The organism is Vibrio sp. R10-SG-ISO4 (assembly GCF_059834135.1).
Window position 1 is genome coordinate 1 of record NZ_JCBDHJ010000024.1, and the last position, 57,671, is coordinate 57,671.

Here is a 57,671-nt window from a genome sequence, read left to right on the forward strand (position 1 = left end):
GCCGCCCTCTGTATGCGCCATTGTAGCACGTGTGTAGCCCTACTCGTAAGGGCCATGATGACTTGACGTCGTCCCCACCTTCCTCCGGTTTATCACCGGCAGTCTCCCTGGAGTTCCCACCCGAAGTGCTGGCAAACAAGGATAAGGGTTGCGCTCGTTGCGGGACTTAACCCAACATTTCACAACACGAGCTGACGACAGCCATGCAGCACCTGTCTTACAGTTCCCGAAGGCACCAAAGCATCTCTGCTAAGTTCTGTAGATGTCAAGAGTAGGTAAGGTTCTTCGCGTTGCATCGAATTAAACCACATGCTCCACCGCTTGTGCGGGCCCCCGTCAATTCATTTGAGTTTTAATCTTGCGACCGTACTCCCCAGGCGGTCTACTTAACGCGTTAGCTCCGAAAGCCACGGCTCAAGGCCACAACCTCCAAGTAGACATCGTTTACGGCGTGGACTACCAGGGTATCTAATCCTGTTTGCTCCCCACGCTTTCGCATCTGAGTGTCAGTATCTGTCCAGGGGGCCGCCTTCGCCACTGGTATTCCTTCAGATCTCTACGCATTTCACCGCTACACCTGAAATTCTACCCCCCTCTACAGTACTCTAGTCTGCCAGTTTCAAATGCAATTCCGAGGTTGAGCCCCGGGCTTTCACATCTGACTTAACAAACCACCTGCATGCGCTTTACGCCCAGTAATTCCGATTAACGCTCGCACCCTCCGTATTACCGCGGCTGCTGGCACGGAGTTAGCCGGTGCTTCTTCTGCAGCTAACGTCAAATCCATACGCTATTAACGCATGAACCTTCCTCACTGCTGAAAGTACTTTACAACCCGAAGGCCTTCTTCATACACGCGGCATGGCTGCATCAGGCTTGCGCCCATTGTGCAATATTCCCCACTGCTGCCTCCCGTAGGAGTCTGGACCGTGTCTCAGTTCCAGTGTGGCTGATCATCCTCTCAGACCAGCTAGGGATCGTCGCCTTGGTGAGCCCTTACCTCACCAACTAGCTAATCCCACCTGGGCATATCCTGACGCGAGAGGCCCGAAGGTCCCCCTCTTTGAGCCGAAGCTATTATGCGGTATTAGCCATCGTTTCCAATGGTTATCCCCCACATCAGGGCAATTTCCCAGGCATTACTCACCCGTCCGCCGCTCGACGCCCTTAACGTTCACCCGAAGGCTTCAGTTAAGTCGTTTCCGCTCGACTTGCATGTGTTAGGCCTGCCGCCAGCGTTCAATCTGAGCCATGATCAAACTCTTCAATTTAAGATTTTGTTCGGCTCAATGAATACTGAACATTACATAAAGTAATGTTTGAATTGACTGTGCTGAGTCCGAAGACTCAATGGTCACTTCGTATCATTGAAACCTAAATTGTTTCCGAAGAAACTATTTGGATTATCATCAACGAGTGCCCACACAGATTGATAGGTTTATATTGTTAAAGAGCGTTGCTTTGAGCTTTACCTCGAAGCGGAGGTGCATTCTAACGAGTTAATTTGAAGAGTCAAACACTTTTCAAATTTATTTTCTTAAGAAGCTTTTACCTCTTTAACACTGCTGAAGCCTTGTGGCGACTGCCGTGTCAGTGGATGCGCATTATAGGGAGTTGATTCGATAGCGCAAGCCCTATTTGAAAATAATTTAAAAAAACAGGCTGTTCGCTGAAATTGTGGCCGAAAGGGCAAAAAAGAGAGCATTTTGCTCTCTTTTTAACCACCCTTTGGTAGGGAAATTTATCGATTAGATAAAAGCATACGCATCCGCAAACATACGATCACTCTTCGCATCTCTGTGTTGTGTGAAGCGCTCACGCGCGGCGCCGGCCATTTCAAAGCGCCCTGCGATATAGATATCAAACTCGGCGAGTGAGTCGAAATCATCTTCCACCGCTTGAAGGACGTTACCTACCTTTCCATGCCATTCGACTTCTGGCGCTTCCACCACTGGAATAAAGTGTACATGGCGATGTTGCTCTGCAATGGCTGCCAACTCTTGTTGAGCATACAACTGACTTTGATCTCGCGCTCCCCAATAAAGATAGATGTCATTCTCTAGAGATTGAGATAAGCAATGATCGAGAATGGAGCGCACATAACTGAAGCCAGTTCCTCCAGCAATCAATAATAGTGGTCGCTCGCTATTTTGTTGTAGCCAAGCATCGCCGTGTGGTGCATCTATGGTGATGTCGCTTTGGGTTTGCAGCGCGTGTTGCATCATTTCCACTACTTCAAGGGCGTAAGCGTTATGTTCCGCTGCGCCGATATGAAGTTCAAGTTCCCCTTCATGGCGGCACGGGCTACTGGCAATAGAAAAAGGGCGATTATCTTTCTCACCCATCACGACAGTAAGGTATTGGCCAGCTTTGAACGCAACCGGCTGTTGTGGATGAAGCAAAATTTGAAATGTATTCGCAGCTAACGGCTGAATAGACTTTACTTTACATTGGATTGTCATGGTATTCCTCTAACTCACTCCTCTAGAGTAAGTTCTAAATGACTCGTTGCGAGAGCCTGACAAGCGAATATCCACCCTTCTTGCTGCTCTTTCTCTGTCAGCATAGGTTCTAATTGATACTTCACTGTTCCTTTTATTATCCGGCACAAACAGGCTGCGCATGCACCGACCTGACAACGGTGTGGGAAAGGTAATTGATTGTTGAGCGCCCCTTCCAGCACCGTTTCTCCCTCTTGCACGTCAAACGCGATTGCCCCTGGGTGCAAGATGACTTGATACGTCATAGGATACCTAACTCGGGCCAAATAGCATCGATTTTTGCCACTAAGTCCGGATCTTTCTTGATAGGCGTGCCCCACTCGCGCATCACTTCAAGCCCTTCGATTTTATTGGTGGCATCAAGCACTAAGCATGACGATTGATTATCTGTCGCTGCAATACGTAGGCTGTCGCGCGATGGATCCATCCGTGTTGTCACCGCCCAGATAACGTCGTTCCAGTCTTGAGCATCGACATCGTCATCACAAAGAATAATGAACTTAGGTCGCGTGTGCTGCGCTAACCACTGATGGGTGTGGTGTCCGAGTGACGCTGATTCTCCAGCCTGCTGCTTATTCATCGTCACAATGGCCACGCCATCACCGTGGGCGCTTTCTGGAATATGTATCGTTCGGACGTTGTCATTCTGAGCAATAAATTGACGGATGGCGTCCTGTGATAGCCTAGCGCTGGCGGGCAACTCGGCTCGACCCACACGTTCTGCATCCCACTTCACTGTCGCATCGAGACCCATCTTGGAACCTAGACCCGCGACTGGCGATGCAAAATCAAGGGAATCGATCGGGGTATCTTCAATGAATAAACTATCACGAAGCGGATCGACATGCTGGCTCATCGCCGCGACGACACTGCCCCAATCGCGGGCATCGACAGATTCATCGCACACGATGACAAACTTGGTATACATGAACTGGCGCAAGAAAGACCACACACCCATCATGACGCGCTTCGCGTGGCCCGGGTACTGCTTCTTCATCGTCACCACCGCCATGCGATACGAACACCCCTCCGGCGGTAGGTAAAAATCTTCAATCTCCGGGAACTGCTTTTGCAAAATCGGCACAAACACTTCATTCAACGCCACCCCAAGCACAGCGGGCTCATCGGGCGGGCGGCCAGTGTAGGTACTGTGATAAATGGGATTTTGACGCATTGTAATGTGCGTCACGGTGAACACATGATGCTGCTCTTTTTCGTTGTAATACCCGGTGTGATCACCGTATGGACCTTCATCGGCAAACTCATTTGGGTCGATGTACCCTTCCAATACGATCTCTGCACTCGCAGGAACATCGAGATCGTTACTCACCGATTTCACTACTTCGGTTTTGCTGCCCCGCAATAGACCGGCAAAGGCATACTCAGACAAGGTATCTGGTACCGGCGTAACGGCGCCAAGTATGGTGGCAGGGTCCGCACCAAAGGCGACAGAGACTGGGAACGGTTTACCTGGATGCGTCTCCATCCAATCACGTAGGTCAAGTGCGCCACCACGATGCGCGAGCCAGCGCATGATCACCTTGTTTTTAGCGATTTTTTGCTGACGATAAATCCCGAGGTTTTGTCGTTTTTGCTTGGTGCCACGCGTAACCGTCAATCCCCAGGTGAGCAGCGGCGCCACGTCTTCTTGCCAACAACTCATCACGGGGATTTTATCGAGATCGACCTGCTCACCTTGCCAAACGATCTCCTGACACGGTGCGCGACGCAAGCGTTTCGCTGGCATGTTCAGGACTTGCCGAAAGACAGGTAATTTTTCGAGCGCGTCTTTAAACCCTTTAGGGGGCTCGGGTTCTTTCAGGTAGGCAAGCAGTTTACCCACTTCCCGCAACTCTTTGACTTCCTGACGCCCCATGCCAATCGCGACACGTTCTGGCGTACCAAACAGGTTGGTAAGGACAGGCATGGAGTAACCGATGGGGTTTTCAAACAACAGAGCAGGACCACCCGCACGCAGTGTTCGGTCACTGATCTCTGTCATTTCATAAGCGGGGTCAACCGGGTGAGTAATGCGCTTAAGCTTCCCCTTTTGCTCGAGGAAGTCGATAAAGTCTCTTAAATCCTTAAAACTCATGGGCTTTTGCTGGCTGATTAATATCGCATCAGTATATCAAAAACCTCGCCCGTCCGATCCCCCTTTTTGTGCAGGGTCTTATTGGGTTAACACACTCAAAATGGCATGACTGCGTACGGTTTGGTTGGTCTTGGCTAACTCTTCAAGCCAGCTTCGATAACCTTGATTGGCGAGCGCGCTTGCCACCATTGACGCCTCTTCACGAATGGCCATTTTGGCGATAAGAAATTCCTTCACCTCTGGTGACATCGGTTTAATGCGCGTTAACGCCTCAATCGCCGATGCTTTCAAGGCAGGATTCGTAGATGCACGCATGATTTGCTGCAGAGCAAACTCGTCGCCCACATCAGCGAGCCTCGCCAGTTCTTGCTGGCTATTAAAGTCCGCTTTGGTTAGCCAGATCAGTTTGTAAACACCTGGGTCTTCACTGACTTGCGCCAAGCGCACCATGACTGCCGATGAAGGAAGCCAACTGGTGACCGTTTGATCTGTCAGCTGCGCCGCCAATGCTAAGACCGCTTGCTGAGACAAGGTATCTAGCTCGCGGATGAACAAGGACTCTCTCATCTGCACCTGATAGTCGCTGCCCGATAACCACTGTTTCAGATTCAGCTCCTGACGCTCTGCCGCTAGCACAAATTCCAATGCCGATTGCCCCTGCTTCCACTGCTTCAGCAGACGACTCGCAATCGCCGGATAATTAAACGCGGGGGTTGAAAACTCATAACCATCACCGACCTCCAAAACTTGATAGGTAGGTACGCGACGTTTTTGCTGCTCAACAAACAAAGCCATTTTCGACGTGAGCGCTAACTCTTGATCTTCAAACTTTTTCAATAATAGATAACGCGCCACTTCCTGCTGTGGGAGTGACAAACGATCTAACGCAAATTTGAGTGTGTCGATATTGTCTTCGATGGCGTATTGCAGCAGCTCAGCCACTTTCAGTTCAATGTGCTCATCGGCGAGCAACGCTTGCGCTCTTTCCGGCTCCATGGGTGTTGCCGAGACGGGGTGAGCCACCAGTAGAGATGCCGAGAGGAGAAGTGACGACAACATTCCTTGTTGCATGTTAACCTCCTTGTAACATTTCACTTATTGTGGATAGGAATAGCGGAGAATGCAAATAAAAACGCCACCCGGGTTGGGTGGCGTTCATTTATTCAAACTTGCTTATTACTGTCTGCGCATGGCATCGAAAAATTCATCATTGGTCTTGGTCATGGCCAACTTATCAATGAGGAATTCCATCGCATCGGTTTCACCCATTGGGTGTACGATTTTGCGTAGGATCCACATTTTTTGCAGCTCTTCGTTTTTCGTCAGTAGCTCTTCACGACGAGTACCAGAGCGGTTGAAATCGATCGCAGGGAAGACACGCTTCTCGGCAATCTTACGGTTCAGGTGAATTTCCATGTTACCTGTACCTTTAAATTCTTCGTAGATGACTTCATCCATCTTAGAACCGGTATCGACCAGTGCTGTCGCTAGAATCGTTAAGCTGCCACCTTCTTCGACGTTACGTGCCGCACCGAAGAAACGCTTAGGACGGTGTAGTGCGTTTGCATCGACACCACCCGTTAGAACCTTACCCGATGAAGGCACAACGGTGTTGTAGGCGCGCGCGAGACGCGTAATCGAATCAAGTAGGATCACCACGTCCTTCTTGTGTTCAACCAGACGTTTCGCTTTCTCGATCACCATTTCTGCTACTTGTACGTGACGAGACGCTGGCTCATCAAACGTCGATGCGACCACTTCACCTTTGACTAGGCGTTGCATCTCTGTCACTTCCTCTGGACGTTCGTCGATAAGAAGGACCATCAGCACACACTCAGGGTGGTTGTAAGTGATGCTCTGAGCGATGTTTTGCAGCAGCATGGTTTTACCCGCTTTTGGCGGAGCAACAATCAGACCACGTTGACCTTTACCAATCGGTGACGCGAGATCCAAAACACGTGCCGTAATATCTTCCGTCGAACCGTTACCACGCTCCATCACCATACGCTCATTGGCGTGCAGTGGCGTCAAGTTTTCAAATAGAATCTTGTTACGCGCGTTGTCTGGCTTATCATCATTAACCGTATTGACTTTCAACAATGCAAAGTATCGTTCCCCATCTTTTGGCGGACGAATTTTACCTGCAATTGAGTCACCCGTGCGTAAGTTGAAACGACGAATCTGACTCGGTGACACGTAGATGTCGTCCGGACCTGCGAGGTAAGAGCTGTCTGCGCTGCGCAGGAAACCGAAACCGTCTTGCAGTATTTCCAGAACCCCGTCGCCGAAAATATCTTCACCACTTTTAGCATGCGCTTTCAAGATAGCGAAGATGATGTCTTGTTTTCTTAGGCGAGCTAGGTTTTCAAGGCCCAAGCTTTCGCCAAGTTTGACAAGATCAGACACAGGTCTGTTCTTCAGTTCAGTTAGATTCATGGTGGTGGATACTTGTTTAGTCAAAATAAGGATCTGTTATTTAGTTAGATGAATTTGGTCAGAGGATCGACCAAAGAAGAGAACTTGTTTAATTAACGTGCGATAAATTAGCACTAAATACTAGACTAGTCTAGATTTTGTTGGCCTTCAAAAACAAAACCGTGCATCGGTTAAAATGCACGGTCTTAGCTCGGTGGACTTATAGGTTGGCGTCCAAAAACTCTTTCAGTTGAGTCTTAGACAGCGCACCAACTTTGGTCGCTGCGACGTTACCATCTTTGAACAGAAGTAACGTTGGAATACCACGGATACCAAACTTAGGCGGTGTGCCTGCGTTCTGGTCGATGTTCAGTTTACCGATAGTGAGTTTGCCTTCGTACTCGTCTGCGATTTCGTCCAGAATCGGCGCGATCATTTTACATGGTCCGCACCATTCTGCCCAAAAATCCACAAGAACCGGGCCTGCAGCATTGATTACATCAGCATCAAAACCATCATCAGTTAGCTGCAAAATTTTATCACTCATCTTCCACTCCAATGTGTTTTTTCTGAACTGGTTGGATGATAACCAGTATTTAGATGCCCTATTGGAATGTATTTACTTTCGTATTGCAAGCTTAAGCTGATATTCTATAGCAATGAAAAAGACGCATATCACAGAGCAAAAGTTCGCCGATTTGGGTTTACACCCCCAAGTTACTGAAGGATTGGAGAAAAAAGGGTTCGAGTTTTGTACCCCTATCCAAGCCTTGGCGTTGCCGGTACTGCTCACCGGCCAAGACATCGCAGGACAAGCTCAAACAGGGACAGGCAAAACCCTGGCTTTCTTGACTGCTACTTTTAACCATTTGTTGACCACGCCTGAGCATGACGGCCGCAAACCGACACAGCCGCGTGCCATCATTATGGCGCCGACTCGTGAGCTGGCGATCCAGATCTATAATGATGCGGCGCCATTGGTCGAAAGCACAGGGATCAAAACCGCCCTTGCCTACGGTGGCGAAAGCTACGACAAACAACTTGCGAAACTTGAGCAAGGTGTGGACGTACTGATCGGCACCACAGGTCGTATCATCGACTTCTATAAGCAGCGGGTGTTCAACCTTAACAATATCCAAGCTGTGGTGTTGGATGAAGCCGATCGCATGTTCGATCTTGGCTTTATTAAAGACATTCGTTTCCTATTCCGCCGCATGCCAGAGCCAAAAGAGCGTTTGAACATGCTGTTTTCTGCCACGCTGTCATACCGCGTGCAAGAACTCGCTTTTGAACACATGCACAACCCAGAGCATGTCGTGGTCGAGCCGGAACAAAAAACCGGTCACCGTATAAAAGAAGAACTGTTCTACCCTTCTAACGAGCACAAAATGGCGCTGCTGCAAACTCTGATTGAAGAAGAGTGGCCAGACCGTGCTATCGTGTTTGCCAACACCAAGCACAAATGTGAATCCGTATGGGGACATCTGGCCGCTGACGGTCATCGTGTCGGCCTACTTACTGGTGATGTTCCGCAGAAGAAGCGCGAGAAGATTCTTGAGCAATTCACCAAAGGTGACGTCGATATTCTGGTTGCTACCGATGTCGCGGCGCGCGGTTTGCACATTCCGCAAGTCACGCACGTCTTTAACTACGATTTGCCTGATGATTGTGAAGATTATGTCCACCGTATCGGTCGTACTGGTCGTGCGGGCGCAAGCGGTCACTCTATTAGCTTCGCTTGTGAAGATTACGCGATCAATTTGCCTGCTATTGAAGAGTACATTGAGCACACGATCCCACAATCGGATTACGACGCAAGCGCTTTGATTCAAGACCTGCCTGCACCGATTCGCATGCGCAGCAACAAACCTCAGCAACGTCGTACAAACACCGGTGGCTCGCGTAACAACAACCGCCGTAACAACAACCGCTCTCGTTCACGTCAGCAAAAGGATTCTTAAGTCGTCTATGAGTCAAGCCGTCTCCTCTCCGCTCTACGCTGCCATCGACCTCGGGTCGAACAGTTTTCACATGCTCGTTGTGCGTCATATCGATGGCAGCGTTCAAACCATGGCTAAAATCAAGCGCAAAGTGCGCCTTGCCGCTGGCCTAGACGAAAACAATGCTCTGAGCCTAGACGCCATGCAGCGCGGATGGGACTGCTTGCGCTTGTTTGCAGAGCGATTGCAAGACATTGAACCGGATAATATCCGCATCGTCGGCACCGCGACCTTAAGAACGGCGACCAACGCCGAGCAATTTCTTGCCAAAGCCAATGAAATCTTAGGTCACACGATCGAGGTCATCAGTGGTGAGGAAGAAGCGGCCACTATTTATAAAGGCGTTGCGCACACCTCCGGTGGTAGCGGACGTCGTTTGGTGGTCGATATTGGTGGCGCCAGCACTGAACTGATTATCGGTGAAGGGTTTGAAGCCAAAGCGCTCACCAGTCTAAAAATGGGCTGCGTGACCTGGCTTGAGAAGCACTTTAAAGATAGACAGTTGACAGCCAGTAACTTTGACAACGCCATTTCGGCGGCCAAGCAGACGCTGCACCCCATCTTGGAGCAATACCGCGCGCTGGGTTGGGATGTGTGTGTCGGCGCGTCCGGCACGGTGCAAGCTTTGCAAGAGATCATGTTAGCGCAAGGGATGGATGAGGTGATCACCCACCCGAAACTCAAGCGCTTACAAAAGCAAGCCATGCGCGCTGACCACCTCGAAGAGCTGGATATCGAAGGGCTCACTTTCGAACGGGCGCTGGTATTTCCGAGCGGCTTGTCGATTCTCATTGCGATTTTCGAGTTGTTAGAGATCGAGGCAATGACACTGGCCGGCGGCGCACTGCGCGAAGGCTTAGTGTACGAAATGGTCGATGAACTTAAGCAAGACGACATACGTGCGCGCACCATTACCAGTGTCCAAACGCGATACCAATTGGATGTCGCCTACGGTGAACAAGTTGCGCAGCAAGCCAATACCTTACTCACTCAATGCGAGCAAGGCTGGATTACGGAAGACCAAGGGGTGGTACTACTCGATACCGCCGCTAAGCTGCATGAAATTGGCCTGACGATCGACTTTAAAAAAGGCGGCGAGCACGGAGCGTATCTCCTTCAGCATCTCGATTTGCCAGGCTTTACCCGTGCGCAGAAGCACCTGTTGGGTGAGCTCACTCGTCGCTATCGTGAACAGCTCTCCTCACTGCCTGAGCAGCACGCGCTCTCTGGCACCAGTGCCAAGCGTGTGTTGCGTCTACTCAGACTGGCCGTGCTGTTAACCCATCGCCGTAATCCACAACTTGCGCCAGATGTGGTGTTAACCACCGACGGTGATAAGCTGACGCTGACCTTGGACCCACTCTGGTTAGAGCAAAACCCACTCACCAGTGCGGAGCTTGAAATTGAAGCGAACCGCCAGAGTGATATTGGCTGGCCCTTGGTGATCACGACCCGCGCAGTGGCGGCCATCTAAATTACGTCGCCGCGCAGCACAGAGTTGAAAGCAGCGCAGAGATCAAAAAACCCGAGACGTTATCGCCTCGGGTTTTCTTTTATCTGCAGATCGATGCCTCTCATCAAAACCATCGATACCATGCCAAAATGCTAGTTAGCACCCACCACTTTAAAGTCTGGGTTCACGGCGGTCAGCTTCTTAACCAAGTAGTTCAGTAGCACCCCATACATAGGCACGAACAAGCCAAGACTGATAATCAGTTTAAAGCCGTAGTCCACCAGCGCGATTTCCGTCCAATGCTCAGCCATAAACGGATCTGGGCTTTGGTAAAACGCAATCGCAAAAAAGGCGATGGTATCAAGTGCGTTGCCAAACAAAGTCGAGCAGGTCGGCGCCACCCACCACTGCTTCAACTGGCGCAGACGATTGAACACGTGCACATCGAGGATTTGTCCGAGTAGGTAGGCCATGAAGCTGGCGACCGCGATACGCGCAACAAACAGATTGAGCTCGCCGAGCTGAGCGACACCTTGAAACTGCCCCTCGAAAAAGAGGACAGACAACGCATAAGAAACCGCTAAGGCCGGCAGCATCACCAAGAAGATAATTCTACGTGCCAATGCCGCGCCAAAGACACGGACGGTGAGATCCGTGGCGAGAAAAATAAAAGGAAAGGTGAACGCGCCCCAAGTGGTATGAAAACCCATAACCGTAAAGGGCAGCTGCACGAGATAATTGCTCGATGCAATGATAACCAAATGGAACAGAACTAACAGAAAAAGGGCTTTGCGCTGCTGCGCAGGAGTAAAGTGATTCATACGATACCTTTTTAGTTTGGTTTGGGGGTGAGGGAACCCAAATTGAACCTCTTCATCATGAAGTGGCTCAGACCAACAATGTCTATGCTCAATAATGGCACCCTGCCATTATCACGGCCGGCGATTATACATTAACCAACCCGCGCCGCAAGCGCCCAACCAAAGGCAATCGTTCACGTACCGATTTCGGCGACGCATCAGCCACTTCAGCGCACATGACTATTCGTTAGTAGGCAGGAAGTTAAAAAACTGGCCGTTAAAAACCACGTTCAAACAGCGCTGCTAAAAAATCACACTCCGGCTGAGATTGCTCAACCACCAAGGATTCTAGCCAAACACTTTCACTGTAGTGTTCCGCTCTGAGAACCAACTGGCAGCCTTCAAAATCAATCAACCAAGTGTGGATGTCTGCATCCCACTGTTTCTCTATTACCTTGGCCGACAGTAGGCCAACCAAACGCTCGGCCAACTCTGGAAAGGTGTCAAAATCAAATCGAGGCGTACGCAAAATCAATCGCCCCTGATCCGCTTGATACTCAATCAAGCCAAACTCGCTGTGCTCATTAGCCATGGTGCGTCAAATGCTCCTGAATCAAATCAAGGAAAGGATCGGCATATTTCTCCAGCTTGCGCTGACCAACGCCATTCACTGCCAGCATCTCGCCGTAAGAGGTTGGCAAGATCTCCGCCATATCCATCAAGGTCGCATCACTGAAAACAACGTAAGGTGGTAAGCCATCTTCATCGGCAATCGACTTTCTTAGTTTACGCAGCTTAGCAAACAGCTTCTTATCGTAGTGTTTATTCGCCAGCTTATCCGAACGTGCAGCACGCGCCGCGGTGTCTAACCGAGGGACGGCTAGTTCCAATGTGCGCTCACCTTTGAGTAGTGGGCGCGCTTCTTCGGTTAATTGCAACGTCGAGTTGCGTGTGATGTTTTGGCTTAACAGTCCTTTATGGATCAACTGTCGGAAAATACTCACCCAGTAGTCGTGACTATTCTCGCGCCCAAGTCCGTACGTCGAGAGTTGGTCATGACCGTTTTCTCGAATACGAATGTTTTGCATGCCGCGCAGCACTTCCACCACATAACCAATACCGAAGCTTTGATTGACCCGGTAAACACAAGAGAGTGCCTTTTGCGCTTGTTCCGTGGCATCGAAATGTTTCGGCGGATCGAGGCAGATATCGCAGTTGCCGCAAGGCTCTTGTCGATACTCACCAAAATAGTTAAGCAGTACTTGGCGGCGACAGGTTTGCGCCTGTGCAAACGCGCTCATGGCATTCAGTTTGTGCGCTTCGACTTGCTTTTGCGGCCCCTCTTCTTTTTCATCGAGCATGCGACGCAGCCAGCCGATGTCAACGGGGTCATAGAGCATCATGGCTTCTGCTGGTAAGCCGTCTCGACCTGCACGACCGGTTTCTTGATAGTAGGACTCAATATTGCGCGGAATATCAAAGTGGACCACAAAGCGCACATTGGGCTTATTGATCCCCATGCCAAACGCGACCGTGGCGACGACTATTTGAATATCATCGCGCTGAAAGGCTTCTTGTACATAGGCGCGCTCGTCGGCGTCTAGCCCTGCGTGATAACTGGCGGCGCGCAGCCCGTTATTGCACAGTTTTTCGGTCACCATCTCGACCTTTTTACGGCTACCACAATAGATGATGCCGCATTGACCGCGTTGCTCATCCAAAAAGCGCACGATTTGTGAGACCGGCTTGTGCTTTTCCACCAGCGTGTAGCGAATATTCGGTCGATCAAAACTGCCCAAATAGATGTGTGGCTCGTTCAGCTGTAAACGGTGAGTAATATCGCTGCGCGTTGCTTCATCAGCGGTTGCCGTTAACGCCATCACAGGAACCTGTGGAAACCATTGCTTCAACTGACCTAGCGCGGCGTATTCCGGGCGAAAGTCGTGTCCCCACTGGGAAATACAGTGCGCTTCATCCACGGCAATCATCGCCAGCGGCAAGTTCTCTAACCGCTCGACAAAATCACGCATCAACACACGTTCCGGCGAGACATAGACCAGCTTAAGCGCCCCAGAGTGCATGCGATTGTAGACAGAGGTAAGCGCCTCTCTCGCCATCGTCGAGTTAATACACTCAGCAGCGACGCCATTGGCTTTCAACTGATCCACTTGGTCTTTCATCAAGGAGATCAAAGGCGATATGACTAAGGTCAGCCCCTCTTTGAGCAGCGCCGGCACTTGATAGCACAGTGACTTACCGCCGCCTGTTGGCATAATGACTAAGTTGTCTTGACCGTCTAGCGCGGTATCAATCGCGTCACGTTGACCTTCTCGAAATTCGTGGTAACCAAACACCTTTTCCAAGACGCTCTGAGCGGTTTCGATAGAATCAGGTTGCTGCGCGATCAGTGTGGCTGTCATTACGCTCTCTGTTGGGATAAGTGGGGTGGAAAAATCGAGCGCTTATTGTAGTTGGGAATAGCGGTGAATAAAACTGCAAAGTGCTAGGTGATTCTCAATCCTATTCGTATACTACTCGTTTGATTTCATAATTCTGTGTTGAGAATCATCCAATGACAACCGACGAACAGCAACGCGCGCGGCAAGGTGTCCTCCTTGCGATTGGTGCCTACACCATGTGGGGAATCGCGCCAATTTACTTTAAGACCATTAGTGAGGTCTCTGCGATTGAGATTTTAAGTCACCGTGTTGTCTGGTCTTTTTTCCTGTTAGCGCTACTGATTCATCTCAGCCGAGGCTGGAAGACCGTACGCGACGTGCTGACATCCAAAAAGAAAATGACCTACCTCGTCACCACGGCCACCTTGGTTGGGGCCAACTGGTTGATTTTCATCTGGGCGGTGAACGCCAATCATATGCTCGATGCCAGTCTTGGCTACTACATCAACCCGTTAATTAATGTGGTGCTCGGCATGCTGTTTCTCGGTGAGCGCCTGCGAAAATTGCAGTGGTTTGCTGTCGCACTCGCCGCCTGTGGTGTATTGGTCCAGTTGGTTGCGTTTGGCTCGGTACCGATTGTCGCCATTGCGCTGGCGATGAGCTTTGGTTTTTATGGCTTGCTGCGTAAAAAAGTCAGCTTAGATGCGCAAACGGGGTTGTTTATCGAGACCTTAGTGATGCTGCCTGCCGCTGCGATCTATCTTATCGGGGTTGCCGACTCCGCCACCTCGAACCTGAGCCAGAATCCCTTAGATCTCAATCTGCTCCTTGTTGCTGCGGGTATCATCACTACCCTACCGCTGCTCTGCTTTACGGGCGCCGCGACACGATTAAAGCTCTCAACGCTGGGGTTTTTCCAATACATAGGCCCAAGCCTGATGTTTATGCTCGCCGTGCTTGTCTATGGTGAAGCCTTTACGCCAGACAAAGCCATCACCTTTGCCTTTATTTGGGGTGCACTGGTCGTATTTAGCTTCGACGGTTTAAAAACCAACCGCCAAAGCCGCCGCGCCGCCAAACTGTTAAACACGAAACAAGCCTAACGTTACCGACATGAATGAGATCACTTTACTTGCTACTCTAGCGACGGTTCATTTCATCGCCTTAATGAGCCCGGGCCCCGACTTTGCGCTTGTGGTGCAAAATGCCACCCGTTACGGGCGCCAGACCGGATTTTTTATCGCGCTGGGCCTCTCTTTCGGCATTCTCTTGCACTCGCTGCTCAGCCTGACTGGGGTGAGCTATCTGGTGCATCAGCAGCCAACCCTATTTTCGCTCGTGCAACTTGCCGGCGGTAGCTACCTCTTATATCTCGGCGTAGGCGCACTAAAGGGAACATGGGCGCGCATTCAATCCTCGCAGGGCGCAGCGCAAGATGATGCCACCTCTGAACAAGCACTCTTGGTCAACAAGCGTCACGCCTTCTCCAAAGGCTTTGCGACCAATATTCTCAACCCCAAAGCGTTGGTCTTTTTTGTCAGTTTGATGTCCAGCCTGGTGCCTGCCAGTATGTCGCTGGGCGGCAAAAGCGCTGCACTGTTGATTTTATGGGGCCTCTCGCTCGCTTGGTTCTCCTTCTTGGCCTGGATGCTGTCAACGCAGCGTATGCAGCGCAAACTGAAATCATTGAGCCTCTACATCGACGCATTATGCGGTCTGATGTTCAGCGGCATCGGCCTTGGCATTTTATGGCAATCAACTAACGCCATCGCCATGCTCTTTTAGCTCTGCTCAGAATAACCACTCATAAAAAATGGCCATAACGGCCATTTTTTGTTTATTTATTCACTTCTAACGCATCTTAGGGCAAAAAGTTGCGCTCGATCACAATCGGTGTCTCGTCAATGATCGGCGATCGTCCAGACATCTTGTGCGAGATCTCTCACAAGCTAGTGAGTCAAACTCTCTTTTTGTCTAAGAAAATTATCAATTAAAAATCATAAATCATTGTTTTAACTTGATATGTGTGAAATTTCGTCAATTTTTTTTGCCTCTTATCGTTTTTCTGACGTTGCTGAACTTCGCCAAAGTCTTAATATGAACTCTGTCGGAAGGATGCTGACACGGAACAGGAAATCACCACGGATTCGGTGGTCTTCAGGATGAAGATACGGTTGCTTAGGATGAGTAATCGGCATGGAAAGCAAATTGGACATTGAACGGACGCAATAGTAGCTAGGATGGTTACTACTAAGGATGGGAAATGGACACCTCTGGACGAGGCATGGAACGATCATCAGGATGATGAAAGGGACACCGCTCAGGGAACAAGCGAAGTGAACTAACGAGGAACGTTAGTAGACCAGGATAGGGTCAAGGACACCGCTAGGATGGCGATGAAAGGACTACGCTGAAGGACGTCAGCATACTATCAAGGATTTGATGCATGGAGCACTTTTAGTAGCCGGATTGCTGCGAGTAAGACTATAACCCCGATGGGCGCAAGCCCTCGGGGTTTTTCTTTGTGTGAAGAAAGTGATTAGGTTCTAGTGCCTAGTTCCTAGAGGGGGTACTCGGGGAGTATGTCTAGGAACTTAGGGTCGATGGGGCAGATTAGAGCTTTTCGAGTTTCGCGTACGCGGTAACGAGCCACTTGATCCCTTCACCATTAAAGGCAACCTGAACGCGACTTTGCGGGCCACTGCCTTCAAAGTTGATGATGGTCCCCTCACCAAATTTAGGGTGCATCACTCGCGAGCCAAGGCTAAAGCCGGTTTCATTGAAGTTCTCTTTGACCGCCGTTTGGCTAAAGCGACCACTGCTGGTCGGGCGACTGACCTGTGCTTTCATTCGCACTTCGTCCAAACAATTTTCGGGTAGCTCACGAATAAAACGCGACGGTTTGTGGTACTTGTCTTGACCGTATAACCGGCGCATTTCGGCGTAAGTAATGTAGAGCTTTTGCATCGCACGAGTCATGCCGACATAACACAGACGACGCTCTTCTTCGAGTCGCCCTGCTTCCTCTGCAGACATCTGGCTTGGGAACATCCCCTCTTCAACACCGACCATAAACACCAGCGGAAACTCCAACCCTTTGGCGCTGTGCAGCGTCATTAATTGCACCGCATCGTCAAACTCATCCGCTTGCCCTTCGCCCGCTTCCAGTGCAGCGTGGGTCAAAAATGCCGTTAACAGCGTCATCTCATCCGCTTCTTCTGGCTTTTCAAATTGACGAGTTGCAGTGACCAACTCCTCCAAGTTCTCTATGCGTGCCTTGGACTTCTCACCTTTCTCCTGTTCGTACATGGCGTACAAACCGGAGTATTTGATCACATGGTCGGTTTGCTCATGCAATGGCATCTCTAGGGTGTCATCTTCCAGCGCATTCACCAACTCCACAAAGCGGCTTAATGCGCCAGCAGCGCGGCCAGCAAGGACTTTATCTTCCAGTAAACGTACGCTCGCTTCCCACATGGTGCAGCCTTGATCGCGGGCAGCAAAACGGATGGTTTCCAGGGTTTTATCACCAAGGCCACGGGTAGGCGTGTTCACCACTCGCTCAAACGCCGCATCATCATTGCGATTGGCCATTAATCGTAAGTAACTCAAGGCATCTTTGATTTCTTGGCGCTCGAAGAAGCGCATGCCGCCGTAGATGCGATATGCGAGCCCAGCTTGAATCAAGGCTTCTTCCAGAACACGTGACTGGGCGTTGTTGCGGTAAAGCATCGCGGCATCCACCAGCGCCCCGCCGTTCTCTTGCCACTCTTTAATTTTGTTGACCGCAAAACGCGCTTCATCAAGCTCGTTGTACGCCGAGTAGACAGAAATAGGCTCGCCTTCACTGCCCTCCGTCCACAGCTCTTTGCCCATACGCTCAGTGTTGTTGGCGATCAGCGCGTTGGACGCCTGCAAAATGGTTTTGGTTGAGCGGTAGTTCTGCTCAAGACGAATGGTATTGACGCTTGGAAACTCTTGGGTGAACTTTTCAATGTTCTCGATTTTCGCCCCGCGCCAACCGTAGATGGACTGATCGTCATCGCCGACGATCATCACGTGCGAATCTGGGCCAGCCATCATTCTCAGCCAAGCGTATTGAATGTTGTTGGTATCTTGAAACTCATCGACCAGAATATGCTTAAAGCGCGCTTGGTAATGCTCGCGGATGTGCTTCTTATCACGCAATAGCTCATGGGCACGCAGCAAAATTTCAGCAAAATCGACCAAGCCGGCGCGATCGCACGACTCTTGGTAAGCTCGATAAATTTGTAGATAGGTTTGGGTTATGGGATCGTGGTAAGCATCGATGTGCGCCGGTCTCAGGCCTTCATCTTTTTTACCGTTGATCCACCAAGCCACTTGACGCGGTGGCCACTGTTTTTCATCCAGATTTTGCGCTTTGATTAATCGGCGCAATAGGCGCTGCTGATCATCACTGTCGATGATTTGAAAATCTTCAGGCAGTTTGGCATCTAAGTAGTGCGCGCGCAAAATGCGGTGGCAAATCCCATGAAACGTGCCGTTCCACATCCCCGAGGCGCTGCCCATCATCAACTCTTCAATTCGGCCACGCATCTCCGCCGCGGCTTTGTTGGTGAAGGTCACCGACATGATCGAAAACGGCGACGCTTGCTCCACAGACATCAACCACGCAATTCGGTGGACCAGCACGCGGGTTTTACCACTTCCGGCGCCAGCCAGCACAAGCAGGTTTTCTAAAGGAGCGGCAACAGCCTCGCGCTGTTTGTCGTTGAGACCGTCGAGAAGTAAAGAAGGATCCATGGGGGACTCGGCTACTGGTTATCTATACATGAAAAATGATTATAACCTAAACAGCCTTGCCATTTCAGAAGAAAAATCAGAAAAAGCACGATGAAAAACAGGAGGCGCTTGGCCTCCTGTTTCCCGTGTGATACAGCGTTGTGATGCGACCGTGTTATGCGGCAATCCCTGCGTGACGTAACAAAGCATCAATCTCTGGCTCACGGCCTCTGAAGCGCTTAAACAGCTCCATCGGCTCTTCACTGCCGCCCATCTCTAAGATGTGATTCAAGAAGCTCTGACCCGTTTGCGGGTTAAAGATCCCCTCTTCTTCAAACTTCGAGAACGCATCTGATGACAGCACTTCGGCCCACAAGTAGCTGTAGTATCCCGCGCTGTATCCACCCGCAAAGATATGACTAAAGCTGTGTGAGAAGCGGTTCCACTCTAGGCTTGGCAGTACCGCGACTTTCGCTTTGACCTGTGCAAGGGTTTCAAGAACACGTGGACCAACCTCTGGGTCGAATTCAGTGTGCAAGGTGAAGTCAAACAGACCAAACTCTAGCTGGCGAAGAATGAACATCGCGGACTGGAAGTTTTTCGCGGCCAGCATTTTGTCGAGCATGGCTTTTGGTAAAGGTTCGCCGGTTTCGTAGTGACCAGAAATGAAGGCCAGTGCCTCCTCTTCCCAGCACCAGTTTTCCAGGAATTGACTCGGCAGTTCCACCGCATCCCAAGGTACACCGTTGATGCCAGACACCGAACCTGTGTCCACTTGAGTCAACATATGATGGATACCGTGACCAAACTCATGGAACAAGGTCACCACTTCATCATGGGTAAACAGCGCTGGCTTATCACCCACCGGACGATTGAAGTTACAGGTCAAGTAGGCCACTGGGGTTTGCAGCTCACCGTTGGCGTTGATGCGGCGCACACGGCACTCATCCATCCACGCACCGCCGCGTTTGTGTTCACGGGCGTACAAATCGAGATAGAAGCTGCCACGTAAGGTGTCATTGGCATCGAAAATATCAAAGAAGCGCACCGACTCATGCCAAGTTTCCACGCCTTGGCGCTCCTCAACACGCATACCAAAGACACGTTTGAGCACTTCAAACAGACCACTGACCGCTTTGGATTCAGGGAAGTACGGACGCAGCTCTTCATCTGAGATTTGGAACAGGTGCTGTTTCTGTTTTTCGCTGTAGTAAGCGATGTCCCATAAGTTGAGCTCTTCAACGCCAAACTCTTGCTGAGCAAACTGACGCAACTCTTCCACTTCACGCTCACCTTGTGGCTTCGCTTTCGCGGCTAAATCATTGAGGAAGCCAAGCACTTGCTCAGGGCTCTGCGCCATTTTCGTTGCAAGCGACTTTTCACTGTAGTTATTGAAACCCAGCATACGCGCCACTTCATAGCGCAGTTTGAGCAGCTCACTGATAATCTCGCTGTTGTCCCACTCTCCCGCTTTCGGGCCGCGATCAGACGCGCGCGTCACGTAGGCTTCATACATCTCTTGGCGCAGCGCTTGATTGTCACAGTAGGTCATCACCGGCAGGTAGGAAGGAATGTCGAGGGTGAGCAGATAGCCGTCTAACTCTTTCGCTTGCGCAGCGGCTTTCGCGGCGGCGAGCGCCGACTCTGGCATGCCTGCCAACTCAGCATCATCGGTGACGTGCTTGCTCCAACCCATGGTCGCATCTAAGACGTTGTTCGAGAACTTTGAGCCCAGCTCTGACATACGCTTGCTGATCTCACCATAACGATGCTGCTGATCAGCCGGCAAACCAATACCAGACAGCTCGAAGTCGCGCAGGCCATCGGTGATGGTTTTCTTTTGTGCTTGCGTTAGAGTCGCAAACGCTGGGCTGGCTTTGATCGCTTTGTAGGCATCAAACAGCCCTTTGTGTTGACCTACCCAAGTGCCATATTCCGACAACAGCGGCAAGCAGCTTTCGTACGCCTCACGCAACTCATCACTGTTGACCACAGAGTTCATGTGACTCACTGGCGACCAAATGCGGCTTAAACGGTCATCCACCTCTTCAATGGGCGCAATCACACTCTCCCAAGTCGGTGCGTCGTTGCCGGCCAGCACTTGGTCGATTTTAGCGCGGCACGCAGCAATCGCGTCTTCAACTGCTGGTTTCACATGTTCTGGTTGGATGTGAGCAAAAGGCGGCAGATCGGTAAACGTCAGCAATGGGTTAGACATAAGCATTCCTTTTTTGTTGGCAGACGAGCTGAGATGTTCGTCGGGTCTTATAGAATAGATAGTGCCCCGAGAGGACTTTTTCAATAGTCATCGACCGCTAAGTTGTTGCCAATTCTTACGATATTCGCGTGAGATAAGCACAAATCGGCAAGTCACGACTTTTTGTTTACCTAGCCGACAAAGGCACAGAGAAAGACAAGCAGCCCGGCGTCGGTGCGGTTATACTCTCCCACATCGCTTTTTGGGAAATAACTATGGCCTAGGGCCATTTAGAGAGAACCGTTTTGCTAAGCTATCGTCACAGTTTTCACGCAGGTAACCATGCCGATGTGGTTAAACACATTGTGCAAAGCCTGATCCTTAACTCGCTCAAGAATAAAGACAAACCGTTTGTGTATCACGACACGCACTCCGGTGTTGGTCGTTACGATTTGACCCACGAATGGTCAGAGAAGACAGGTGAGTACAAGCAAGGCATCGCGCGGGTATGGGCACAAAGTGAGAGACCTGAGGCGATTCAGAGCTATCTTGATGCCATCACGAGCTTAAACAACGGTGAAGGACTGCGCTACTACCCTGGTTCACCACGCGTCGCCCGCGCCCACCTACGCCCACAAGATCGCATGCTACTGACCGAACTTCACCCTAGTGACTACCCATTGCTGCAACAAGAGTTTCATCGTGATCGCCAAGTCAGCATTTTTAAAGAGGATGGTTTCCAGCGTCTCAAAGCCAGCTTGCCGCCGCAAGAGCGCCGCGGCCTAGTGCTCATCGACCCACCCTATGAGCTAGCCAAAGAATATCGCGATGTGGTTCAGGCTATAGCACAAAGTTATAAGCGCTGGGCTACCGGGATTTATGCGATTTGGTATCCTGTGGTCAACCGCTGCGACATTGAAGATATGATTGAAGGTCTAGAAGGACTCGGGATTCGTAAAATCTTGCAAATCGAGCTTGGCGTCTCTCCAGATACCAATGAGCGCGGCATGACGGCCTCTGGGATGATTGTCATCAATCCCCCTTGGACATTGGAAAGAGACATGAACGACATTTTGCCTTTCCTCAAGGAGGCAATTGCCCCCGTCACAGGCCACTGGAAAGTCGATTGGATTGTTCCTGAGTAGCCTTGGCAAAGTCAGACATTTCGCTGCGATGGATTGAGTTCAACCAGTTCATCCTCATATACATAATAATCAGCTAAAAAATTTGGAGAAAGTAATGGCGACTCATTTTGACTATATCTGTATCGGTGGTGGTTCTGGCGGCATCGCATCAGCGAACCGCGCGGCCATGTACGGTGCAAAAGTAGCCCTAATTGAAGCTCAAGACCTAGGCGGTACCTGTGTCAATGTTGGTTGTGTCCCTAAAAAAGTGATGTGGCACGGCGCGCAAATCGCAGATGCGATGAACCTTTATGCCGAAGACTACGGATTTGACATCGATGTCAAAGGCTTCGATTGGAGCAAACTGGTCGAAAGCCGCCAAGCGTATATTGGCCGCATTCACCAATCTTACGACCGCGTATTGGGCAACAACAAAGTTAACGTCATCAAGGGCTTTGCGAAATTCGTTGATGAGAAAACCGTCGAAGTGAATGGCGAGCACTACACCGCTGATCATATCCTGATTGCCGTTGGTGGTCGTCCAACCATTCCTAATATCCCAGGTGCAGAGTACGGCATCGACTCAAACGGCTTCTTCGAGCTTGCTGAGCAGCCAAAACGCGTTGCGGTGATTGGCGCTGGCTACATTGCCGTCGAGATTGCGGGTGTGCTTAACGCTCTCGGCACGGAAACTCACCTGTTTGTTCGTAAAGAGTCGCCGCTACGCAGCTTTGACCCAATGATCATCGAGACCTTGGTAGAAGTGATGGAAGCTGAAGGGCCAGCACTGCACACTCACTCCATTCCAAAAGAAGTGGTGAAAGAAGCCAATGGCAGCCTGACACTTCACCTTGAAAACGGTCATACACACAACGTTGACCAGTTGATCTGGGCTATCGGCCGTCATCCTGCCACGGACGCGATCAATCTCGCTTCAACCGGTGTTGAAACCAATGAGCGTGGCTACATCAAAGTGGATGAGTTCCAAGCGACCAACGTGCCAGGAATCTACTGTGTCGGTGACATTATGGAAGGGGGCATCGAGCTAACACCAGTGGCGGTTAAAGCCGGTCGCCAACTCTCTGAGCGTCTATTCAACGGTAAAACAAACGCTAAGATGGATTACAACCTTGTCCCGACCGTAGTGTTTAGTCACCCACCTATCGGCACTATTGGTTTAACCACCCAAGAAGCCGAAGAGAAGTACGGCAAAGAGAATGTGAAAGTGTACACTTCTGGCTTTACCGCCATGTACACCGCAGTGACTCAGCACCGTCAGCCATGCAAAATGAAACTCGTGTGTGCGGGAGAAGAAGAAACCGTAGTCGGTCTACACGGCATTGGCTTTACCGTGGACGAAATGATTCAAGGCTTCGGCGTAGCAATGAAGATGGGCGCCACCAAAGCTGACTTCGACTCTGTGGTTGCGATTCACCCAACGGGTAGCGAAGAATTCGTTACCATGAGATAAGTCACTGATATTTAATAAAAAGGACGCATCGCGTCCTTTTTATTTCACGCACATCACATTAAGCAGAGAGGTGCCTTTTAACTGGTTGACCTTGCCACTGGCAAAAAGTCCAGTGCGTCCGCTTCCCCAGTAGGGCAAATGCATCGGCCACTTATTCGGGCCCATATGTTCAGCCGCCAATAGATTTTGCCACTCTTGCTCACTGGCAAGACGCATTCCCAAACGATAACAGGTTTTGTAGGCGTCTTCATAGTTCATGCGATTCCACGGCAAGCCATGTTCCATATAGAACTGATCATTACCAAACATGGTATAAGGTACCTTGTACTCTGCGCCGTTAATGCTCGCGGATAGTCGGATAAGGATTTCATCTTGAGGCTCGCTATTTGCCCTCTCGACATTCGCTGACTCTGTTTTTAAGGGAATCGGCACAGGCAGTACCGTGGTGTGTTGAGTCTGCGTTTTTGCTGTGGATTTAGGTGAGGGTTTGGCTTTTTCGACAGGCTGAGTCTTACGCTTAGCGGCGGAGGCTTTCGGCGGTGCCCCTTTGACAACTTCACGAATAAACGCTTCTTTGTAGCCGGGCTCACTTTTCACCTTCGCAAGATCTGCGCGCGCCTTGGCAAACTCATCGTACGGGCCAATTAAGCAGCGTACCCCTTTGCCTTCTGGTTTTGCCCACACATCAGTGGAAATATGCTGGTACAGCACCTTCGCTTTATCCAATGATAACGGTTGGCTGAAGACACCACACTGAATCCAAAAGCTCGATTCACTGCCCTTAGGTTTAGTGCCCCATAGACCATTGCCGATAGGACAGGCCGCATCGAGCACTGGCAACTCGGTATTTGAGGCCTGTGTGGCATCACAGAGAAATTCTTCAGCACTGACTGAACTGGTCGACAAGGAGACAGTGAGCCACGCGGCAACACTCAAAAGCGGTAACATGGTTCGTTTCGGCTTGACTGCCATAATGATATCCAATCCCTTATTCTTTCGCCTAAAACCGGGCGTCTAATCCACGCCACTAGGGTAAACCATACACTGTTGAAAAAAGATGAATGCAAAAAAAGAGCCGTAATCGGTTACGGCTCTTAGTGTAGTGATGTTTTTGTAGTCAGATCTTAGGCTTAGATCACCCTTTGTAAATTTTGGGGTTAAATACATCACGTAACCAGTCACCCAACAGGTTGATGACCAATACCAGTGTCACCAACACAATGCCTGGGAAGGCGGTAATCCACCATGCACCGGAGAAGATGTAGTTAAAGCCAATGCTGATTAACGCACCCAATGATGGCTGATCAACCGGCAAACCTAATCCTAGGAAAGAAAGTGCCGCCTCGGACATGATCGCATTCGCCACCTGAACGGTTGAGATAACCAAGATGGGTGACAAACAGTTCGGCAAAATATGACGGAACATGATACGTGGCGCTTTAAAGCCCATCACACGTGCCGCTTCGACGTACTCTTTCTTCTTCTCTGCCAACACCGATGCACGAATCGTCCGCGCATATTGCGGCCATTCAGCGACACCAATGATCACCACCAGCATGATCACCGCATACTGACTGTAAAAGTCACTGCCGAAGCTGGCTTTAAAGATGGCAGAGACAATGATGGCCACCATCATGGTTGAGAACGACAGCTGCACATCGGCAAAACGCATCAAGAAACTATCAATACGACCGCCAAAGTAACCCGCAGACAGCCCAATCACGATGCCAAGTAGCAGTTGCAGACCCACCGCCAAGAAGCCGATGGTGAGAGACAAACGTGAGCCATACAAAATGGTCGATAGGATGTCACGGCCTTGCTCGTCGGTACCAAGCACAAAGCGCTCTTCCCCGCCGTCCATCCACGATGGAGGCAGTTCTGAGTCCATAATATCAATCGATGACAAATCATACGGATCGCTTGGCGCAAGTACGGGCGCGGCAATCGCGACAATCAAGAAAATCATAAAAATGCTGAAACTTGTCATCGCGACTTTATCGCGCTTGAAGTAGTACAAGAAATCAGACTGTTTGAAACGCTCCCAATGAGAAGGAGCTGCGGCTGTTTGACTCATGTTATGCTCCTTTTCCTGTCAGATTAACCGTTGGGTTGATGATGCCGTAGAGTAAGTCGACAATCGTGTTGGTCACCACAAAGATAAGACCAACAAAAATTACGTACGCCGTAATCAAAGGTGTATCGACTCGGTTGATCGCTTCAAGGAAAAGAAAACCCATCCCAGGCCACTGGAACACCGTTTCCGTCAAAATGGTGTACGCCACCATAGTACCGATTTGTACCCCACCCACAGTCAACACCGGTAGCATGGTGTTTTTCAGTGCGTGTTGGTAATAGATTTTGTTCATCGCCAAGCCTTTAGCTTTAGCGAACTTGATGTATTCCGAGCTCAGCACTTCCAGCATTTCAGAGCGAACCAGGCGAATGAAGAGTGGCAACATGATTGACGCCAGAGCCACACACGGCAAGATCAGATGCGCTAAGCCGTCTAAAGTAAAGTAGCCAGACTCCCAGCCGAGCCAGTTCGCCGTCTCACCGCGACCATAGGAAGGCAGCCAGCCAAGTTCGATGGAGAACACATACATCAGCATAATTGCCGTCAAAAAGACCGGAATCGAGATGCCGATACTGCTGCCTGCCATCACCACTTTAGTGAAGAAACTTTTTGGATGTATCGCCGAGTACACGCCAAGAGGAATCGACATAACGATGATGATCATCGTTGCACCAAACACCAACTCTAACGTCGCTACTAGCTTATCGAGAATCACGTCCACTGCAGGACGCTTGAAGAAGTACGATGTACCGAGATCGCCTTGCAGCGCAGCGCCGACAAAACGAGAATATTTGGTAATGAAGGGATCATTCAGGCCTAATTCATCACGCAGCGCTTGGCGCTCCGCCTCTGAAACAGACTGGCCCACCAACTCACGCAGTGGATCACCTAAGTTATCCTGAATGGCAAACGCCACTAGACTGATCACAAACATCACTATCAGTGCCTGAAACAGGCGCTTGACCAGAAACGAAAACATTCCTTGCCCCTTAACTTTCCATGGATTTCAGCCTTGCTAAAGCAGAGGGATCTGCTCGCAAAATTCAGTCTTAATGATGGCGCTTTGCCCGACTGAAACAAAGCAAAGCGCCAAATTCGCTCTCCCATTACTGAGAGCGAGAGACTCTCATTACTTGACCACTAGGTCGCCAAGGTATGGGAAGTTCATAGCGTTGACGATAGGTGCGATGTCCACGTTAGATTTCGCGCCCCACGCCAGGTTTTGCCAGTGTAGAGGAACAAACGCCGCATCGTTGTACAGGATGGTTTCCACTTGTTGTAGCATTTGCGCACGTTTCGCTGGATCCGTTTCTACGTTTGACGCTTCAACCAATTGATCAAGCTCTGGGTTTGAGTAGTGACCACAGTTGTACTGACCTTTACCTGTTTCTTCATTACGCGTCATGGTTAGGAACTCAGAGAAGTTTGCAGAATCTTCGGTATCTGAGTGCCAGCCGATCATCAGCATGTCTGCCGCACACTTATCAAACTCTGGCCAGTATTGCGCTTTTGGCATGGTTTTCAGGTCAACTTTAATGCCGATCTTAGACAGCATTGCCGCCGCCGCTTGAGCGATTTTCGCATCGTTCACGTAGCGGTTGTTTGGCGCCATCATTGTCAACGTAAAGCCGTCCTCGTAACCCGCTTCTTTCATCAGCTCTTTGGCTTTCTTCAGATCGAAGCGTGGCACAAGATCCGCGCTGTAACCTGCATAACCTTCAGGTCCTTGCTGACCCGCAACACTTGCGAAGCCTTTCATGATTTTATCCACAATGCCTTCGTTGTTGATCGCATGAACGATCGCCTGACGAACGCGGACATCTTTCAACGCTTCGTTGCTATTTTGGTTCATTTGGAACGTGATAATACGAGTACCAGGCAGTGTCACAAGATCGATATCTTTGGCGCCTTGTACACGCTTGTGGTCGTTTGGTGCAACCGGCGCAATCATATCAACGTCACCAGAAAGTAGCGCAGCCACACGTGTTGCGTCTTCTTTGATTGGCACTAGCGTTAGCTTGTCAACGTTACCTGTTGTGGTATCCCAGTAATCCGCAAAGCGTTGAAATTCGACTTTCACACCTTGCTCACGAGACGTCACAATAAACGGACCCGTACCAGATACGTTGGTCGAAGCAAACGAGTTACCGTGCTTCACAACTTCCGCTTTGTCTTTGCCATCTTCTGTTTGACCAGAGTAGAACTTGCTGTCCATTGGGAAGATGTAAGTCGCGGTTTGTAGAACCAGTGGGTAAGCGCCTTTAGACACCAACTCCACTGTGTAGTCATCCACTTTCACCATCTTCTCGTACGGTTCGAAGATCGCTTTAAAGTCTGGAGAGTTTTTCAGACGCTCGAACGTCCAAACCACATCATCCGCCGTTAGCTCGTTACCAGAGTGGAATTTCACGCCTTTGCGTAGCTCAAAACGGAATGTCGTGTCATCGACACGTTCCCATTTCTCAGCCAAACGAGGTTCAAAATCCAATTTTTGTGTGTAACGAACTAGCGGATCAAACACCATGTGAGACATTTGCAGAGTACCGCCTGATAGCTGCTCGTGTGGGTCAAGCGACACCGGGTCAGCGTCATAAGCGACAGTAATATCTGCTGCAGCGGCGGCAAAACTTAAGCCTGCTGCCATCAAAGCCACTGCTAGTTTGCTTTTCATGGTTTTCATGCATAACTCCTTATGCGGGATTCATCCCTAGTTGTTGTATTTGCTTCTGTTTAGCTACCCAACAAAACCGCGTTGGGCAAGGTATACGGCTTTAGGCCGTTTTTACTTCTTCTCTTAAGCCGGTGAACTCTGGCATCAGAGAAATCAGTTGTTGACTGTACTCATGCTGTGGTGAGTTAAACAGCTGCTCAGTGGGCGCCACTTCAAGTAGTGTCCCCATTTGCATCACCCCAACACGGTCACACATCTGACGAATGACAGGTAAGTCATGGCTGATAAACAGCATAGTCAGATTGAGCTCATCTTGGAGATCTTTTAATAAGTTGAGGATTTGCGCTTGCACCGACACATCCAACGCCGACGTCGGCTCATCACAAATCAGCAAACGTGGACGAGTCGCCAGCGCGCGCGCAATCGAAATACGCTGACGCTGACCACCTGAGAATTCGTGCGGGTATTTCACCCCAGCCATTCGGCCCAAACCAACATGATCCAACAGATCGTTAACGATCTGGCGTGTTTCGGATTCATTCTTGGTCAGCTTATGGAAACGAATCGGCTCGGCGATGATGTCGAACACCTTCATTCGAGGGTTCATCGAGGTATAAGGGTTTTGGAATACCATCTGCATTTGACGGCGCAGCGGACGACGCTCTTTCTCTGACGTCATCGCAGTAAGGTCAATGCCCTCAAAGCACACTTTGCCCGAGTTCGGCTGATAAAGACCGGCAATCACTCGCGCAATGGTCGATTTTCCTGAACCAGACTCACCCACTAGGCCAAACGTCTCACCTTCAAACACTTCAAAACTGACATTGTTCGATGCTTGAACGTACTCTCGGCGGCTTTCAAATAAAGAGTCTTTGGTGACAAAGCGCAGGTTGACGTTTTCGACCGTCAACAAAGAGCCAGAATAAGCACGCTGATCTTGGCTTTGACCCAACCAGTGATTTTTGACATCCAGTGGCTTCATCTCTTTCGCTTCCTCGATGTAACTCACCAGAGGGAAACGATCGAGTTTGATATCCGAACGAGGCACGGCAGAAATCAGGCTGCGCGTGTAAGCATGATCGGGGTCGCCCAGCACTTTGTTCGTCGGGCCAAACTCCACCAAATCGCCACGGTACATCACCGCCACACGATCGGTGACATTCGATACCACGCCCATGTCGTGCGTCACCAACATACAGCCAACGTTGTTCTTGATACACAATTCTCGAATCAAGTTCAGGATTTGGTCTTGAATCGACACATCCAAGGCCGTCGTTGGCTCATCAGCGATAATTAAATCAGGCTCACCGGCAAGCGCAATCGCGATAACCACGCGCTGGCGCATACCACCAGAGAACTGGTGCGGGTATTGTTTGAGACGGTTTTCTGGCTGAGGAATGCCCACCTGCTTCATCAATGACAATGCACGTTGATACGCTTCGTCGTCCGACACCTTCATATTGGCATGGATGGTCTCGGTGAGTTGCTGCTCAACGGTAAATAGTGGGTTAAGAGAGGTCATTGGGTCTTGGAAGATAAAACCGATTTTTGACCCGCGCACTTTGCGCATTTTTTCTGGTGTCAGTCCGGAGATCTTCTCTCCATCAAGATAGACGTCACCACTTGCGACCTGACCCGGAGGGCTCAGTAAGTCGATCACCGCATTACCTACGGTGGATTTGCCGGCACCCGATTCGCCAACGACGCCAACAATCTCGCCTCTCTCTATATTAAAAGAAAGCGATTTGACCGCTGCGTGTACGCCGTGACGTGACGGATATTCGATACGAAGATTTTTGACTTCTAAAAGTGCCATTAACCAGACCTCTACTGCTGCGGCAGCCTTCTGCCCTGTCTGAAAAGTGAATCCATTCAAAAAACCGGATCAGTATTCCGGCAATTTACAAGGTCATCAATTTGGCAAAAAATTCACAGAAAATCAACAATCTTAGGATAAAAAGTTGAGAACGCACAAATATCAAGCAGCTTAACAAAATATCTATGCACCTTAGCGATACGATGCATTGATCGGACCTGCTGCATTTTGGCCGTCATTTGCACAGTTTTAGCGCACTTTCACTGCGAAACTTTCAGGGTCAACGAGAAGCCGAAAGGCATAGTTATTCACCCATTATTCAGACCGATCAATTAACAAAAATAACACACATAACCAGTGAGATTATTTTTATCGAGATCAAAAACTAGGTACCAATCACGTTAGTGGTGTAATAAATTGAATAATCACTCTAATACCATAGAAATGGTGGTGGGGAATAAGGAACGTAGCAGAGCAGTTGTTGAGTAAGTATCTGGGTTGTGGGTTGTGGGTTGTGGGTTGTGGGTTGTGGGAGGATTGGACAAAACATATAGATGGGATGCAAGAGATAACCGATATGTGCACAAATCGGTGATTGCAAAATGTAAAAAAGCCCCGCTAATACTAGCGAAGCTTTCTAAAGTAGTCGATGAAGAGGGATTCGATGCGACTGGGCTTCCAGACCCCGACCCGATATGTGCACAAATCGGTGATCGCTAAATGTAAAAAAGCCCCGCTATAATACTAGCGGGGCTTCTTAAGGTGGTCGGTGAAGAGGGATTCGATGCGACTGGGCTTCCAGACCCCGACTCGATATGTGCACAAATCGGTGATCGCTAAATGTAAAAAAGCCCCGCTAATACTAGCGAGGCTTTTAAAGGTGGTCGGTGAAGAGGGATTCGAACCCCCGACCCTCTGGTCCCAAACCAGATGCGCTACCAAACTGCGCTATTCACCGAAATGGGGTGGCTAACGAGACTTGAACTCGCGACAACCGGAATCACAATCCGGGGCTCTACCAACTGAGCTATAGCCACCATCAATTTTTGCTTCAACCGGCTTCTTGCCGTTGTCGTTCTTACGCGGTGATAAGAACAAACGATCACGCGATTGCCTAATCGTATAAATAAGTGGTCGGTGAAGAGGGATTCGAACCCCCGACCCTCTGGTCCCAAACCAGATGCGCTACCAAGCTGCGCTATTCACCGAGAATGGGGTGGCTAACGAGACTTGAACTCGCGACAACCGGAATCACAATCCGGGGCTCTACCAACTGAGCTATAGCCACCACAATATTTTTTTACCGATACATCCTCCGAGGCAAATGGCGCGCCCGAAAGGATTCGAACCTTCGACCTTTGGCTCCGGAGGCCAACGCTCTATCCAGCTGAGCTACGGGCGCATGCCCTATCGGCGGAGTGGAATAATACGTATATCACACTAGGGCGTCTAGTACTTTTTCAAGTTTTTTTCTCGTTTGACGCCTTTTTGGGCAATTAAAGTGTGATAAACCCCTATTTCCCATTAGATAACCTTGTGGAAGCGGTTATCTTGTTGTTTATTGCAACAAGTTATCAGGATATAATCACCCATTATTTACATTGATTTAACAGCATTATCTGCATTTTACACGCCCTTTGATGCTGCTTAGCTCAATGCCACATTAATAGAATAGGTAAGCACGCACTTACCTTCAGGAATGTAAAGTGAGTTTAATGGATATGTCTCGAAAATTATTAACGGCTCTTATCGCCGCTGTCACCTTTTCCAGCGCATCGATCGCAGCAAGCGTAAGCCAAGAAGAATACGATGCCATTGCTGAGCGCATTAAACCTGTTGGTGATGTTTATCTAGCCGGTGCCGAGCCTGTCGTGGCAGAGCCGAGTGGCCCTCGTGATGGTGCCACTGTGTATGGCACCTTCTGTATTGCCTGTCACGCATCAGGCGTGAGCGGCGCACCGAAAACAGGCAACGCAGATGATTGGGCGCCACGTATCGCTCAAGGTAAAGATGTTCTCGCGAATCATGCCATCAACGGCTTCAATGCGATGCCTGCACGTGGTTCATGTATGGATTGTTCAGATGATGAAATCATCGCGGCGATCGAGCATATGATTGAAGGTCTATAACCCGCCCTCTTATTTTCAAACCTCATTTTTGTAGCGCAATCTCTACAAGCAGAAATGAAAAAGCGGCTGACTTTAGGGTGAGCCGCTTTTTTGTTTATCTTTTTATCGATGAGTTATTTTTTAAACATCGCTCTTAAGTTGGCAATGTGGGCTTGGCCTTTCGCCATTCGCTCTTCTGCGCTTTGCGGCTTTTTGTTGACCTCCCACTCGACATCATCAAACGGCAGTTCATCCAAAAAACGGCTCTGGGTCGGTTTGATCAGCTCGCCAAACTGACGTCTTTCTTTACACATGGTGAAGGTGAGCTCTCGCTGCGCGCGCGTAATACCCACATACATTAAACGGCGCTCCTCTTCGACATTGTCTTCATCGATGCTGGTTTGGTGCGGCAAGATGCCCTCTTCGGCGCCAATCAAATAGACGTAAGGAAACTCCAAACCTTTTGATGCGTGTAACGTCATCAGTTGCACCGCATCACTGTCGTCATCTTCTTCGCCACGCTCCATCATGTCACGCAGCGTCAAACGCTGAACCACCTCTTTGAGATTCTTCTCTTCTTTGTCGTAGTTGTCGCCTTCAAGATCCGCCACAATCCAAGAGTAGAGATCGGAGACGTTCTTCATTCTCATCTCTGCGGCCTTCGGGCTCGAGGAGGTTTCGTACAGCCAATCTTCGTAGTTGATGTCACGCACCAGTGAGCGCACAGCACTGACGGTGTCGCCCCGCTCTGCTTGATCGGCAATCTTCACCAACCAGGTGGTGAAGCGACGTAAGTTTTCTAACCCTCTGCCCGTTAGGTGCTGCTCCAGCCCCATTTCAAAACTGGCCTCAAATAGACTCTTGCCACGCATATTGGCATAACTGCCCAGTTTCTCGAGCGTCACCGGACCAATCTCACGTCGCGGCGTATTGACGATACGCAGAAAAGCGTTGTCGTCATCTGGGTTCACCAAAATTTTTAAATACGCCATGATGTCTTTAATTTCTGCGCGAGCAAAAAAGGAGGTGCCTCCTGAGAGTTTGTAGGGCACTCGGTTTTGCATCAGCGACTTTTCAATCAAGCGCGATTGATGGTTACCGCGATACAAAATCGCATAGTCACGATAGTCCGTGCGGTTGAGAAACTTATGGGCGATCAACTCCCCAGTCACACGCTGCGCTTCATTGTCTTCATCTTTCGCCATCAACACCTTGAGTTTTTCGCCATCAGGAATTTGCGAAAACAAGGTCTTTTCATACACGTGTGGGTTGTTGGCGATTAAGATGTTCGCCGCGCGCAAGATGCGGCTGGTCGAGCGATAGTTTTGCTCCAGCTTAATCAGGCGCAGGTTCGGGTAATCTTCACCAAGCAAGACCAAGTTTTGCGGTTTCGCCCCTCGCCAAGAGTAGATGGATTGGTCGTCATCACCCACCACAGTCAGGCGGCCACGTTCGCCGACGATCAGTTTGACCAACTCATATTGACTGGTGTTGGTGTCTTGGTACTCATCCACCAGCAGATAACGAATCCGATTTTGCCAACGCTGGCGCACCTCTTCATTAGTGCGCAGAAGAAGCACGGGCAGCGAAATTAAATCATCAAAATCGAGCGCGTTGTACGCCTTCATCTGCTTTTGGTACATCTCAAAACAGAACGCAAACAGCTGTTGCTGCTCACCTTGTGCCAGTGCCTTGGCCTGATCGGGCGTCAGCATGTCGTTCTTCCAGTTAGAGATCGCGCTGAGCAACTGGCGCAGCAAATCTTTATCCCCATCAAGCTGCTTTTCTGTGAGCTCTTTTAGCAGCGCCATTTGGTCTTGATCATCAAACAGCGAAAAGCCGGCCTTGAGCCCTAGCGCTTTGTACTCACGTTTGATGATGTTGAGACCTAGGGTGTGAAAGGTCGACACCATCAAACCTTTGGACTCATGCTTACCCAACGTCTGACCGACGCGCTCTTTCATCTCGCGGGCCGCTTTATTGGTGAAGGTCACCGCTGCAATATTGCGCGCCTTGTACTGACATTGCTGAACCAAATACGCGATTTTATTGGTGATCACACGCGTTTTACCTGACCCGGCACCCGCGAGTACTAGGCAAGGTCCGGAGACATATTTAACGGCTTCGTCTTGTCTTGGGTTCAGCTTCATTGTCGGCTCAATCTACATTGCTCAAAGAGAGTGGAATGGCGCTTATGATAATCGCCACCTCATCATATTGCCATGTTTTCGAGGTCACCGATAAGCTCACCTTCAGCCAACCAATAGGTTGAGTAAAAAATATTTATCAAATAAGTGTCATACTTTGTTGCAAAGATGGCTGGGATTCGATCTATAATGAATGAACGTTCATTCATTAACTGAAGTCATCATGCCGGAATCGTTAAATCCAGATAAACGAGAACAAATTCTCGCTGCCGCAGAAATCCTTGTGGCTGAGTCGGGATTTCAAGGCTTGTCGATGCAAAAACTGGCCAAACAGGCTGGGGTTGCCGCCGGCACCATCTACCGATATTTCGAAGACAAGGAACACTTACTTCGAGAGCTTCGTCTGTCGGTAGCGCAGCGGGTGGCGAACGCCATTCAAGCGGGTGTGGACGATGACATGCCACTGAAACGTCGCTACCGCACGATGTGGCTTAATATATGGAATATGGCTGGTTCCAATCTGAAAACCATCAGCAACCGTATTCAATATGAATCCTTACCTTGTGACAGCGGCCAGTCGACTCGTGAGTTGGAGCGCCAGATGTTCGACAAAGTCGACCTTCTTTTTGATCAAGGGAAAGCAGAAGGACTGTTTAAACCTCTCGCCAACGAGGTACTCGCCGGACTCAGTCTTGAAGCCAGTGTTGCACTTGCACGCAAACACGCTTTAGGACTTTACCCACTGGATCAAGAGGCACTTGAAGCCGCGATTGAAGCCAGCTGGGACGCCATTATCACACATTAACTTGGAGTTCTTATCGGAATGAAAAAGTGGACTTTCTTTATGTTACTTATCGCCGTGCTGCTGTTTGGCAGTGTGATAGGTTTCAATCTCTTTAAGCAGCAGAAGATTGCTGAATACATGGCGAATCGCCCAGAACCAGAGTTTCCGGTGACAGTCACCGAAGTCGCCTCTATCGATTGGGTTCCTGTGATTGAAGCGATCGGTTTTATCGAACCAAACCAAGGTGTCACGGTTGCCAACGAAACCAGCGGTGTGATTGACCAAATTGCATTTGAGTCAGGTACTCAAGTGGAAGAAGGCCAACCTTTAGTTCTGCTCGACTCCGATGTAGAAAAAGCCAACTTAAAAAGCGCCAAAGCGAAACTGCCTGCGGCCGAAGCCAAGTATAAGCGCTACCAAGGCTTGTACCAAAAAGGCTCAATTTCAAAAGAAGCGTACGACGAAGCCGAAGCCAATTACTTCTCCCTGTTGGCGGATATCGAAAGTTTGAATGCCTCGATTGACCGTCGTGAAATCAAAGCGCCATTTGCTGGCGTGGTCGGGATTCGTAACGTTTACCTTGGTCAATACCTGCAAGCGGGTACGGACATTGTGCGTTTAGAAGACACCAGCGTGATGCGCCTTCGTTTCACCGTGCCGCAAACGGACATCTCTCGCATCAATATGGGCCAAGAGGTCGACATTTTTGTGGATGCCTACCCTGCGATTGCGTTCAAAGGCTCAATTACCGCCATTGAACCCGCCGTCAATATCCAAAGTGGTTTGATTCAAGTCCAGGCTGATATTCCAAACAGTGATGGCAAACTGCGCAGCGGTATGTTCGCGCGGGCCAACATCATCCTGCCTAAGCTGGAAAACCAAGTGGCGCTGCCACAAACCGCCATCACGTTTACCCTCTACGGTGACAATGTTTACCTTGTCTCTGAGGAAAACGGTGAGAAGCGCGTTAAGCAGCAAGTGATTAAAGTGGGTGAACGCACCCAAGACATCGCACACATCCTCGATGGGGTGCAACCGGGCGATGTAGTCGTGACATCAGGTCAAGTGCGTCTCAGCAACGGTGCCAAAGTCCGCGTCGTAGAAAGCGATGCGACCACACCACCTGAACAAACCCCTATGCTGTAATGTGGAGGATTCATGCGCTTTACTGATGTTTTCATAAAACGTCCAGTTTTAGCGGTATCGATCAGCTTTTTGATTGCCCTGCTTGGTCTGCAAGCGGTGTTCAAAATGCAAGTTCGTGAATACCCTGAAATGACGAATACGGTGGTGACGGTCACCACCAGCTACTACGGTGCCAGTGCCGATTTGATCCAAGGCTTTATTACTCAGCCTCTGGAACAAGCGGTCGCTCAGGCCGATAACATCGACTATATGACCTCACAATCGGTGCTGGGTCAGTCGACGATTACGGTCAACATGAAGCTCAATACCGATCCTAACGCGGCGCTATCGGACGTGTTGGCGAAAACCAACTCGGTTCGCTCGCAACTCCCCGGCGAGGCGGAAGATCCCACGGTGACCATGTCGACGGGCTCCACCACTGCGGTGCTGTATATTGGCTTTACCAGTGATGAGCTCTCATCGAGCCAAATTACCGACTACCTAGAGCGAGTGGTCAACCCGCAGCTCTTTACCGTCAATGGCGTATCGAAAATCGACTTGTACGGTGGGATGAAATACGCCCTACGCGTCTGGTTGGATCCAGCGAAAATGGCCGCGCTTGGCCTGACCGCTACCGATGTGATGAGCGTGCTCAATGCCAACAACTATCAATCTGCCACCGGTCAAGCGATTGGTGAATTCGTGCTGTACAACGGCAGTGCCGATACGCAGGTGTCGAATGTCGCGGAACTAGAGAATCTTGTTGTTAGCTCGGATGAAGGGGATGTGACCCGTTTAAGTGACATCGCGAAAGTGACGCTTGAAAAGAGTCATGACACCTATCGCGCCAGTGCCAACGGGCAAGAAGCCGTGGTAGCCGCGATCAACGCCGCGCCAAGTGCTAACCCGATCAACATTGCCGCCGACGTGCTAGATCTGTTGCCTCAACTTGAGCGTAACTTGCCAAGCACCATCAAGATGAACGTGATGTACGACTCCACCATCGCGATCAATGAGTCCATCAGCGAAGTCATCAAGACTATCGTTGAAGCGGCGCTGATTGTATTGGTCGTTATCACCCTTTTCTTAGGCTCTTTCCGCGCGGTTCTTATCCCGATTGTCACCATCCCGCTGTCACTGATTGGTGTTGCGATGGTGATGCAGGCGATGGGCTTCTCGTGGAACTTGATGACGCTACTCGCGATGGTATTGGCCATCGGTTTGGTGGTGGATGATGCGATTGTCGTACTGGAAAACGTTGACCGCCATATCAAGCTTGGCGAATCGCCGTTTCGCGCGGCCATCATTGGTACCCGCGAAATTGCTGTACCTGTCATTGCAATGACGCTGACCCTCGGCGCGGTATACGCTCCGATCGCCTTGATGGGTGGCATCACGGGTTCGCTGTTTAAAGAGTTTGCCCTTACCCTTGCCGGTTCGGTCTTTGTCTCGGGTATCGTCGCGCTAACCTTGTCGCCAATGATGTGTTCAAAAATGTTTAAGGCTAATGAAGAGCCCAACAAGTTTGAGCAAAAAGTGCATCACGTATTGGATCGTATGACCAACCGCTACTCACGTATGCTCGGTGCGGTCATGCAGCGTCGTCCTGTCGTGATTGCCTTTGCACTGATTGTGTTTGCTAGCTTGCCGATGCTGTTTAAGTTCATCCCAAGTGAGTTGGCTCCGTCGGAAGACAAGGGCGTGATCATGCTGCTAGGCACGGCGTCATCGAATGCCAACCTCGACTACATGCAAAACACCATGAACGACGTCAACACCATCTTATCGGATCAACCGGAAGTGGCGTACGCGCAGGTGTTTACTGGTGTCCCTAACTCCAACCAAGCGTTTGGTATTGCATCAATGGTGCCTTGGAGTGAGCGCGAAGCAAGCCAAGCGGAAGTCACCAACCGAGTGAGTGGACTGGTGTCAAATGTTCCGGGTATGGCGGTCACGGCATTCCAGATGCCTGAGTTGCCAGGTGCGGGTTCAGGTCTGCCGATTCAGTTCGTAATCACCACACCTAATGCATTTGAAAGCTTGTTTACCATCGCGTCTGACATCTTGCTCACGGTGCAATCGAACCCGATGTTCGTCTACTCGAACCTGGATCTAAACTACGATTCAGCGACGATGAAAATCAACATCGACAAAGACAAAGCCGGTGCCTACGGTGTGACCATGCAAGACATCGGTATCACATTGAGCACCATGATGGCCGATGGTTACGTCAACCGTATCGACCTCAATGGCCGCTCGTACGAAGTGATCCCTCAGGTCGAGCGTAAATGGCGTCTCAACCCAGAATCGATGAACAACTACTATGTACGCGCCGCGGATGGCAAAGCCGTACCTCTAGGTAGCCTCATCACCATTGATGTGATTGCTGAGCCTCGCTCGCTGCCACACTTCAACCAGCTTAACTCGGCCACCATCGGCGCCGTTCCGGCTCCGGGTACCGCGATGGGCGATGCAATTGCTTGGTTTGAAGAGACCGCAGTGAATAAATTGCCAAGCGGTTACAACCATGACTACATGGGTGAAGCTCGTCAGTACGTGACAGAAGGCAGCGCGCTATACGCCACCTTTGGTTTGGCGTTGGCGATCATCTTCTTGGTATTGGCGATTCAGTTTGAGTCCGTAAAAGATCCGCTGGTTATCATGGTCTCGGTTCCGCTCGCCATTTGTGGCGCCTTAATCGCCCTTGCCTGGGGCGCGGCATCGATGAACATCTACTCACAAGTCGGTTTGATCACCTTGGTTGGTCTTATCACCAAGCACGGTATCTTGATTTGTGAGGTTGCCAAAGAAGAGCAGCTGCACAATAAACTGAGCAAAACTGAAGCGGTGATGGAAGCGGCGAAAGTGCGTCTGCGTCCGATCTTGATGACAACGGCGGCGATGATTGCTGGTTTGATTCCACTGATGTACGCCACTGGCGCTGGCGCGGCGCAGCGCTTTAGTATCGGTATCGTGATTGTCTCTGGTTTGGCGATTGGTACGCTGTTTACTCTGTTCGTACTGCCAGTGATCTACAGCTACCTGGCTGAGCAGCACAAGCCTCTACCGGTGTTTGTTGAAGATGACGAACTCGAGGCGTTAGCGCGTGAAGATGAGCAGCGCGCCGCGCAGCAGTCGTCATAAAACGCACACGCCCTCATTCAATATCAAAAGGTCACTTCGGTGGCCTTTTTTATTGTGATTCGACGTTTATCGTTATTCGACTTTTATTGCTGTTCGACCAACTATTGCTATTCCACCCACGCGCGCACGCTTTTTACGCAACACTTGACGACTTTCCCCGTCCGATTACGTAGAATACAGACAAGAATAATAGGAGTAGTTGCCACATGTTTGACCCAAAGAAACTGGAACAAATTGCCAAACAAATTCATGACTCTATGCCCGCCCCTGTTAAAGAGCTCGGCGCGGACGTTGACCAAAAAGTACGCCAAGTAATTCAAGGCCAACTCAACAAGCTTGATGTGGTTAGCCGTGAAGAGTTTGATGTTCAAACGCAAGTTCTACTGCGCACGCGTCAAAAGCTAACGGAAATGGAACAAAAGCTCGCAGAGCTTGAAGCCAAACTGGCCGACAAGTAATCGGCTCAGTGCCCACTCTCGAGTGGAATCGCGTACGAAAGAAAAACAAAAGGCTTGGTCTACTGACCAAGCCTTTTTATTAGATGTCGTGTTTTATTTTGTATTTATCACCCCAGTCTGCCTGGAGTTTATTGACTGCGCCAAACTCGCCTAAGCCGATGACGCAGTGAAAATTGCAGTGATTAGCCGCCAACCGCGATGCGTTTCATGTCTGTCATGTAACCACGCAGCTCTTCACCGATGTACTCAACCGGGTGGTTGCGAATGGTTTCATTCACTGCGATAAGCGTCGCGTTGTCCACTTGGTTCGATGTCTCACCTAGGCCTTTACCAATCACATCGGTGTTCACCGCTGGCATAAACTTCTCGCGCAGTAGCGGCGTCGCTACGTTCGCAAACAAGTAGTTGCCGTATTCTGCCGTATCAGAGATAACAACGTTCATTTCGTACAGACGTTTACGAGCAATGGTGTTCGCAATTAATGGTAGCTCATGCAGCGACTCGTAGTACGCCGATTCGTCGATAATGCCAGAAGCCGTCATCGCTTCGAATGCCAGCTCTACCCCAGCGCGCACCATAGCCACCATCAAAATACCGTTGTCGAAGTACTCTTGTTCAGAGATCTCAACGTCAGTTTCTGGGTAATTTTCGAATGCCGTTTCACCGGTCTCTGCACGCCAGCCTAGTAGGTTAACGTCATCGTTCGCCCAGTCTGCCATCATGGTGCTAGAGAAGTGACCAGAGATGATGTCATCCATGTGCTTGTTGTACAGCGGACGCATCAACTCTTTTAGCTCTTCAGAAAGCTCAAACGCTTTGACCTTAGCCGGGTTAGAGAGGCGATCCATCATGTGCGTGATGCCACCAAACTTGAGTGCTTCCGTGATGGTTTCCCAACCGTATTGCAGCAGTTTACCTGCGTAACCAGGATCGATACCGTCGGCGATCATTTTCTCGTAGCAGACGATAGAACCCGCTTGCAGCATGCCACATAGAATGGTCTGCTCACCCATCAGATCCGATTTTACTTCAGCAACAAATGAAGACTCTAGACAGCCTGCGCGGTGACCGCCTGTACCGGCCGCCCATGCTTTGGCGATGTCCCAACCTTCACCTTTCGGGTCGTTTTCTGGGTGAACCGCAATCAGGGTAGGCACACCAAAGCCACGCTTGTATTCTTCACGGACTTCGGTACCCGGACACTTAGGCGCCACCATGACAACAGTCAGGTCTTCACGGATCTGCATGCCCTCTTCCACCACGTTAAAGCCGTGAGAGTAACCCAGTGCCGCGCCTTGCTTCATCAAAGGCATAACCGTTTCTACAACGTTGGTGTGCTGCTTGTCTGGTGTTAGGTTAATCACTAAGTCTGCTTGAGGGATCAGTGTTTCGTAGCTGCCCACTTCAAAGCCGTTATCTTTTGCATTTTTGAACGATTGACGCTGCTCGTCGATCGCCGCTTGACGCAAAGCGTAAGCCACATCCAGACCAGAATCACGCATGTTCAAGCCTTGGTTAAGACCTTGAGCACCACAACCCACAATGACCACTTTTTTCCCTTTTAGGTAATCCGCTTCTGATGCGAATTCGCTGCGGTCCATAAAACGACAACGACCCAATTGGTCTAGTTGCTCACGTAAGTTCAAAGTATTGAAATAGTTAGCCATGTGGCGCTCCTTTATAGAATTTTTCCGTATCGGTCGGTGGCTTGGCACCGAATGAGTCCATACTAAAACAGGTATTTAATTGCCTAAAGTGATATATTCACAATTAGTAATTGCAATTAATGCAACAAGGAAATGACGGTTTTATGAATATCAAAAGTCTCCAGCTGTTTATCCATTTGTGCGACAGCCAAAGCTTTGCCAAAACCGCGAGCGCGATGCACATCAGCCCATCAGCGCTCAGTCGACAAATTCAAAAACTGGAAGCGGATACCGGTCAAACGCTGTTCGTGCGAGACAACCGCAGTGTAGAGCTCACCCCTGCGGCAAAAAAACTGCTGCCGGTTGCGCTGTCAATTCAAGGCGAGTGGCAGACGTACCGTGCGCAGCTCAAAGGACAGGACGCGGAGTTGCGCGGCGAGATCCGTCTTTTTTGCTCTGTGACCGCAAGCTACAGCCATCTGCCTGATCTCTTGTCTGAATTTCGTCTCCAACATCCGTTTATTGAATTCAAGCTCTCCACTGGCGATCCTGCACAAGCAATTGACAAGATCATCAATGATGACGTGGACGTGGCGATTTCTGCCTTCCCCGAACAACTGCCAGCGCGAGTCGAGTTTGAAACCATCAGCGAAATTCCTCTATCAGTGATCGCGCCCACCGGCGTGAGTCACTTTGCCCACTCGCTTGGCCAAGACAAACCGGATTGGGCCAACATCCCCTTTATTGTCCCTGAGTCTGGCACGGCAAGAGATCGGGCGAACGCCTGGTTTAAAGCGATGAAGATTAAGCCCAATATCTACGCGCAAGTGTCGGGGCATGAAGCGATCGTCAGTATGGTAGCGTTAGGCTGTGGCGTGGGGATTGCGCCGGATGTGGTGATCAACAACAGCCCAGTCAAAGAGAAGATTCAGCGCTTAAAAGTGGCGTCGATTGAACCGTTTAAACTCGGTGTGTGCTGTAAACGATCGCAGTTGGATAACCCGTTGGTTAAGGCATTGTGGGAGGTGGCACAAGCGACCTATATTGCGCCCTAATGACCATACCTACCCTGCTCCAAGATAAACAAAAGCGCGACATAACGCCGCGCTTATCTCTCTGCTGAGGTCAATCTTATCAAGGGCGAACTGGGCATCCCCTGACTATCTCTCGTTGCCGTCGAAGCGTTTAAATCACCCGTGAGAATTGCTGCTGACGCGCTTTGGCTCTTAGGTATTTGTCAAAACACATGCAAATGTTGCGGATCAGCAATCGACCACGCAGGGTCACCTGAATCGAGGTGGCGTCTTTCTCCACCAAGCCATCATCGATGAAGGTTTGCAGCAATTGCAAATCTTGCTTGAAGTACTCATCAAACGTGATGTTAAAGCCTTGCTCAATAGCGCGGATATCGAGAGAGAAATTACAGATCAGTTGCTTAATCACTTCACGTCGAAGTAAGTCATCACTATCAAGGACCACACCTTTCCATAAGGCATGGCGCTGGCCACTGACTTGTGCGTAGTACTTTTTCAACTCTTTCTGATTTTGCGCGTAAGCGTCACCAATCATGGAGATGGCTGACACGCCAAAACCAACCAAGTCACAATCACCTTGAGTGGTGTAGCCTTGGAAGTTGCGATGTAGCTCACCGCGGCGCTGCGCCACCGCAAGCTCATCATCTGGCAGCGCAAAGTGATCCATACCAATGAACTGATAGCCAGCACCGGTCAAAGTGGCGATGGTGTCTTGCAAAATCGCCATCTTCTCTTGGGCTGCAGGCAGATCGTCATCTTTGATTTTACGCTGCGCGGCAAAAAGGCTCGGCATGTGGGCGTAGTTAAAGACGGACAAACGCCCCGGCTGCATCTTCAACACTTGCTCAAGAGTCTTAGCAAACGAGGCTTGGGTTTGCTTGGGCAAGCCATAAATCAAGTCTAGGTTGGTGGAACGGAAACCCAATTGCTTGGCACGCTCAACCATGGCGACGATGAACTCTTCATCTTGCTCTCGATTGACGAGCTGTTGCACCTCTTTGTTGAAGTCTTGCACGCCGATACTCAAGCGGTTGAAGCCTTCGCTGCGTAGGTGATCCAACATGTCGAGCTCAATTTCGCGTGGATCAACCTCAATACTGATTTCCGCGTCAGTGTCGAAATAGAATTCGGCGCGCAAAATCGCCATCAAACGGCTCACTTGCTCCTTGCTTAAGAAGGTTGGCGTTCCGCCACCAAAGTGCAGTTGGGTGACTTTGCGTTCATGGAGTAACGACGCACGAGTGCGGATCTCAAGCTCCAGCACATCCAAGTACTCATCGGCCTTGTGCGAGTGGCGGGTAATGACCTTGTTGCAGCCGCAGTAGTAGCACAGCTTATGACAAAACGGGATGTGGATATAAAGCGAGAGAGGACGCTGAGGGTACTCAGTACACGCCATATCGTAATCCGAGATGGTAAAGGCCTCATGAAACTCTAGCGCGGTGGGGTATGAAGTGTAGCGAGGACCCGAATAGTTGTACTTATCAAGAACCGCTTGGTCCCACACGATTTGCTGACTGGCGACAACTGGCTGCGACATGATGATATTCCGTTTGGGCTATAGGCCATGACTGAGCTTGGCTCTAGCAAAAAAGAGACGTCTTATTATGGCCCGCTATTTTGCCATACAAGTTGGCAACCCGTAGAGGGGCACGAGGAATTTTGAGCAGCAATGCTCAGTTTTGATACCTCGATCACTGCCACTTTGGGGTGATCGAGGTACGAATTAGCCGATCGTCTGAATATTGATCTGGTTATTCAAAGGTTGAACGTGCTTTTGCAAACGAGTTAACTCAGCCACAATCGCGTCTTCAAGACGGGATTCTGCTTTGTGTCGCTCTAAATTTTGCTTCATGCGTTCTTTTTTCGGTAAGGCTTGACGCTCGTCACCACGAGCCATCTCTTTGACAATATGGTAAAGCTCAGAGGTTGCTGGGTACTCACTGTCAAAGTCGACGCGCGATTCCCCTTGGACGTAATCCATAATGTTGTAGAGGCGAATGCTGATTTCTGATAAATCGCATTGGCCCTGGATGCCTGCTAAACACAAGGTGCTGACACTCTCAAAGATATTGGCGTTGCGCTTGTCGATCGCCAGCTTTTGATGGTGCAGTTGCAAAGCCTTTTGCTTTTTCAGTTGCAGCAAAAGGTACCCTGCATAGGAAGCGAGGCCTAGAATGACAGCACCACCAGCGATGGCTAACAAGGTGACATTCATTGGGCGTGTTATCCTTTAAATTGGTTTAAATCCAAGTCTTCGAACTGCGAGAGAAGTTCATCATCGGTGGCCAATTTCTTGCTCGACTTTTTACTCGCAGGCACAACAGGTTCACTCTCTTGCTCTGCGTCGTCGTCCATCTCGTCGTCTTCTTGGTAGAGACCAAGTTGCTTCATCAGCACTTCGATGCGCTCTAGCTTCTCATCGACGTATTTCTGTAGACCGGCGCCTAAACTCTCACCGTTATCGAGACGGTCAAGCAACACGTTCAACTGCGCGTCGTTTTCCAGCATCTCCAGCTCTTGCTCCGCATTGAGACGGCGCTGCGCTTTGGTCTGCTTTTTCGGCGCATCCACAATCAGCGGAATCTTCTTTTTGCTGCCCAAACGTGGGTCACGCGTACCGCCCGAAGTGTGCTGCTTCGCTTGCTTGGCTTCTGAGTTACGGTTACCGGTCTTTAGACCTTTGCGTTTTTTGTCTTTCTTACGTAGACGTCCTTCAACATCAGACTCTGTACGATTACGAACGACAATCAGGTCACCATTGCCACCTGATCGGGCTTTTTTACTACGGCTCATTACTGGGGTTTCCTCAGTAAAATTACATCATTTCCAATAAATTCTAGCTCGAGCTGATCCCGCTCTGCCAAGTAGGCAAACGTCGCACGACTAAAGAAGATCACATGGGTGGGATCATTCTTGTAGTGCCAGTTTGCAAACGCGTCGACATCGATGACCATCTTCGTCATCAACCCTATCCAGCCACCAGGCTTAACCAAATTTAACCATTGCTTCCACACGATGTCGGGCTGATACAAATGCTCGATCACTTCGGTGGAGGTGATGAAGTCGTATTGTCTCTCTAATACCGTCACATCTGGATAATAGTAGAGATCATACACACTCATCGTGTGTCCCTGCTCCTCCATCATCAATGACAATGTCGGGCCAGGGCCACAACCAAAATCTAACCCGTGAGAATGGGGCGCCACTCTGTGTAACATGGGGTCAGCCACGCGCGATAAAAAGCGTCGGTAACCGACATCGCTGGGCGAGTTCTCATGTTGATCATAGTGGGCTTTTTCTGTCGCCGCATCCAACCTTTGCAAAGCCGGTACAAACACCAACTGGCACTGCGCGCACTGTAAATAGTCACGACGTTTATCAGAAACATACGCGTGGGTATCCACACTGTGACAAAGGGGACAAGGTTCCATAATGACATCCTCAAACAGGGATGCGAAACATACCAGAAACTCGACCTAGAGTGGAGGGCTATTGTACAAATTCCCATCAATTGATGAAAATATTCTCTATGAGTGAAAGAAAAGAAATGGCGAGTATGTCGCGATGCAGAAGAGATAAAAAAAGCGATAGGAACCCTATCGCTTTCTAAATGCCTGACGGCGAAACTGTGTTGCATCGATATCAATGCATCAAATGTCCTTTTGTTTTTGGTGCTTTCCCTGCAAAAGGTGTTGTTTTTCACTGTCCGAGTGAATTTTGGCTTTCCGTTGGCGACGTCCCGTCACTGAGCTCATCCTGAGCCTGATCCCTTTCGCTGTCTAAACCATCAGACAAGTCGATCATCCTTATCCAGCAGGCATCCTGCCTACCCTTTCCATATCAACTGCCGAGTTTCCGTTACTCGCATCCGTGGAGACCATCTTGGTCTATGATCCTGATTCAGCACCCTGCCGATGTGTTCACTTTACCGCAATGATTCGCTCAGACAATCCGGCTCAGACTTTTATTGCACTTTTTTTTCGCTCTTGTTTTCCACTCTTTATTTTTCATTAGGTTAGCGAATTGTCCGTCTGAATTGCGTCATTCGATATAGCCAATGTCTCACAACATCGATAGCGAGATGGCATATCGAGCAGAAAAACGGGGTGTGATCGAGCTCAAACGAAACAGCCCAAACCGATCGGCTTGGGCTGTTTCTCTACTGCGATGCTCGAACAGGCTGAGGTGATCAGTGCAGACCGCCTACGTATTTGGATAGGGTTTCGATATCATCATCCGTTAACTTCTTCGCAATATCACGCATCATGGCATTCATGTCATTGGCGCGTGTGCCGTCACGGAATTTTAGTAATTGGGATTTAATGTAATCGGCGTGCTGACCGGAGATCTTAGGGAATCCAGACAGTTCAGTACCGTTACCACGCGGGCCGTGACAAGCGATACACGCCGTCAAACCGCGCTCTGCATCACCAGCGGTGTAAAGGGTTTTGCCTTTCTCCACCACGTTTTCAGGTGTGGTGTTGTGCGAAATAGGCAGAGAAGCGTAGTACGCCGCAAGATCTTGCATGTCCTGCTCTGACAATGGCATCGCCATGCCACTCATCACAGGGTCCATACGGCCTTGCTGGCCATTGCTGGTCATACCCAGTTTCAGGTCTTTTAGCTGCTTTTCGATATATTTAGCATGCTGACCTGCCAATTTCGGGTACATGGCGAGTTGACTGTTGCCATCAGCACCATGGCAGGCAACACACGTTTGAGATTTTGCTTTACCAGCTTCGATGCTGCCTTGGGCCCACACAGAGCAGCTGGCTAAAAGACTCAAGATTAGCGCTAATTTCTTCATGACATTCCATTATAATTATCAAGCTTCCAGTACCACTCTGCGTTGCCACTCATGGTACAATAGGCGACCTTATGCCGAGCACGGTTATTTTACACAATTTCACAAAAAAGTAATCAATCGACTACACAAAGTCGAGATGGAGTTAACAGTGAGCGTAAAAATTCATTATCAAAACACGCATTTCATCACCAGTGCACCTGATATTCGTCATATGCCAGAAGATGAAGGCATCGAAGTTGCGTTCGCAGGACGTTCCAATGCGGGCAAGTCCAGCTCGCTCAATCGACTGACCAACCAAAAGAGCTTGGCGAAGACGAGTAAAACACCTGGCCGTACTCAGCTGATTAACCTATTTAAGGTTGCAGACGGTTGTCACATTGTCGACTTGCCGGGCTATGGTTTTGCCCAAGTCCCACTTGAGATGAAAAAAAAGTGGCAGAAATCCCTCGGTGAATACCTACAAAAGCGTCAATGCTTGAAAGGGTTAGTGGTACTGATGGATATTCGTCACCCAATGAAAGATCTCGACCAACAACTGATCTACTGGGCGGTCGATTGCGGCATTCCTGTCCAAGTATTGTTGACCAAAGCGGACAAACTGAAAAGTGGCGCGCGTAAAGCGGCCGTATTGAAGATCCGCGAAGCCGCCCTTGGCTTTGGTGGTGATGTCAGCGTCGCCGCCTTCTCCTCATTGAAAGGACTGGGCGTCGATGTGCTGCGCAATAAACTCGATGAGTGGTTTGCCCCAGCCTTTGCCGAGAGCGCGCTTGAGGTGCTCGCAGAAGAGGAAGCGACCTCCTCTGACGAGTCAGCCGACGAACAACCGTCAGATCCTAACGCCTAAAGCGTTCATCCCACTCATATCCAATGAGATACCTAATGAATAGGCTCTATCCATCGATAGGGCCTTTTTTCTGTCTCAATAGAAGCGCTGAACGTGAGGTGCGATTCGTTCGCCAGCGAAACAATAAAAACATTCACGCCAGAAACAAAAATCCCCACCATCCTGGCAGGGAAACGGGAGAGAAATAACTGGTAATAATTATTATGCGCCTAGCATAAGCCAAGCCCGCTAAAATGCAATCGCCCTACTACTGAAGTCACAGCACAAATAAAAAACCAAATATCCCTATAATTACAATCACTTAGGAATAAAAACAACGAAAAATATGCACACCTACACACATGATTTCTGAGTCAAAATAACCAAAGTGTGATTGGTGTTTTGCTACATTTGATGAAAAGAAAACAAAACGAATGAAATCAGCTGACAGGCGATAAGCCAAGTGAACGGAATAGCGAATAAGGCGTGCTTTTAGGCAGGATGCTGAATTGTTTGGACTTTTCTTTCGCACAATAAAAAACGCCCCAGTCAAAAACTGACTGGGGCGGCTGAATCAGCCTAATCCAATAACGTGAAACAAAAGGTCTGAAAGATAGAACATCTTACCTCTGTACCCTACGCCTCTTAATGTACAACAATTGGTCAGAAAGTGAAACCTTTTTTGTAATTTTTTTTCATTAAAGTTTTATTAAGCAACATTTAATATAGCTATGCCGGATCTTATTTAGAGGCAAAAAAAAGTCAGCGTTTGTGCGCTGACTCAACTTATTTCACCAATTTAGTGCAAATTATGCTTAGTGTGCCTGATCCCAGTTGTCACCATGCCCCACTTCGGCGATCAGAGGGACATCTAATTGTGCAGCCGATTCCATCAATTCTTGTACTTTACTTTCAATTTCGGCTAACGATGACTCTTCGACCTCAAACACCAGTTCATCATGCACTTGCATCAATAATTTCACTCGGCCTTGGCCTTCGTTTTGAATCCACTCATCGACAACCAGCATCGCTTTCTTGATGATGTCGGCGGCCGTGCCCTGCATTGGTGCATTGATCGCGGCTCGCTCTGCTGCTTTTCGGCGCATACCGTTGCGTGATGTGATCTCAGGAAGGTGCAAGCGTCGACCAAACAAGGTTTCCACATAACCTAGCTCAGCCGCTGTGCTGCGCGTGTCTTCCATATACTGCATAACGCCTGGGTAGCGCTCGAAATAGGTATCCATGTATTGCTGCGCTTCACCACGAGGGATCCCTAGCTGCTTGGCCAAACCAAATGCACTCATCCCATAGATCAGGCCAAAGTTGACGGCTTTCGCTCGGCGACGCTGCTCACTGGTCACTTGCTCGATATCGACGCCAATGATTTCAGCGGCGGTCGCAGCGTGGATGTCTTTACCTTGTTGGAAGGCATCAAGTAACGCTTTATCGCCTGACAAGTGCGCCATAATGCGCAGTTCAATTTGCGAGTAGTCGACCGCCATGATTTTGTAGCCGTGCGGCGCGACGAACGCTTGGCGAATACGGCGTCCCTCTTCGTTACGAATCGGGATGTTTTGTAAGTTCGGATCGGTTGAAGACAAACGCCCTGTCGCCGTGACAGCTTGATGGTACGAGGTGTGTACTCGGCCCGTTTCAGGATTGATCATCTTAGGCAGCTTATCGGTGTAGGTAGATTTAAGCTTCGCCAAACCGCGATACTCTAAGATAAGCTTCGGCAGTGGATAATCTAGCGCGAGCTCTTGCAGCACCTCTTCGTTGGTCGATGGTGTACCCGATGGTGTCTTCTTCACCACAGGTAATCCCATTTTCTCAAACAGAATCGCTTGCAGCTGTTTAGGCGAGTTCATATTGAACTCTTGCTCTGCCACCTCGTAGGCTTTTTGTTCAAGCTCATCAAGACGCTTTGCGATCTCTTGAGACTGCGCGGCCAGCTTCATGTCATCAATCAAGACACCGGTGCGCTCAATTCTCGATAGAACAGGTACGAGCGGCATCTCGATGGTTTCATAGACCGACTTTAGCTTGTCGTCTTGCTCGATGTTTTCCATCAAGCGATTGTGCAGACGCAAGGTGACATCCGCATCTTCTGCGGCATAAGGCGCCGCTTGGTCCAGTTCAATTTGGTTAAACGTCAGCTGCTTTTTGCCTTTACCCGCGATCTGCTCAAACGAGATGCAGCTGTGTTGCAAAAAGCGCAGCGCGAGGCTGTCCATGTCATGCTTACCGCCGACACTGTTGTAGACATAAGACGCCAACATGGTGTCATGTTTGATGCCTTTCATGTCGATGCCATAACGCGCCAACACACTCGCATCGTATTTTAAGTTCTGGCCAACTTTGGCTTGCGATTCATCTTCGAGTAAAGGCTTGAGCTGTGCGAGTACCCAATCTCGGTCAAGCTGAGCCGGCGCATCAAGATAGTCATGCGCGACAGGCACATACGCCGCGACACCTTCTTCGGTCGCAAAAGAGACACCCACTAAATTCGCCACCATGTAATCGAGGCTGTCGGTTTCCGTATCGAACGCAAACACCTTGGCTTCGCGTAGAGCGTCTAGCCACTTAGCGAACTGCGCTTCATCCAAAATGGTTTCATACTGGCTGCGATCGATGCTCGCTGCGGCGACATTGAGCTCCGGCGCTTTGGCTGACGAGCTGACTTCACGTTGCCCGGATTTCTCATTCGCTTCCACTACGCCCGTGCCGCCTTCGAGCAGCTCATTGAGCCAAGATTTAAACGCCAGTTCTCCATAGAGTTTGACCAGCTCATCCTTATTCGGCACAGACTTCACCAACGCGTCTAAACTCTCTTCGAGATCAACGTCGAGCTTAATCGTCGCCAGCTCGTAGGAAAGGTAGGCATTGTCTTTGTTATCTAGCAGCTTTTTCGCCATGGTTTTCGAGCCACGGAAACCGAGCGCGGCAATGTCATCCAACTGTTGGTACAGCTTGTCTAACCCCCCAATGCCTTGTAGCAAAGCTGTCGCGGTTTTGTCACCCACGCCAGGGACACCAGGAATGTTATCGACTTTATCGCCCATCAGTGCGAGGTAGTCGATAATCAGCTCAGGGCCAATTCCGAACTTCTCCACCACCCCTTCTCTGTCCATCACAACGTTAGTCATGGTGTTGATGAGGGTCACGTTGTCATCCACCAGCTGAGCCATGTCTTTATCACCGGTGCTGATCAACACCGGCATACCCGCTTGAGACGCTTGATGCGCCAGCGTACCGATCACGTCATCCGCTTCCACGCCCGGCACACAAATTAAAGGAAGCCCCATAGCACGAATCACATTGTGCAAAGGCTCGATTTGGCAACGCAGATCATCCGGCATAGGCGGACGATTGGCCTTGTACTCGGCGTACAGATCATCGCGAAACGTTTTGCCTTTCGCATCAAAGACCACCGCGATACGATCACTGGCAAATTGACGCATCATACTGCGCAGCATGTTCACCACACCATAAACGGCGTTGGTTGGGATCTCCCCGTTACTCATCGTGCCGGGGTAAGCATGAAATGCGCGATAAAGGTAAGAAGAGCCATCAATTAAGATCAAAGGGTTGTCTGGGATACGAGCCATAGTTTGTTATCTGCCTGTCCAAATTTCTGCTTAGGATGCCATGACTCAAGCAGTGAATCCATGTTCTGTCGAGGAATCGCGATCACACAGCGTGTTGGTGATCGCCTCTTCTCTTGCCCACGCTGTGGATAAGTCTGTTTATACTATTTTCCACTGCGATGTGAAATTTGACAAAATGATGCCGAACAAGATCTTAAACCATTGTAATACAATAAAAATAACCAAGATCGATCATGCAAAGATCGATCTTTTTGAGATCTTCAACTGTGGAAAAGACACCTGGTGTCCTTTTATTCACCTTAAATAGCAGGCATAAAAAAAGCGACATCGTGAGGATGTCGCCTAGCAGAAAAGGTCAAAGCATGTTCATGCGAATCACACTTTGCCGTAAAGCTATAAATTACACTGGAAGCAATGTGAGCAATGTCGTGTCAAAAGAAACGTGTGCAAGTTCGTTAGAGTCTGGCATCACCTTTTCCATAACGAATCCGGTTCTACCACGTCCTTGTGAACTTCTCTCATTCCCTAAGACGAGATAAACAATAACCATTCTCATTTATCCCGTCAATAGTTAAATGAGAAAAAATCTCATTTAATTTTTATGACAACTCACATCGTCTTTACAAAATGAATGCGCGACTCGATTAATGGTGCTTTTTCTTCAAAGTGTTCGATCAGATAGCCATTGCGCAATAGCAATCTCAGCATGGCTGGAAATTGGTTGCGAGATTTCACTTTCAAGCGCAGATAGCCCTGCTTCGCCACCCACGCCTCTTGTACGTCGAGCAGCGTTTGCGCCACGCCTTTATTGCGCGCTAACGGCGATACGCCGCCAAACCAGCTGTAGAATGTGTCACCATCGAGCTCGTAGCCAATTTTGAAACCGAGCAACTGCTCCCCTTCTTGCGCCACTTGAATCAAGTAGCGGCGCCCTTTCAATCTCGCCGCCAAGCTCTCAACCGTTTCTTTTTGAGCAAATTCATTGATTTGGTTGACCACCTCGACACACTCTTCTAACGTGCCTTCACGATACTGCACACTCATTGCGATCTCTTCTCTGTGTTAGGTTAATAAAGAAAAAGGCCGGCATGCGCCGACCTCAGTATTGTCGCTTCGCTTACTCTTGCTTTAAAAACGTCGCCGCTTGCGCCTGCTCCTGTGCCAACCATTGCGCCACATCTTTGGCAAAGTAGGTCAAAATGCCATCAGCCCCCGCCCGTTTAAAGCACAGCAGGGATTCCATCACGGTGTCGCGCTCTTTAAGCCAGCCATTGGCAAACGCCGCTTTGTGCATCGCGTATTCACCGGAAACTTGATAAGCAAACGTCGGCACTTGCAACTCAGATTTCACTCGGCGAACCACATCCAGATACGGCATGCCCGGCTTCACCATCACCATATCGGCGCCTTCGTTGATATCCATCGCCACTTCATGAATGGCTTCATCACTGTTGGCCGGGTCCATTTGGTAGTTCTTTTTGTTGCCGCCTTTAAGGTTACTCGCCGAGCCGACCGCATCGCGGAACGGGCCGTAGTAACAAGAGGCGTATTTCGCCGAATAGGCCATGATTTGGGTATTGATGTGACCCGCTTGCTCTAGCGCTTCACGAATCGCACCAATGCGGCCATCCATCATGTCAGAAGGCGCGACCACATCCGCCCCGGCTTCGGCGTGCGATAATGCCTGCTTGACCAATACCTTAGTGGTTTCATCATTGAGTACGTAACCTTCGTCATCAATGATGCCATCTTGACCGTGGGTGGTGAACGGGTCGAGCGCCACATCGGTGATCACCCCCATCTCTGGCACATGCTCTTTGAGCGAACGAACGGCACGCTGAACTAAGCCCTCTGAGTTGTACGCTTCTGCCGCGCACAAGCTTTTGGCATCTTGGTTCACCACAGGAAACAGCGCAATGGCAGGGACACCAAGCTGCGCGAGGTATTGCGCCTCTTCTAACATTAAATCAATGGAAAGACGCTCAATACCCGGCATCGAATCGACAGTTTCGCGGCGATCTTTGCCCATCAAAATAAACATGGGATAAATCAGATCATTCACTGAAAGTTGATTTTCTGCCATAAGGCGACGACTGAAATCATGCTTACGCATACGACGCATGCGACGGTCAGGAAACTGACCTTGGATAGAAACTGACACTCGATTCTCCTTGTGTGGTGAAAGTGCTTGTGTCGCATCATATCACTCCCGCTCTCTTGCACCAGCCAACAAGGCGAAAAAATCACGCAAAATACGACCTAGACAGATTGGCGCCATTTGCTGCATCTTCTACTCAGACAGGTATACTGGCTCCATTGACGTTTTATCCAGAGACACATCCCATGATCGACACCCATGCCCATATCTACGCTAGTGAGTTTGATGGCGATCGCGACGCCGTGGTGGCCCGCGCATTGGAACAAGGCATAGACCGTATCTTATTACCTAACATCGACCTTGAGTCTATTGGCCCTATGTTGGCCACGGAGCGTCAGTTTCCCGATGTGTGCCGCTCGATGATGGGGCTCCACCCTTGCTACGTCGATGGCAATGTTGAGCAAACCCTTGCGCAAATTCATGCCTGGTTTAGTCAACATGCGTTCATCGCCGTAGGCGAAATTGGCATCGATCTCTATTGGGACAAAACCTATCGCGCCGAACAAGAACACGCGTTTGTCACGCAACTGCAATGGGCCAAAGCAATGGATCTACCGGTGGTGATTCACACGCGTGACTCCATACAAGAGACCCTCACTCTGCTTGAAAAAGAGCAAGACGGTTCCCTCAGCGGGGTTTTTCACTGTTTTGGCGGTAGTCTCGAGGAAGCCAAGGCAATTAATGAGTTGGGTTTTCACCTTGGCCTTGGTGGCGTCTCCACCTTTAAAAATGGTGGGATGGATAACGTCATCCCATATTTGGATATGAGTAAAGTGATTCTGGAAACCGACTGCCCTTACCTCGCACCTGTGCCTCATCGCGGTAAGCGCAATGAGCCTGCCTACACCCATTTGGTTGCGCAGCGTGTCGCCAGCCTTCGCGATATCTCGGTCGAGGAAGTAGACGCGATTACTACCGACAATGCCAAGGCTTTGTTTAGGCTATAGCGAGCAACGCGTGTTCCCCTCGACTCTTTAGTACCAAGATATTGGACTCTATAAAAAAGGCTTGCCCATCGGCAAGCCTTTTCCATATCAGCGACTACTCGCTCTGTTCATCCTCTTTGCGCACATAAAAACGGGCGAAAAACAGGCCGACTTCAAACAACAAACACATGGGTATGGCGAGCAAGGTCTGAGAAATCATGTCTGGCGGTGTCAGCATCATCCCCACCACAAACGCGCCGACCACAATATACGGGCGCTTCTCGCTGAGGCTTTTAGGATTGGTTGCGCCCGTCCAACACAGCAAGATGATCGCCACTGGCACTTCAAAGGCGATACCAAAAGCCAAGAAGAGAGCTAACACGAAATCCAGATAGCTGGAAATATCCGTCGCAAACTCAACGCCACCGAGTGAAATCGCGGTAAAGAAGCCAAACACTAACGGGAACACGACAAAGTACGCAAACGCCACACCACAGTAAAATAGCAGTGAGCTGGAGAACATCAGCGGCATGATCAATCGACGTTCATGCTTGTAAAGACCCGGCGCCACAAACGCCCACACTTGGTACAAGATGAAAGGCACCGCAATAAAGATGGATGCAATTAGGGTGAGTTTGAGCGGAGTAAAAAACGGCGACGCCACATCGGTGGCGATCATCGTCGCCCCTTCAGGCAGGCGCTCCACCAAAGGCGCTGAGACAAATTCGTAAATGTCGTTGGCAAAGTAAATCAAACCAACAAACACCACCAATACCGCCACGAGTGCGCGCAGCAAGCGGTTTCTCAGTTCGAGAAGGTGGCTAATCAAAGGTTGTGTCTGCTCAACAGAAGACATGAAGACCTCAACTATTGGGAATCAAAAGGAGCAGCGATTGGCTGCCCCTCAATAATCAGAGTGGTGAACTACTCAGGCTTTTTATCTGTTGTAGCCGGGGCAACATGCAAAGACTCTGTGGCGTCGGCGGAAGGCGCTTTTGACGCTGCCTCTTCAGATGGCTCAGTCTTGGCAGGCTCGTCGCTTTTCTTGGCATAAGGGCGCTGCACGTCTTGCGCGGCTTGCTTTAACTGGTCAACGGAGGATTTCAACTCTGGCGAGAGATCTTCCATGCCCATCTGCTCAGCTTTACGCAAATTCTCTTGCAGCTCTTGCACCTTGAGCTCATGGGACAATTCGTCTTTGACGCTGTTCGCCATATTCTTGGCCGCACCGACAAAGCGAGTGACACTGCGAATCGCATGCGGCAATCGCTCAGGGCCGAGAACCACCAGCCCCACCACAGAGATCAATACCAGTTCCCAGAAACCGATATCAAACACGAGTTATGCCTGCTCTTTGTCTTTTTTAGTGTCAGCAGTGGCGTCTGTTTTCTGCTGTTGCTCGATGTTTTTTGGCTCAAAGTCGGCGTCTTTCTTTGCAGGCTCTTCGTCGTTCATCGCTTTCTTAAAGCCTTTTACCGCACTACCTAAATCGCCACCAATGCCACGCAGTTTCTTCGTACCAAATAGAAGTACCACAATCACAGCAATGATAAGCAGTTGCCAAATACTAATACCACCCATTCTTTTTACCTCGGGTCTAACTGTTGAATTCTTAAGTTTACCGCCTAACGACGGTAAGCTCGCCAACTAAGCAACCAAAATGTGACGCCACCTAAGGCGCTAACCATAGACAGTTGCTCATACGGAGTGTTGACCAATATTGCCGAGCATACGACTAATGTTGCGCCAACACCAAACAAAAATTTCCCTGTCGCTTGCTGACGCTTCGACTGACGATACCCTTGATAGAGTTGATCGATACGCTGATTCATCATCTTGCCTTGGCGCAGGCTGTCGTAGAGAAGCTCTGGCAACTCAGGCAGCTTTTCCGCCCAAAACGGCGCGCGATCTTTCACCGCATTGATCACCGCTTTTGGCCCGACTTGGTTCATCATCCACTCTTCGAGGAACGGTTTGGCCGTCTCCCACAGATCCAACTGAGGGTAGAGTTGACGACCCAGTCCTTCCACATACAGCAGCGTCTTTTGCAACAACACCAACTGAGGTTGCACTTCCATATGGAAGCGTCTTGCGGTGTTAAATAGGTTCAACAACACATGACCAAACGAGATCTCACACAGAGGTTTGGCGAAAATCGGCTCACACACGATACGAATGGCAAATTCAAACTCATCAATATTGGTTTCACGTGGAACCCATCCCGACTCGACATGCAATTCGGCGACGCGGCGATAGTCTCGATTGAAAAACGCCAGAAAGTTTTCCGCAAGATAGCGTTTGTCTTCGCTATTGAGTGTGCCAACAATGCCACAATCTAACCCGATCCAACGCGGATTCTCTGGGTGCTCACGTTCGACAAAGACGTTACCCGGATGCATGTCCGCGTGGAAAAAACTGTCGCGGAAGACCTGAGTGAAAAACACGCTGACTCCACGCTCGGCCAGCAGCTTCATGTTGGTGCCATTGGCGACCAAGCCCTCGATGTCCGACACTTGGATGCCATATATTCGCTCAGAAACCATGACAGTTTTATTACTGAAATCAGTAAAAACTTCAGGCACGTACAGCGATTCACTGTTGTCGAAGTTACGTCTCAGCTGGATGGCATTCGCCGCTTCTCGGCGCAAGTCCAGCTCATCGAGCAAGGTTTTCTCGTACTCGCGCACCACCTCGACGGGTTTGAGGCGTCTTGCCTCTGGCATCATCTTGGCGACAATGCGCGCCATTCGGTACATGAGTTTAAGATCGGCATCGATCACCGGTCGAATATCGGGCCGAATGACTTTTAGCACCACTTCTTGTTGCGTCGACTTGAGTTTCGCCGTGTGCACCTGTGCAATCGATGCGGACGCCAGCGGCTCAATATCAAACTCGTCAAACCAGGTTTCGATTAGACCGCCCAATGCCTGTTCGATGGTCTGCTTAGCCAGTTGGCCGTCAAAGGGGGACACTTGATCTTGCAATAGGGCAAGAGGATCGGCGATATGAGGAGGAAACAGATCGCGCCGAGTGGACATCATCTGGCCAAACTTGATCCACACCGGTCCAAGTTCTTGCAGTGCGAGACGCAGTCGCTCGCCTAAGGTTTTGTCCGGATGC

At 49.8% G+C, this 57,671-nt stretch carries 45 protein-coding genes, 5 tRNA genes and 1 rRNA gene (1 of these 51 running past the window's edge); 14 read left to right on the forward strand and 37 right to left on the reverse strand.

What is annotated here, in order from left to right:
* The 7 genes from AC6R03_RS17400 to trxA all read right to left on the reverse strand — a co-directional run.
* Positions 1–1,271 (reverse strand): 16S ribosomal RNA (locus AC6R03_RS17400); the annotation flags it as partial.
* 477 nt (positions 1,272–1,748) lie between these two features.
* On the reverse strand, positions 1,749–2,462 hold the full coding sequence (fre, locus tag AC6R03_RS17405) for an NAD(P)H-flavin reductase (protein ID WP_500630709.1): 714 nt from the start codon (positions 2,460–2,462) through the stop codon (positions 1,749–1,751).
* A 14-nt stretch (positions 2,463–2,476) separates the two neighbouring features.
* The gene (locus tag AC6R03_RS17410) at positions 2,477–2,746 is read right to left on the reverse strand and encodes a 2Fe-2S iron-sulfur cluster-binding protein (protein ID WP_334555476.1); all 270 of its coding nucleotides are present in this window, start codon (positions 2,744–2,746) and stop codon (positions 2,477–2,479) included.
* The gene (ubiD, locus tag AC6R03_RS17415) at positions 2,743–4,596 is read right to left on the reverse strand and encodes a 4-hydroxy-3-polyprenylbenzoate decarboxylase (protein WP_500630710.1); all 1,854 of its coding nucleotides are present in this window, start codon (positions 4,594–4,596) and stop codon (positions 2,743–2,745) included. The genes AC6R03_RS17410 and ubiD overlap by 4 nt, the downstream gene beginning before the upstream one ends.
* Before the next feature lie 78 nt (positions 4,597–4,674).
* Positions 4,675–5,667 carry a hypothetical protein gene (locus AC6R03_RS17420; protein ID WP_500630711.1) on the reverse strand — a complete coding sequence of 331 codons (993 nt, stop codon included), beginning with the start codon at positions 5,665–5,667 and terminating at the stop codon, positions 4,675–4,677.
* 105 nt (positions 5,668–5,772) lie between these two features.
* On the reverse strand, positions 5,773–7,032 hold the full coding sequence (gene rho, locus AC6R03_RS17425; RefSeq protein ID WP_334555481.1) for a transcription termination factor Rho: 1,260 nt from the start codon (positions 7,030–7,032) through the stop codon (positions 5,773–5,775).
* 199 nt (positions 7,033–7,231) lie between these two features.
* The gene (gene trxA, locus AC6R03_RS17430; RefSeq protein WP_053440774.1) at positions 7,232–7,558 is read right to left on the reverse strand and encodes a thioredoxin TrxA; all 327 of its coding nucleotides are present in this window, start codon (positions 7,556–7,558) and stop codon (positions 7,232–7,234) included.
* Positions 7,559–7,670: 112 nt separating this feature from the next.
* Here trxA and rhlB point away from each other — a divergent pair, with 112 nt between their 5' ends.
* On the forward strand, positions 7,671–8,972 hold the full coding sequence (gene rhlB, locus AC6R03_RS17435; RefSeq protein WP_334555473.1) for an ATP-dependent RNA helicase RhlB: 1,302 nt from the start codon (positions 7,671–7,673) through the stop codon (positions 8,970–8,972).
* 7 nt (positions 8,973–8,979) lie between these two features.
* Positions 8,980–10,485 carry a guanosine-5'-triphosphate,3'-diphosphate diphosphatase gene (gene gppA / locus AC6R03_RS17440; protein WP_500630712.1) on the forward strand — a complete coding sequence of 502 codons (1,506 nt, stop codon included), beginning with the start codon at positions 8,980–8,982 and terminating at the stop codon, positions 10,483–10,485.
* A gap of 131 nt (positions 10,486–10,616) precedes the next feature.
* Here gppA and AC6R03_RS17445 read toward each other — a convergent pair whose 3' ends face one another.
* The 3 genes from AC6R03_RS17445 to recQ form a co-directional block, all read right to left on the reverse strand.
* A complete protein-coding gene (locus AC6R03_RS17445) occupies positions 10,617–11,285 on the reverse strand; it encodes a 7-cyano-7-deazaguanine/7-aminomethyl-7-deazaguanine transporter (RefSeq protein WP_500630713.1) in 669 nt (222 codons plus the stop codon).
* Positions 11,286–11,541: 256 nt separating this feature from the next.
* A complete protein-coding gene (locus tag AC6R03_RS17450; protein WP_500630714.1) occupies positions 11,542–11,856 on the reverse strand; it encodes a DUF3630 family protein in 315 nt (104 codons plus the stop codon).
* Positions 11,849–13,684: an ATP-dependent DNA helicase RecQ gene (gene recQ / locus AC6R03_RS17455; RefSeq protein WP_500630715.1), complete on the reverse strand. Its 1,836-nt coding sequence runs from the start codon at positions 13,682–13,684 to the stop codon at positions 11,849–11,851. The genes AC6R03_RS17450 and recQ overlap by 8 nt, the downstream gene beginning before the upstream one ends.
* A gap of 152 nt (positions 13,685–13,836) precedes the next feature.
* Between recQ and rarD the strand changes: the two genes are divergently transcribed.
* Positions 13,837–14,766: an EamA family transporter RarD gene (gene rarD, locus AC6R03_RS17460; protein ID WP_500630716.1), complete on the forward strand. Its 930-nt coding sequence runs from the start codon at positions 13,837–13,839 to the stop codon at positions 14,764–14,766.
* A gap of 10 nt (positions 14,767–14,776) precedes the next feature.
* The gene (locus tag AC6R03_RS17465; RefSeq protein WP_500630717.1) at positions 14,777–15,448 is read left to right on the forward strand and encodes a LysE family translocator; all 672 of its coding nucleotides are present in this window, start codon (positions 14,777–14,779) and stop codon (positions 15,446–15,448) included.
* Positions 15,449–16,276: 828 nt separating this feature from the next.
* Here the strand turns inward: AC6R03_RS17465 and uvrD are convergent.
* Both uvrD and prlC read right to left on the reverse strand, forming a co-directional pair.
* Positions 16,277–18,448, reverse strand: a complete 2,172-nt coding sequence (uvrD, locus tag AC6R03_RS17470) for a DNA helicase II (RefSeq protein WP_500625325.1) — start codon at positions 18,446–18,448, stop codon at positions 16,277–16,279.
* Positions 18,449–18,602: 154 nt separating this feature from the next.
* A complete protein-coding gene (prlC, locus tag AC6R03_RS17475; RefSeq protein ID WP_500629610.1) occupies positions 18,603–20,645 on the reverse strand; it encodes an oligopeptidase A in 2,043 nt (680 codons plus the stop codon).
* A gap of 284 nt (positions 20,646–20,929) precedes the next feature.
* Between prlC and AC6R03_RS17480 the strand changes: the two genes are divergently transcribed.
* Together AC6R03_RS17480 and gorA are read left to right on the forward strand one after the other, a co-directional pair.
* Entirely contained in the window at positions 20,930–21,769 is an 840-nt protein-coding gene (locus AC6R03_RS17480; RefSeq protein WP_500630718.1) for a 23S rRNA (adenine(2030)-N(6))-methyltransferase RlmJ, read from the forward strand.
* A gap of 94 nt (positions 21,770–21,863) precedes the next feature.
* The gene (gorA, locus tag AC6R03_RS17485) at positions 21,864–23,219 is read left to right on the forward strand and encodes a glutathione-disulfide reductase (RefSeq protein WP_500630719.1); all 1,356 of its coding nucleotides are present in this window, start codon (positions 21,864–21,866) and stop codon (positions 23,217–23,219) included.
* 39 nt (positions 23,220–23,258) lie between these two features.
* On the opposite strand, the gene AC6R03_RS17490 is transcribed toward gorA, so the two are convergent.
* From AC6R03_RS17490 to AC6R03_RS17535, 10 genes are all read right to left on the reverse strand, one after another.
* Positions 23,259–24,191 carry an SPOR domain-containing protein gene (locus AC6R03_RS17490; protein ID WP_500630720.1) on the reverse strand — a complete coding sequence of 311 codons (933 nt, stop codon included), beginning with the start codon at positions 24,189–24,191 and terminating at the stop codon, positions 23,259–23,261.
* A 163-nt stretch (positions 24,192–24,354) separates the two neighbouring features.
* Positions 24,355–25,293, reverse strand: a complete 939-nt coding sequence (locus AC6R03_RS17495) for an ABC transporter permease (RefSeq protein WP_487903369.1) — start codon at positions 25,291–25,293, stop codon at positions 24,355–24,357.
* Position 25,294: 1 nt separating this feature from the next.
* The gene (locus AC6R03_RS17500) at positions 25,295–26,272 is read right to left on the reverse strand and encodes an ABC transporter permease (protein ID WP_334555460.1); all 978 of its coding nucleotides are present in this window, start codon (positions 26,270–26,272) and stop codon (positions 25,295–25,297) included.
* A gap of 150 nt (positions 26,273–26,422) precedes the next feature.
* The gene (locus tag AC6R03_RS17505) at positions 26,423–27,973 is read right to left on the reverse strand and encodes an ABC transporter substrate-binding protein (protein WP_487903370.1); all 1,551 of its coding nucleotides are present in this window, start codon (positions 27,971–27,973) and stop codon (positions 26,423–26,425) included.
* 91 nt (positions 27,974–28,064) lie between these two features.
* Positions 28,065–29,780, reverse strand: a complete 1,716-nt coding sequence (locus AC6R03_RS17510) for a dipeptide ABC transporter ATP-binding protein (protein ID WP_487903371.1) — start codon at positions 29,778–29,780, stop codon at positions 28,065–28,067.
* Positions 29,781–30,661: 881 nt separating this feature from the next.
* Positions 30,662–30,738: transfer RNA gene (locus AC6R03_RS17515), tRNA-Pro, on the reverse strand.
* A 3-nt stretch (positions 30,739–30,741) separates the two neighbouring features.
* Positions 30,742–30,817: transfer RNA gene (locus AC6R03_RS17520), tRNA-His, on the reverse strand.
* A 94-nt stretch (positions 30,818–30,911) separates the two neighbouring features.
* Positions 30,912–30,988, reverse strand: a tRNA-Pro gene (locus AC6R03_RS17525).
* Positions 30,989–30,992: 4 nt separating this feature from the next.
* Positions 30,993–31,068, reverse strand: a tRNA-His gene (locus tag AC6R03_RS17530).
* A gap of 37 nt (positions 31,069–31,105) precedes the next feature.
* Positions 31,106–31,182, reverse strand: a tRNA-Arg gene (locus AC6R03_RS17535).
* Between the two features lie 313 nt (positions 31,183–31,495).
* On the opposite strand from AC6R03_RS17535, the gene AC6R03_RS17540 reads away from it, so the two are divergent.
* Positions 31,496–31,909 (forward strand): c-type cytochrome, encoded by a 414-nt coding sequence (locus tag AC6R03_RS17540; protein WP_487902695.1) that lies wholly within the window; start codon positions 31,496–31,498, stop codon positions 31,907–31,909.
* Between the two features lie 113 nt (positions 31,910–32,022).
* Here AC6R03_RS17540 and rep read toward each other — a convergent pair whose 3' ends face one another.
* Positions 32,023–34,038, reverse strand: a complete 2,016-nt coding sequence (gene rep, locus AC6R03_RS17545) for a DNA helicase Rep (RefSeq protein WP_500630177.1) — start codon at positions 34,036–34,038, stop codon at positions 32,023–32,025.
* Positions 34,039–34,258: 220 nt separating this feature from the next.
* Between rep and AC6R03_RS17550 the strand changes: the two genes are divergently transcribed.
* From AC6R03_RS17550 to ubiK, 4 genes are all read left to right on the forward strand, one after another.
* Positions 34,259–34,840 carry a TetR/AcrR family transcriptional regulator gene (locus AC6R03_RS17550; protein WP_334555480.1) on the forward strand — a complete coding sequence of 194 codons (582 nt, stop codon included), beginning with the start codon at positions 34,259–34,261 and terminating at the stop codon, positions 34,838–34,840.
* An 18-nt stretch (positions 34,841–34,858) separates the two neighbouring features.
* Positions 34,859–35,965, forward strand: a complete 1,107-nt coding sequence (locus tag AC6R03_RS17555) for an efflux RND transporter periplasmic adaptor subunit (protein ID WP_500625331.1) — start codon at positions 34,859–34,861, stop codon at positions 35,963–35,965.
* Between the two features lie 12 nt (positions 35,966–35,977).
* Positions 35,978–39,088 carry a multidrug efflux RND transporter permease subunit gene (locus AC6R03_RS17560; protein WP_500630176.1) on the forward strand — a complete coding sequence of 1,037 codons (3,111 nt, stop codon included), beginning with the start codon at positions 35,978–35,980 and terminating at the stop codon, positions 39,086–39,088.
* 206 nt (positions 39,089–39,294) lie between these two features.
* Entirely contained in the window at positions 39,295–39,546 is a 252-nt protein-coding gene (gene ubiK / locus AC6R03_RS17565; RefSeq protein ID WP_334555452.1) for a ubiquinone biosynthesis accessory factor UbiK, read from the forward strand.
* Between the two features lie 182 nt (positions 39,547–39,728).
* Here ubiK and ilvC read toward each other — a convergent pair whose 3' ends face one another.
* Positions 39,729–41,213 (reverse strand): ketol-acid reductoisomerase, encoded by a 1,485-nt coding sequence (gene ilvC / locus AC6R03_RS17570; RefSeq protein ID WP_500625332.1) that lies wholly within the window; start codon positions 41,211–41,213, stop codon positions 39,729–39,731.
* A 143-nt stretch (positions 41,214–41,356) separates the two neighbouring features.
* On the opposite strand from ilvC, the gene ilvY reads away from it, so the two are divergent.
* Positions 41,357–42,247 (forward strand): HTH-type transcriptional activator IlvY, encoded by an 891-nt coding sequence (gene ilvY, locus AC6R03_RS17575; protein ID WP_334555450.1) that lies wholly within the window; start codon positions 41,357–41,359, stop codon positions 42,245–42,247.
* 130 nt (positions 42,248–42,377) lie between these two features.
* Here ilvY and hemN read toward each other — a convergent pair whose 3' ends face one another.
* The 5 genes from hemN to AC6R03_RS17600 all read right to left on the reverse strand — a co-directional run bounded on the left by hemN (position 42,378) and on the right by AC6R03_RS17600 (position 47,036).
* Positions 42,378–43,766, reverse strand: coding sequence for an oxygen-independent coproporphyrinogen III oxidase (hemN, locus tag AC6R03_RS17580; protein ID WP_500630175.1), 1,389 nt, complete (start codon positions 43,764–43,766; stop codon positions 42,378–42,380).
* A gap of 186 nt (positions 43,767–43,952) precedes the next feature.
* Entirely contained in the window at positions 43,953–44,444 is a 492-nt protein-coding gene (locus tag AC6R03_RS17585; RefSeq protein ID WP_487902700.1) for a DUF2489 domain-containing protein, read from the reverse strand.
* An 8-nt stretch (positions 44,445–44,452) separates the two neighbouring features.
* On the reverse strand, positions 44,453–45,022 hold the full coding sequence (yihI, locus tag AC6R03_RS17590) for a Der GTPase-activating protein YihI (protein ID WP_500630174.1): 570 nt from the start codon (positions 45,020–45,022) through the stop codon (positions 44,453–44,455).
* A complete protein-coding gene (locus AC6R03_RS17595) occupies positions 45,022–45,660 on the reverse strand; it encodes a class I SAM-dependent methyltransferase (protein ID WP_487902702.1) in 639 nt (212 codons plus the stop codon). The genes yihI and AC6R03_RS17595 overlap by 1 nt, the downstream gene beginning before the upstream one ends.
* Positions 45,661–46,418: 758 nt before the next feature.
* On the reverse strand, positions 46,419–47,036 hold the full coding sequence (locus AC6R03_RS17600; protein ID WP_334555445.1) for a c-type cytochrome: 618 nt from the start codon (positions 47,034–47,036) through the stop codon (positions 46,419–46,421).
* Between the two features lie 148 nt (positions 47,037–47,184).
* Between AC6R03_RS17600 and yihA the strand changes: the two genes are divergently transcribed.
* Positions 47,185–47,880, forward strand: coding sequence for a ribosome biogenesis GTP-binding protein YihA/YsxC (yihA, locus tag AC6R03_RS17605; RefSeq protein ID WP_500630173.1), 696 nt, complete (start codon positions 47,185–47,187; stop codon positions 47,878–47,880).
* Between the two features lie 553 nt (positions 47,881–48,433).
* Here yihA and spfP read toward each other — a convergent pair.
* From spfP to hemB, 4 genes are all read right to left on the reverse strand, one after another.
* Positions 48,434–48,481: a small protein SpfP gene (spfP, locus tag AC6R03_RS17610; protein WP_438356636.1), complete on the reverse strand. Its 48-nt coding sequence runs from the start codon at positions 48,479–48,481 to the stop codon at positions 48,434–48,436.
* 193 nt (positions 48,482–48,674) lie between these two features.
* A complete protein-coding gene (gene polA, locus AC6R03_RS17615; protein ID WP_500630172.1) occupies positions 48,675–51,467 on the reverse strand; it encodes a DNA polymerase I in 2,793 nt (930 codons plus the stop codon).
* 609 nt (positions 51,468–52,076) lie between these two features.
* Positions 52,077–52,511 (reverse strand): GNAT family N-acetyltransferase, encoded by a 435-nt coding sequence (locus tag AC6R03_RS17620; protein ID WP_500630171.1) that lies wholly within the window; start codon positions 52,509–52,511, stop codon positions 52,077–52,079.
* Between the two features lie 73 nt (positions 52,512–52,584).
* On the reverse strand, positions 52,585–53,628 hold the full coding sequence (hemB, locus tag AC6R03_RS17625; protein WP_500630170.1) for a porphobilinogen synthase: 1,044 nt from the start codon (positions 53,626–53,628) through the stop codon (positions 52,585–52,587).
* A gap of 182 nt (positions 53,629–53,810) precedes the next feature.
* Here hemB and AC6R03_RS17630 point away from each other — a divergent pair, with 182 nt between their 5' ends.
* On the forward strand, positions 53,811–54,572 hold the full coding sequence (locus AC6R03_RS17630; protein ID WP_500630169.1) for a TatD family hydrolase: 762 nt from the start codon (positions 53,811–53,813) through the stop codon (positions 54,570–54,572).
* A gap of 94 nt (positions 54,573–54,666) precedes the next feature.
* Here the strand turns inward: AC6R03_RS17630 and tatC are convergent, their stop codons facing one another.
* The 4 genes from tatC to ubiB form a co-directional block, all read right to left on the reverse strand.
* Complete coding sequence (gene tatC / locus AC6R03_RS17635) at positions 54,667–55,407, reverse strand: twin-arginine translocase subunit TatC (RefSeq protein ID WP_487902706.1); 741 nt, start codon at positions 55,405–55,407, stop codon at positions 54,667–54,669.
* A 68-nt stretch (positions 55,408–55,475) separates the two neighbouring features.
* The gene (gene tatB, locus AC6R03_RS17640) at positions 55,476–55,889 is read right to left on the reverse strand and encodes a Sec-independent protein translocase protein TatB (RefSeq protein WP_487902707.1); all 414 of its coding nucleotides are present in this window, start codon (positions 55,887–55,889) and stop codon (positions 55,476–55,478) included.
* A gap of 3 nt (positions 55,890–55,892) precedes the next feature.
* Positions 55,893–56,132: a Sec-independent protein translocase subunit TatA gene (gene tatA, locus AC6R03_RS17645; RefSeq protein ID WP_334555437.1), complete on the reverse strand. Its 240-nt coding sequence runs from the start codon at positions 56,130–56,132 to the stop codon at positions 55,893–55,895.
* A gap of 44 nt (positions 56,133–56,176) precedes the next feature.
* Positions 56,177–57,671, reverse strand: the 3' portion of a protein-coding gene (ubiB, locus tag AC6R03_RS17650) for a ubiquinone biosynthesis regulatory protein kinase UbiB (protein ID WP_500630168.1). The gene runs 140 nt beyond the window's last position; only the last 1,495 of its 1,635 coding nucleotides appear in the window; its start codon lies beyond the right edge, outside the window — the gene reads right to left on this strand; the stop codon is at positions 56,177–56,179.

Bases quoted from the DNA above. Each gene is read 5' to 3' on its own strand.
- uvrD (WP_500625325.1), bottom strand. From the start codon at position 18,448: ATGGATCCTTCTTTACTTCTCGACGGTCTCAACGACAAACAGCGCGAG.
- rho (WP_334555481.1), bottom strand. From the start codon at position 7,032: ATGAATCTAACTGAACTGAAGAACAGACCTGTGTCTGATCTTGTCAAA.
- AC6R03_RS17585 (WP_487902700.1), bottom strand. From the start codon at position 44,444: ATGAATGTCACCTTGTTAGCCATCGCTGGTGGTGCTGTCATTCTAGGC.
- ilvY (WP_334555450.1), top strand. From the start codon at position 41,357: ATGAATATCAAAAGTCTCCAGCTGTTTATCCATTTGTGCGACAGCCAA.
- ubiK (WP_334555452.1), top strand. From the start codon at position 39,295: ATGTTTGACCCAAAGAAACTGGAACAAATTGCCAAACAAATTCATGAC.
- gppA (WP_500630712.1), top strand. From the start codon at position 8,980: ATGAGTCAAGCCGTCTCCTCTCCGCTCTACGCTGCCATCGACCTCGGG.
- rhlB (WP_334555473.1), top strand. From the start codon at position 7,671: ATGAAAAAGACGCATATCACAGAGCAAAAGTTCGCCGATTTGGGTTTA.
- AC6R03_RS17550 (WP_334555480.1), top strand. From the start codon at position 34,259: ATGCCGGAATCGTTAAATCCAGATAAACGAGAACAAATTCTCGCTGCC.
- ubiD (WP_500630710.1), bottom strand. From the start codon at position 4,596: ATGAGTTTTAAGGATTTAAGAGACTTTATCGACTTCCTCGAGCAAAAG.
- prlC (WP_500629610.1), bottom strand. From the start codon at position 20,645: ATGTCTAACCCATTGCTGACGTTTACCGATCTGCCGCCTTTTGCTCAC.
- AC6R03_RS17505 (WP_487903370.1), bottom strand. From the start codon at position 27,973: ATGAAAACCATGAAAAGCAAACTAGCAGTGGCTTTGATGGCAGCAGGC.
- AC6R03_RS17555 (WP_500625331.1), top strand. From the start codon at position 34,859: ATGAAAAAGTGGACTTTCTTTATGTTACTTATCGCCGTGCTGCTGTTT.
- AC6R03_RS17490 (WP_500630720.1), bottom strand. From the start codon at position 24,191: ATGGCAGTCAAGCCGAAACGAACCATGTTACCGCTTTTGAGTGTTGCC.
- tatC (WP_487902706.1), bottom strand. From the start codon at position 55,407: ATGTCTTCTGTTGAGCAGACACAACCTTTGATTAGCCACCTTCTCGAA.
- AC6R03_RS17495 (WP_487903369.1), bottom strand. From the start codon at position 25,293: ATGAGTCAAACAGCCGCAGCTCCTTCTCATTGGGAGCGTTTCAAACAG.
- AC6R03_RS17510 (WP_487903371.1), bottom strand. From the start codon at position 29,780: ATGGCACTTTTAGAAGTCAAAAATCTTCGTATCGAATATCCGTCACGT.
- AC6R03_RS17420 (WP_500630711.1), bottom strand. From the start codon at position 5,667: ATGCAACAAGGAATGTTGTCGTCACTTCTCCTCTCGGCATCTCTACTG.
- AC6R03_RS17450 (WP_500630714.1), bottom strand. From the start codon at position 11,856: ATGGCTAATGAGCACAGCGAGTTTGGCTTGATTGAGTATCAAGCGGAT.
- ilvC (WP_500625332.1), bottom strand. From the start codon at position 41,213: ATGGCTAACTATTTCAATACTTTGAACTTACGTGAGCAACTAGACCAA.
- AC6R03_RS17410 (WP_334555476.1), bottom strand. From the start codon at position 2,746: ATGACGTATCAAGTCATCTTGCACCCAGGGGCAATCGCGTTTGACGTG.
- AC6R03_RS17600 (WP_334555445.1), bottom strand. From the start codon at position 47,036: ATGAAGAAATTAGCGCTAATCTTGAGTCTTTTAGCCAGCTGCTCTGTG.
- AC6R03_RS17465 (WP_500630717.1), top strand. From the start codon at position 14,777: ATGAATGAGATCACTTTACTTGCTACTCTAGCGACGGTTCATTTCATC.
- AC6R03_RS17595 (WP_487902702.1), bottom strand. From the start codon at position 45,660: ATGGAACCTTGTCCCCTTTGTCACAGTGTGGATACCCACGCGTATGTT.
- tatA (WP_334555437.1), bottom strand. From the start codon at position 56,132: ATGGGTGGTATTAGTATTTGGCAACTGCTTATCATTGCTGTGATTGTG.
- AC6R03_RS17540 (WP_487902695.1), top strand. From the start codon at position 31,496: ATGGATATGTCTCGAAAATTATTAACGGCTCTTATCGCCGCTGTCACC.
- yihI (WP_500630174.1), bottom strand. From the start codon at position 45,022: ATGAGCCGTAGTAAAAAAGCCCGATCAGGTGGCAATGGTGACCTGATT.
- AC6R03_RS17500 (WP_334555460.1), bottom strand. From the start codon at position 26,272: ATGTTTTCGTTTCTGGTCAAGCGCCTGTTTCAGGCACTGATAGTGATG.
- recQ (WP_500630715.1), bottom strand. From the start codon at position 13,684: ATGACAGCCACACTGATCGCGCAGCAACCTGATTCTATCGAAACCGCT.
- polA (WP_500630172.1), bottom strand. From the start codon at position 51,467: ATGGCTCGTATCCCAGACAACCCTTTGATCTTAATTGATGGCTCTTCT.
- hemN (WP_500630175.1), bottom strand. From the start codon at position 43,766: ATGTCGCAGCCAGTTGTCGCCAGTCAGCAAATCGTGTGGGACCAAGCG.
- AC6R03_RS17445 (WP_500630713.1), bottom strand. From the start codon at position 11,285: ATGAATCACTTTACTCCTGCGCAGCAGCGCAAAGCCCTTTTTCTGTTA.
- gorA (WP_500630719.1), top strand. From the start codon at position 21,864: ATGGCGACTCATTTTGACTATATCTGTATCGGTGGTGGTTCTGGCGGC.
- rep (WP_500630177.1), bottom strand. From the start codon at position 34,038: ATGAAGCTGAACCCAAGACAAGACGAAGCCGTTAAATATGTCTCCGGA.
- trxA (WP_053440774.1), bottom strand. From the start codon at position 7,558: ATGAGTGATAAAATTTTGCAGCTAACTGATGATGGTTTTGATGCTGAT.
- fre (WP_500630709.1), bottom strand. From the start codon at position 2,462: ATGACAATCCAATGTAAAGTAAAGTCTATTCAGCCGTTAGCTGCGAAT.
- AC6R03_RS17560 (WP_500630176.1), top strand. From the start codon at position 35,978: ATGCGCTTTACTGATGTTTTCATAAAACGTCCAGTTTTAGCGGTATCG.
- AC6R03_RS17630 (WP_500630169.1), top strand. From the start codon at position 53,811: ATGATCGACACCCATGCCCATATCTACGCTAGTGAGTTTGATGGCGAT.
- rarD (WP_500630716.1), top strand. From the start codon at position 13,837: ATGACAACCGACGAACAGCAACGCGCGCGGCAAGGTGTCCTCCTTGCG.
- AC6R03_RS17620 (WP_500630171.1), bottom strand. From the start codon at position 52,511: ATGAGTGTGCAGTATCGTGAAGGCACGTTAGAAGAGTGTGTCGAGGTG.